General features: G+C 40.1%; 67 protein-coding genes and 2 other annotated features (1 of these 69 cut by a window edge). Of the genes, 3 read left to right on the forward strand and 64 right to left on the reverse strand.

Annotated elements, in window-relative coordinates; translation table 11 throughout:
- Nucleotides 1-16: 16 nt before the first annotated feature.
- The 30 genes from rpmJ to MKX47_RS19365 all read right to left on the reverse strand — a co-directional run bounded on the left by rpmJ (nt 17) and on the right by MKX47_RS19365 (nt 18,316).
- Nucleotides 17-130 carry a 50S ribosomal protein L36 gene (gene rpmJ / locus MKX47_RS19220; RefSeq protein ID WP_000868344.1) on the reverse strand — a complete coding sequence of 38 codons (114 nt, stop codon included), beginning with the start codon at nt 128-130 and terminating at the stop codon, nt 17-19.
- A 37-nt stretch (nt 131-167) separates the two neighbouring features.
- Nucleotides 168-386, reverse strand: coding sequence for a translation initiation factor IF-1 (infA, locus tag MKX47_RS19225; protein WP_016839390.1), 219 nt, complete (start codon nt 384-386; stop codon nt 168-170).
- A gap of 425 nt (nt 387-811) precedes the next feature.
- Entirely contained in the window at nt 812-1,465 is a 654-nt protein-coding gene (locus MKX47_RS19230) for an adenylate kinase (RefSeq protein WP_340777361.1), read from the reverse strand.
- A gap of 60 nt (nt 1,466-1,525) precedes the next feature.
- Entirely contained in the window at nt 1,526-2,821 is a 1,296-nt protein-coding gene (gene secY / locus MKX47_RS19235; protein ID WP_340777363.1) for a preprotein translocase subunit SecY, read from the reverse strand.
- On the reverse strand, nt 2,821-3,261 hold the full coding sequence (gene rplO / locus MKX47_RS19240; protein ID WP_340777365.1) for a 50S ribosomal protein L15: 441 nt from the start codon (nt 3,259-3,261) through the stop codon (nt 2,821-2,823). The genes secY and rplO overlap by 1 nt, the downstream gene beginning before the upstream one ends.
- A gap of 34 nt (nt 3,262-3,295) precedes the next feature.
- Nucleotides 3,296-3,475, reverse strand: coding sequence for a 50S ribosomal protein L30 (rpmD, locus tag MKX47_RS19245; RefSeq protein WP_008406936.1), 180 nt, complete (start codon nt 3,473-3,475; stop codon nt 3,296-3,298).
- A gap of 13 nt (nt 3,476-3,488) precedes the next feature.
- A complete protein-coding gene (gene rpsE / locus MKX47_RS19250; RefSeq protein WP_099425582.1) occupies nt 3,489-3,989 on the reverse strand; it encodes a 30S ribosomal protein S5 in 501 nt (166 codons plus the stop codon).
- A 21-nt stretch (nt 3,990-4,010) separates the two neighbouring features.
- Nucleotides 4,011-4,370 carry a 50S ribosomal protein L18 gene (rplR, locus tag MKX47_RS19255; RefSeq protein ID WP_340777367.1) on the reverse strand — a complete coding sequence of 120 codons (360 nt, stop codon included), beginning with the start codon at nt 4,368-4,370 and terminating at the stop codon, nt 4,011-4,013.
- Nucleotides 4,371-4,411: 41 nt separating this feature from the next.
- A complete protein-coding gene (gene rplF / locus MKX47_RS19260) occupies nt 4,412-4,951 on the reverse strand; it encodes a 50S ribosomal protein L6 (protein ID WP_340777369.1) in 540 nt (179 codons plus the stop codon).
- A 31-nt stretch (nt 4,952-4,982) separates the two neighbouring features.
- Nucleotides 4,983-5,381 carry a 30S ribosomal protein S8 gene (gene rpsH, locus MKX47_RS19265; RefSeq protein ID WP_340777371.1) on the reverse strand — a complete coding sequence of 133 codons (399 nt, stop codon included), beginning with the start codon at nt 5,379-5,381 and terminating at the stop codon, nt 4,983-4,985.
- Nucleotides 5,382-5,410: 29 nt separating this feature from the next.
- Complete coding sequence (locus tag MKX47_RS19270) at nt 5,411-5,596, reverse strand: type Z 30S ribosomal protein S14 (RefSeq protein WP_108714275.1); 186 nt, start codon at nt 5,594-5,596, stop codon at nt 5,411-5,413.
- Between the two features lie 22 nt (nt 5,597-5,618).
- Nucleotides 5,619-6,158: a 50S ribosomal protein L5 gene (rplE, locus tag MKX47_RS19275; protein WP_340777374.1), complete on the reverse strand. Its 540-nt coding sequence runs from the start codon at nt 6,156-6,158 to the stop codon at nt 5,619-5,621.
- 28 nt (nt 6,159-6,186) lie between these two features.
- Nucleotides 6,187-6,495: a 50S ribosomal protein L24 gene (gene rplX / locus MKX47_RS19280; RefSeq protein ID WP_340777377.1), complete on the reverse strand. Its 309-nt coding sequence runs from the start codon at nt 6,493-6,495 to the stop codon at nt 6,187-6,189.
- A gap of 37 nt (nt 6,496-6,532) precedes the next feature.
- A complete protein-coding gene (rplN, locus tag MKX47_RS19285) occupies nt 6,533-6,901 on the reverse strand; it encodes a 50S ribosomal protein L14 (protein ID WP_008406955.1) in 369 nt (122 codons plus the stop codon).
- Nucleotides 6,902-6,947: 46 nt separating this feature from the next.
- Complete coding sequence (gene rpsQ, locus MKX47_RS19290; RefSeq protein WP_241370750.1) at nt 6,948-7,211, reverse strand: 30S ribosomal protein S17; 264 nt, start codon at nt 7,209-7,211, stop codon at nt 6,948-6,950.
- A gap of 18 nt (nt 7,212-7,229) precedes the next feature.
- Complete coding sequence (rpmC, locus tag MKX47_RS19295) at nt 7,230-7,430, reverse strand: 50S ribosomal protein L29 (protein ID WP_004233646.1); 201 nt, start codon at nt 7,428-7,430, stop codon at nt 7,230-7,232.
- Nucleotides 7,420-7,854, reverse strand: coding sequence for a 50S ribosomal protein L16 (rplP, locus tag MKX47_RS19300; RefSeq protein ID WP_066542810.1), 435 nt, complete (start codon nt 7,852-7,854; stop codon nt 7,420-7,422). The genes rpmC and rplP overlap by 11 nt, the downstream gene beginning before the upstream one ends.
- 2 nt (nt 7,855-7,856) lie before the next feature.
- A complete protein-coding gene (rpsC, locus tag MKX47_RS19305) occupies nt 7,857-8,513 on the reverse strand; it encodes a 30S ribosomal protein S3 (protein WP_340777380.1) in 657 nt (218 codons plus the stop codon).
- Nucleotides 8,514-8,516: 3 nt separating this feature from the next.
- Nucleotides 8,517-8,861 (reverse strand): 50S ribosomal protein L22, encoded by a 345-nt coding sequence (gene rplV / locus MKX47_RS19310; RefSeq protein WP_340777383.1) that lies wholly within the window; start codon nt 8,859-8,861, stop codon nt 8,517-8,519.
- A gap of 22 nt (nt 8,862-8,883) precedes the next feature.
- Nucleotides 8,884-9,162 (reverse strand): 30S ribosomal protein S19, encoded by a 279-nt coding sequence (gene rpsS, locus MKX47_RS19315; RefSeq protein ID WP_340777385.1) that lies wholly within the window; start codon nt 9,160-9,162, stop codon nt 8,884-8,886.
- A 60-nt stretch (nt 9,163-9,222) separates the two neighbouring features.
- Entirely contained in the window at nt 9,223-10,053 is an 831-nt protein-coding gene (rplB, locus tag MKX47_RS19320; RefSeq protein WP_340777387.1) for a 50S ribosomal protein L2, read from the reverse strand.
- 40 nt (nt 10,054-10,093) lie between these two features.
- On the reverse strand, nt 10,094-10,378 hold the full coding sequence (rplW, locus tag MKX47_RS19325) for a 50S ribosomal protein L23 (protein WP_008406966.1): 285 nt from the start codon (nt 10,376-10,378) through the stop codon (nt 10,094-10,096).
- Nucleotides 10,378-11,001 (reverse strand): 50S ribosomal protein L4, encoded by a 624-nt coding sequence (gene rplD / locus MKX47_RS19330; RefSeq protein WP_340777389.1) that lies wholly within the window; start codon nt 10,999-11,001, stop codon nt 10,378-10,380. Before rplD ends, rplW begins: the two co-directional genes overlap by 1 nt.
- Nucleotides 11,002-11,027: 26 nt before the next feature.
- Nucleotides 11,028-11,657, reverse strand: a complete 630-nt coding sequence (gene rplC, locus MKX47_RS19335; RefSeq protein WP_340777391.1) for a 50S ribosomal protein L3 — start codon at nt 11,655-11,657, stop codon at nt 11,028-11,030.
- A gap of 51 nt (nt 11,658-11,708) precedes the next feature.
- On the reverse strand, nt 11,709-12,017 hold the full coding sequence (rpsJ, locus tag MKX47_RS19340) for a 30S ribosomal protein S10 (protein ID WP_008406970.1): 309 nt from the start codon (nt 12,015-12,017) through the stop codon (nt 11,709-11,711).
- Between the two features lie 373 nt (nt 12,018-12,390).
- Complete coding sequence (locus MKX47_RS19345) at nt 12,391-13,710, reverse strand: Na+/H+ antiporter family protein (protein ID WP_340777392.1); 1,320 nt, start codon at nt 13,708-13,710, stop codon at nt 12,391-12,393.
- Nucleotides 13,711-13,836: 126 nt separating this feature from the next.
- Nucleotides 13,837-15,819 carry an ABC transporter permease gene (locus tag MKX47_RS19350; protein ID WP_340777394.1) on the reverse strand — a complete coding sequence of 661 codons (1,983 nt, stop codon included), beginning with the start codon at nt 15,817-15,819 and terminating at the stop codon, nt 13,837-13,839.
- Nucleotides 15,809-16,570: an ABC transporter ATP-binding protein gene (locus tag MKX47_RS19355; protein ID WP_340777396.1), complete on the reverse strand. Its 762-nt coding sequence runs from the start codon at nt 16,568-16,570 to the stop codon at nt 15,809-15,811. The genes MKX47_RS19350 and MKX47_RS19355 overlap by 11 nt, the downstream gene beginning before the upstream one ends.
- A 100-nt stretch (nt 16,571-16,670) precedes the next feature.
- Entirely contained in the window at nt 16,671-17,639 is a 969-nt protein-coding gene (locus MKX47_RS19360; RefSeq protein ID WP_340777398.1) for a sensor histidine kinase, read from the reverse strand.
- A complete protein-coding gene (locus tag MKX47_RS19365) occupies nt 17,636-18,316 on the reverse strand; it encodes a response regulator transcription factor (RefSeq protein ID WP_340777400.1) in 681 nt (226 codons plus the stop codon). The genes MKX47_RS19360 and MKX47_RS19365 overlap by 4 nt, the downstream gene beginning before the upstream one ends.
- 104 nt (nt 18,317-18,420) lie before the next feature.
- On the opposite strand from MKX47_RS19365, the gene MKX47_RS19370 reads away from it, so the two are divergent.
- On the forward strand, nt 18,421-19,308 hold the full coding sequence (locus MKX47_RS19370; protein WP_340777402.1) for a LysR family transcriptional regulator: 888 nt from the start codon (nt 18,421-18,423) through the stop codon (nt 19,306-19,308).
- A gap of 45 nt (nt 19,309-19,353) precedes the next feature.
- Here the strand turns inward: MKX47_RS19370 and MKX47_RS19375 are convergent, their stop codons facing one another.
- The 26 genes from MKX47_RS19375 to MKX47_RS19500 form a co-directional block, all read right to left on the reverse strand.
- A complete protein-coding gene (locus tag MKX47_RS19375) occupies nt 19,354-21,531 on the reverse strand; it encodes a malate synthase G (RefSeq protein WP_340777404.1) in 2,178 nt (725 codons plus the stop codon).
- 179 nt (nt 21,532-21,710) lie between these two features.
- Complete coding sequence (gene tuf, locus MKX47_RS19380) at nt 21,711-22,898, reverse strand: elongation factor Tu (RefSeq protein WP_340777406.1); 1,188 nt, start codon at nt 22,896-22,898, stop codon at nt 21,711-21,713.
- Between the two features lie 138 nt (nt 22,899-23,036).
- Nucleotides 23,037-25,115: an elongation factor G gene (fusA, locus tag MKX47_RS19385; protein WP_340777409.1), complete on the reverse strand. Its 2,079-nt coding sequence runs from the start codon at nt 25,113-25,115 to the stop codon at nt 23,037-23,039.
- 79 nt (nt 25,116-25,194) lie between these two features.
- A complete protein-coding gene (rpsG, locus tag MKX47_RS19390; protein ID WP_241370732.1) occupies nt 25,195-25,665 on the reverse strand; it encodes a 30S ribosomal protein S7 in 471 nt (156 codons plus the stop codon).
- A 41-nt stretch (nt 25,666-25,706) separates the two neighbouring features.
- The gene (gene rpsL / locus MKX47_RS19395; RefSeq protein WP_008406983.1) at nt 25,707-26,126 is read right to left on the reverse strand and encodes a 30S ribosomal protein S12; all 420 of its coding nucleotides are present in this window, start codon (nt 26,124-26,126) and stop codon (nt 25,707-25,709) included.
- A gap of 101 nt (nt 26,127-26,227) precedes the next feature.
- Nucleotides 26,228-26,479, reverse strand: a complete 252-nt coding sequence (locus tag MKX47_RS19400; protein WP_340777412.1) for a ribosomal L7Ae/L30e/S12e/Gadd45 family protein — start codon at nt 26,477-26,479, stop codon at nt 26,228-26,230.
- 178 nt (nt 26,480-26,657) lie between these two features.
- Nucleotides 26,658-30,338 carry a DNA-directed RNA polymerase subunit beta' gene (gene rpoC, locus MKX47_RS19405; RefSeq protein WP_340777414.1) on the reverse strand — a complete coding sequence of 1,227 codons (3,681 nt, stop codon included), beginning with the start codon at nt 30,336-30,338 and terminating at the stop codon, nt 26,658-26,660.
- 157 nt (nt 30,339-30,495) lie between these two features.
- Nucleotides 30,496-34,056: a DNA-directed RNA polymerase subunit beta gene (gene rpoB, locus MKX47_RS19410; protein ID WP_340777416.1), complete on the reverse strand. Its 3,561-nt coding sequence runs from the start codon at nt 34,054-34,056 to the stop codon at nt 30,496-30,498.
- Nucleotides 34,057-34,309: 253 nt separating this feature from the next.
- On the reverse strand, nt 34,310-34,912 hold the full coding sequence (locus MKX47_RS19415) for a class I SAM-dependent methyltransferase (protein WP_340777418.1): 603 nt from the start codon (nt 34,910-34,912) through the stop codon (nt 34,310-34,312).
- Between the two features lie 196 nt (nt 34,913-35,108).
- Nucleotides 35,109-35,471: a 50S ribosomal protein L7/L12 gene (gene rplL / locus MKX47_RS19420; protein WP_340777420.1), complete on the reverse strand. Its 363-nt coding sequence runs from the start codon at nt 35,469-35,471 to the stop codon at nt 35,109-35,111.
- 70 nt (nt 35,472-35,541) lie between these two features.
- On the reverse strand, nt 35,542-36,042 hold the full coding sequence (gene rplJ, locus MKX47_RS19425) for a 50S ribosomal protein L10 (protein ID WP_340777421.1): 501 nt from the start codon (nt 36,040-36,042) through the stop codon (nt 35,542-35,544).
- 32 nt (nt 36,043-36,074) lie between these two features.
- Nucleotides 36,075-36,219 (reverse strand) — a sequence feature (ribosomal protein L10 leader region).
- A 75-nt stretch (nt 36,220-36,294) separates the two neighbouring features.
- Nucleotides 36,295-36,993, reverse strand: a complete 699-nt coding sequence (gene rplA / locus MKX47_RS19430) for a 50S ribosomal protein L1 (protein ID WP_340777424.1) — start codon at nt 36,991-36,993, stop codon at nt 36,295-36,297.
- A 133-nt stretch (nt 36,994-37,126) separates the two neighbouring features.
- Nucleotides 37,127-37,552: a 50S ribosomal protein L11 gene (rplK, locus tag MKX47_RS19435; RefSeq protein WP_008406998.1), complete on the reverse strand. Its 426-nt coding sequence runs from the start codon at nt 37,550-37,552 to the stop codon at nt 37,127-37,129.
- 180 nt (nt 37,553-37,732) lie between these two features.
- Nucleotides 37,733-38,272 carry a transcription termination/antitermination protein NusG gene (nusG, locus tag MKX47_RS19440; RefSeq protein ID WP_340777427.1) on the reverse strand — a complete coding sequence of 180 codons (540 nt, stop codon included), beginning with the start codon at nt 38,270-38,272 and terminating at the stop codon, nt 37,733-37,735.
- 176 nt (nt 38,273-38,448) lie between these two features.
- Nucleotides 38,449-38,634, reverse strand: coding sequence for a preprotein translocase subunit SecE (gene secE, locus MKX47_RS19445; protein ID WP_340777430.1), 186 nt, complete (start codon nt 38,632-38,634; stop codon nt 38,449-38,451).
- Nucleotides 38,635-38,673: 39 nt separating this feature from the next.
- Complete coding sequence (gene rpmG / locus MKX47_RS19450; protein ID WP_340777433.1) at nt 38,674-38,820, reverse strand: 50S ribosomal protein L33; 147 nt, start codon at nt 38,818-38,820, stop codon at nt 38,674-38,676.
- 78 nt (nt 38,821-38,898) lie between these two features.
- Nucleotides 38,899-39,522, reverse strand: coding sequence for an RNA polymerase sporulation sigma factor SigH (gene sigH, locus MKX47_RS19455; RefSeq protein WP_445683620.1), 624 nt, complete (start codon nt 39,520-39,522; stop codon nt 38,899-38,901).
- 96 nt (nt 39,523-39,618) lie between these two features.
- On the reverse strand, nt 39,619-40,131 hold the full coding sequence (locus MKX47_RS19460) for an NYN domain-containing protein (RefSeq protein ID WP_340777436.1): 513 nt from the start codon (nt 40,129-40,131) through the stop codon (nt 39,619-39,621).
- A gap of 1 nt (nt 40,132) precedes the next feature.
- On the reverse strand, nt 40,133-40,861 hold the full coding sequence (gene rlmB / locus MKX47_RS19465; RefSeq protein WP_340777899.1) for a 23S rRNA (guanosine(2251)-2'-O)-methyltransferase RlmB: 729 nt from the start codon (nt 40,859-40,861) through the stop codon (nt 40,133-40,135).
- A 137-nt stretch (nt 40,862-40,998) separates the two neighbouring features.
- On the reverse strand, nt 40,999-41,406 hold the full coding sequence (locus MKX47_RS19470) for a Mini-ribonuclease 3 (protein WP_340777437.1): 408 nt from the start codon (nt 41,404-41,406) through the stop codon (nt 40,999-41,001).
- Nucleotides 41,406-42,809, reverse strand: a complete 1,404-nt coding sequence (gene cysS, locus MKX47_RS19475) for a cysteine--tRNA ligase (RefSeq protein WP_340777439.1) — start codon at nt 42,807-42,809, stop codon at nt 41,406-41,408. The genes MKX47_RS19470 and cysS overlap by 1 nt, the downstream gene beginning before the upstream one ends.
- Nucleotides 42,810-42,811: 2 nt before the next feature.
- Nucleotides 42,812-43,456 carry a serine O-acetyltransferase EpsC gene (gene epsC, locus MKX47_RS19480; protein WP_340777441.1) on the reverse strand — a complete coding sequence of 215 codons (645 nt, stop codon included), beginning with the start codon at nt 43,454-43,456 and terminating at the stop codon, nt 42,812-42,814.
- 62 nt (nt 43,457-43,518) lie between these two features.
- Nucleotides 43,519-43,743 (reverse strand) — a binding site (T-box leader).
- Between the two features lie 74 nt (nt 43,744-43,817).
- Entirely contained in the window at nt 43,818-45,278 is a 1,461-nt protein-coding gene (gene gltX / locus MKX47_RS19485) for a glutamate--tRNA ligase (RefSeq protein WP_340777444.1), read from the reverse strand.
- Nucleotides 45,279-45,400: 122 nt separating this feature from the next.
- Nucleotides 45,401-45,877 (reverse strand): 2-C-methyl-D-erythritol 2,4-cyclodiphosphate synthase, encoded by a 477-nt coding sequence (gene ispF, locus MKX47_RS19490; protein ID WP_340777901.1) that lies wholly within the window; start codon nt 45,875-45,877, stop codon nt 45,401-45,403.
- Nucleotides 45,878-46,033: 156 nt separating this feature from the next.
- A complete protein-coding gene (gene ispD / locus MKX47_RS19495) occupies nt 46,034-46,723 on the reverse strand; it encodes a 2-C-methyl-D-erythritol 4-phosphate cytidylyltransferase (protein ID WP_340777447.1) in 690 nt (229 codons plus the stop codon).
- A 13-nt stretch (nt 46,724-46,736) separates the two neighbouring features.
- Nucleotides 46,737-47,825 (reverse strand): PIN/TRAM domain-containing protein, encoded by a 1,089-nt coding sequence (locus tag MKX47_RS19500; protein ID WP_340777449.1) that lies wholly within the window; start codon nt 47,823-47,825, stop codon nt 46,737-46,739.
- A gap of 304 nt (nt 47,826-48,129) precedes the next feature.
- Here MKX47_RS19500 and MKX47_RS19505 point away from each other — a divergent pair, with 304 nt between their 5' ends.
- A complete protein-coding gene (locus MKX47_RS19505) occupies nt 48,130-48,780 on the forward strand; it encodes an acetate uptake transporter (RefSeq protein WP_340777451.1) in 651 nt (216 codons plus the stop codon).
- Between the two features lie 79 nt (nt 48,781-48,859).
- On the opposite strand, the gene radA is transcribed toward MKX47_RS19505, so the two are convergent.
- The 7 genes from radA to MKX47_RS19540 form a co-directional block, all read right to left on the reverse strand.
- On the reverse strand, nt 48,860-50,233 hold the full coding sequence (radA, locus tag MKX47_RS19510) for a DNA repair protein RadA (protein ID WP_340777455.1): 1,374 nt from the start codon (nt 50,231-50,233) through the stop codon (nt 48,860-48,862).
- Nucleotides 50,234-50,371: 138 nt separating this feature from the next.
- Nucleotides 50,372-52,813 carry an ATP-dependent Clp protease ATP-binding subunit gene (locus MKX47_RS19515; protein WP_340777456.1) on the reverse strand — a complete coding sequence of 814 codons (2,442 nt, stop codon included), beginning with the start codon at nt 52,811-52,813 and terminating at the stop codon, nt 50,372-50,374.
- A complete protein-coding gene (locus MKX47_RS19520; protein WP_340777459.1) occupies nt 52,803-53,903 on the reverse strand; it encodes a protein arginine kinase in 1,101 nt (366 codons plus the stop codon). The genes MKX47_RS19515 and MKX47_RS19520 overlap by 11 nt, the downstream gene beginning before the upstream one ends.
- Nucleotides 53,900-54,436: a UvrB/UvrC motif-containing protein gene (locus MKX47_RS19525; protein ID WP_340777461.1), complete on the reverse strand. Its 537-nt coding sequence runs from the start codon at nt 54,434-54,436 to the stop codon at nt 53,900-53,902. Before MKX47_RS19525 ends, MKX47_RS19520 begins: the two co-directional genes overlap by 4 nt.
- 12 nt (nt 54,437-54,448) lie before the next feature.
- Nucleotides 54,449-54,913: a CtsR family transcriptional regulator gene (locus MKX47_RS19530; RefSeq protein ID WP_340777463.1), complete on the reverse strand. Its 465-nt coding sequence runs from the start codon at nt 54,911-54,913 to the stop codon at nt 54,449-54,451.
- Between the two features lie 175 nt (nt 54,914-55,088).
- Nucleotides 55,089-55,394, reverse strand: coding sequence for a DUF4870 domain-containing protein (locus MKX47_RS19535; RefSeq protein ID WP_340777465.1), 306 nt, complete (start codon nt 55,392-55,394; stop codon nt 55,089-55,091).
- Nucleotides 55,395-55,520: 126 nt separating this feature from the next.
- Nucleotides 55,521-55,733, reverse strand: a complete 213-nt coding sequence (locus MKX47_RS19540; RefSeq protein WP_340777466.1) for an acyltransferase — start codon at nt 55,731-55,733, stop codon at nt 55,521-55,523.
- Between the two features lie 178 nt (nt 55,734-55,911).
- Here MKX47_RS19540 and MKX47_RS19545 point away from each other — a divergent pair, with 178 nt between their 5' ends.
- Complete coding sequence (locus tag MKX47_RS19545) at nt 55,912-57,225, forward strand: globin-coupled sensor protein (protein WP_340777468.1); 1,314 nt, start codon at nt 55,912-55,914, stop codon at nt 57,223-57,225.
- A gap of 47 nt (nt 57,226-57,272) precedes the next feature.
- Here the strand turns inward: MKX47_RS19545 and MKX47_RS19550 are convergent, their stop codons facing one another.
- Nucleotides 57,273-57,671 carry the 3' portion of an acyl-CoA thioesterase gene (locus MKX47_RS19550; RefSeq protein ID WP_340777470.1) on the reverse strand. It continues 90 nt past the right edge of the window, so 399 of the gene's 489 nt are visible here — the last part of the coding sequence; its start codon lies off the right edge, out of view; it ends in the stop codon at nt 57,273-57,275.

Here is a 57,671-nt window from a genome sequence, read left to right on the forward strand (position 1 = left end):
GCACCTCCTTGATTAATTATCCTTGTTTTTGTTTGTGTTTAGGATTTTCACAGATTACCATTACTTTACCGCGTCGGCGAATTACTTTACATTTTTCGCAGATCGGTTTCACAGATGGTCTCACTTTCATCTAACCTAACCTCCTTAATAGTCCGGAGTGCAAAAGATTATTTAAAACGGTATGTGATACGACCGCGAGTTAAATCATAAGGAGATAACTCAATAGTAACCTTATCTCCAGGTAGGATACGGATAAAGTGCATACGAATCTTTCCAGAAACGTGTGCAAGCACAGTGTGCCCATTTTCTAATTCTACCTTAAACATCGCGTTTGGCAAAGTCTCAACAACTGTCCCTTCGACTTCAATTACATCGTCTTTCGCCATCTTCCAAGTCTCCCTTCTATATGTTAGTTTCAAAAAACTCATGCGAGCTCTTCCAACTGTTTTTCTCCTAACTAAATAAGAAACAACTCGTTTCAACATATGTTTTGGATTGCATGAGAGATGTACAATAAGACGCTCGTCTGGTTTCGCTTCACACAACCCATGGAAAAACAGTTTCTATTTAAGAGACCGTATCCCTTTATGTTAACACGATAGCCGGAATGTCTTGATGAGAGAATCATACCCGTTACACAGATGCTTCCACGAAACCCATTATACGTTGCCAAGATGTCATCACACTAGAAAAGTGCTCAACCTTAGCAGTATATACCAGGCACAATATGCTTTTGCAACTCTCAAAAAATTATGTTTCGTTGTTGCCTCCACATGAATACCGCGGAAGCTGTCTAGCGCCCGGACGGATATCAGCTGCGGCTGCCCTGTAATAGAGCATCAAGATCAGCAAATACTTTTGAAATTTCTTGCTGTCCATTAATATTTGTAAGTACACCCTTTGCTTCATAAAAATCAAGTAAAGGTTGTGCTTGGTTCATATTTACTTCGAGACGGTTTGCAACTGTTTCAGGATTGTCATCCGCACGTGTGTATAATTCGCCACCATCTTTGTCACATTTCCCTTCCTCTTGTGGAGGATTGAAAACTAAGTGATAAGATGTACCGCAAGTTTTACAAATACGACGGCCACTTAAGCGCGCGATTAATTCATCTTTTTCGACTTGAACATTAATAGTATGCTCAACCGGACGTTTTAATTCATCAAGGATGCTATCTAAAGCTTCAGCTTGAGGAACTGTACGCGGGAATCCATCTAATAAGAATCCTTTTTCGCAATCAGCTTGTGAAAGACGTTCACGAACAATACCAATCGTTACTTCATCCGGCACTAATGCCCCTTGATCCATAAACGATTTAGCTTGTAAACCAAGTTCTGTGCCTTCTTTAATGGCAGCACGGAACATATCGCCTGTCGAAATATGTGGGATTGCGTACTTCTCAACAATTTTGTCAGCCTGAGTACCTTTACCGGCACCTGGAAGACCCATTAAAACGATATTCATACGAATGCTCCCCTTCAAAACTATGCTGGCAAGGAAACGAAACTGTTTCCTAAACCCGCACTATTTCATAAAGCCTTTATAATGACGTTTCACTAATTGTGACTCTAATTGTTTCATTGTTTCTAATGCTACACCGACTACGATAATCATACTTGTTCCCCCGATTTGAGCCGAAGCTGGCAGGTTCATAAAGTTAATGAATAAAATCGGCATAACCGAAATAACGACTAAGAAGATTGCCCCAACGAATGTTAGTCGATAAAGAACTTTTGTTAAATAAGCTTGTGTGTCATTTCCTGGGCGAATACCTGGGATATAAGCACCTTGCTTTTTCAAGTTATCCGCTACATTTTCTGGGTTCACCTGGATGAACGCATAGAAATATGTAAACGCCACGATCAATGCAACATAGATTAACATCCCAACTGGTTTTGTATAATCAAATGTGTTCGTAATGAACGCTGTTACATTATTATCGCCAAAGAACGTCGCTAAAGTTTGCGGAGTGATGATAAACGCTACCGCGAAGATTACCGGAATAACCCCTGCAGCATTTACTTTTAACGGTAAGTGCGTTTGCTGTGCACCCACTTTAGGTGAGTTCCCTGTAACTCGTTTTGCATATTGAATTGGAATTTTACGCAACGCTTGTTGAATGTAAATAACCCCAACAACAACTGCAAGTAGCACTAAAACCAATAAAGCAAGGATTACAATGTTAATGAATAACTGCTCTCCAGCTCCCTCAATTTGTTGTGCATAAATTTGGTTCACTACGTTAGGCATCGCAGCTACGATACCAGCAAAGATAACGATTGAAATACCATTACCAACACCATAAGCAGTAATTTGCTCAGCTAACCAAAGTAAGAACGCGGTACCGGCTGTTAACACAACAGCAATCGTTAAGTACGATTGAATACTAGTATCTGTAATCAATGATCCGCCATAGAACTGGTTGAAACCAAAGCTCATTGCAAAAGATTGAATAAAGGCTAATACAATCGTGAAATAACGTGTGAATTGAGCAAGTTTACGTCGCCCAACATCACCTTGTTTGGCCCATTCCGAAAACTTAGGCACAACATCCATTTGTAATAACTGAACAATAATTGAGGCTGTGATATACGGCATAATCCCCATCGCAAAGATTGAGAAATTTGCTAATGCACCACCGCCAAACGTATTAAGGAAACCAACTAAGTTAAACTCATCAGTTGCCTTTAATACATTAGCGTCAACGTTTGGTACCGGGATAAATGTCCCGATACGATAAACGATTAACATTAATAAGGTAAAGATGATTTTATTTCGTATATCTCGAACGCGCATAAAGTTAGAGATTGTCTGAAACATTAGATCACCTCGGTAGTTCCGCCAGCGTTTTCAATTGCTTCTTTAGCTGAAGCAGAGAATTTGTGAGCCTTTACTGTAAGCTTAACGTTTACAGTACCATGACCTAGAATTTTGATTCCAGCTTTTTCGTTGCTCACGATACCAGTTTCTAATAATAATGCAGGTGTTACTTCTGCACCATTTTCAAAACGGTTTAATGCATCAAGGTTAACGATAGCGTATTCTTTACGGTTAATGTTCGTAAAGCCACGTTTAGGTAAACGACGGAAAAGTGGGTTTTGACCCCCTTCAAATCCTGGGCGAACGCCGCCGCCAGAACGAGCGTTTTGACCTTTATGACCTTTACCAGAAGTTTTACCGTTACCAGAACCGATACCACGACCAACGCGGTTACGTACTTTACGTGAACCTTCTGCTGGTTTTAACTCATGAAGTTTCATATGGGTGGCACCTCCTTGTTCGTATATATTGAAATTAAATTTCTTTAACAGTAACTAAGTGAGCTACTTTTGTAATCATTCCGCGGATTGCAGCGTTATCAGCTTGTTCCACAGTTTGGTTTAACTTACGTAATCCTAAAGCCTCAACAACCTTACGTTGGTTTGGTTTAGTACCGATCACAGATTTATTAAGGGTGATTTGTAATTTAGCCATTATAATTCCCCCCTTATCCTAATAACTCTTCCACTGATTTACCGCGTAGTTTTGCTACATCCTCTGCGCGTTTTAATTCAGTTAAACCTGCTACAGTTGCACGCACCATGTTAATTGGTGTGTTTGAACCAAGAGATTTTGAAAGAATATCAGTAATACCAGCTAGTTCTAGTACAGCACGTACTGGACCACCAGCGATAACCCCTGTACCAGGAGCAGCAGGTTTGATTAAGATTGAACCTGCACCGAAGCGACCTTGCACTAAGTGTGGAGTAGTTCCACCCACGCGTGGTACTTCGATTAAGTTTTTCTTCGCGTCTTCAACAGCTTTGCGGATCGCATCTGGAACCTCTTGAGCTTTACCAGTACCGAAACCTACATGACCATTTTTATCTCCTACTACTACAAGAGCAGTGAAGCGGAAGCGACGACCACCTTTAACAACTTTAGCAACACGGTTAATAGTAACTACGCGTTCTTCAAGTTCTAATTTGTTTGCGTCAATGCGACTCATGAAGTATGTCCCTCCTTCTTATTAAAATTCTAAGCCGTTTTCACGTGCAGCTTCTGCTAAAGCTTTTACACGTCCATGATATAAGTAACCGCTACGGTCAAATACTACAGTTGTAATATTTTTTTCAGCAGCGCGTTTTGCGATTGTTTCACCGATTTTAGCTGCAGCTTCTACGTTTGAACCAATTCCCTCGAAAGCTTTTTCTTGAGAGTTAGCAGAAACTAAAGTTACGCCAGCTACGTCATCGATTAATTGTGCATAAATGTTCTTGTTAGAACGGAATACGTTTAAACGTGGACGTTGTGCAGTACCCGAAATTTTAGAACGAACACGCCCATGACGTTTTTTACGAACTTGATTTTTATCTTGTTTCGTAATCACAGAGGTCACTCCTTTCAAATATTAATGCAATTTAAGCTGCATTATTTACCAGTTTTACCTTCTTTACGACGAACGAATTCGCCTTCGTAACGAATACCTTTACCTTTATATGGCTCTGGTGGACGTACGTCACGGATGTTAGATGCTAAAGCACCAACACGCTCTTTAGAAATACCTTTAACGATGATCTTCGTGTTCGAAGGAACTTCAACCTCTACACCTTGTTCAGGTGTAAACTCTACTGGGTGAGAGTAACCAACGTTTAATACAAGCTTGTTCCCTTGTAATTGTGCACGGTAACCGACACCGATAAGTTCTAGAGAGCGAGAGAAACCTTCAGAAACACCCGTTACCATGTTAGCTAATAACGCACGAGTTGTACCGTGGTTAGTACGGTGTTCTTTAGAATCAGAAGGGCGAACAACAGTGATGATGTTGCCTTCTTGCTCGATTTTCATCTCTTGATTGAATTGACGAGTTAATTCGCCTTTTGGACCTTTAACAGTAACAGTGTTTTCAGCGTTCACTTCAACTGTTACGCCAGCAGGAACCTCAATAATCTTTTTACCTACGCGAGACATTTATGTTGCACCTCCGTTCTTTTCTTACTAATTACCAAATGTATGCTAAGATTTCTCCGCCAACTTGTTTAGCGCGAGCTTCTTTATCAGTTAATAAACCATTTGAAGTCGATACTAAAGCGATACCAAGACCGTTTAATACTTTAGGTACTTCATTAGTTTTAGCGTATACACGTAATCCCGGTTTAGAAATACGTTTTAAGCCAGTGATAACACGCTCATTATCTTTACCGTATTTTAAGAAGATACGGATGATACCTTGCTTGTTGTCTTCTACGTACTCAACGTCACGTACGAAACCTTCACGCTTTAAGATTTCAGCGATCTCTTTCTTTAAGTTAGAAGCAGGAACCTCTAACTTCTCGTGACGTACCATGTTTGCATTACGAATGCGTGTAAGCATATCTGCAATCGGATCTGTCATTGTCATGAAATTTACCTCCTTCCCAAATTAGGGGATTACCAGCTGGCTTTCTTAACGCCAGGAATTTGTCCCTTATATGCAAGTTCACGGAAACAAATACGGCAAAGTTTAAATTTGCGGTATACAGAGTGTGGACGGCCACAGCGTTCACAACGTGTATATTCTTGTACTTTGAACTTTTGCGTGCGTTGTTGTTTAACAACCATTGATTTTTTAGCCACGTTTTCGCCCTCCTTATTTATATTACTTTTGGAACGGCATACCGAACTGTGTTAATAACTCGCGAGCTTCTTCGTCAGAATTCGCAGTAGTTACGATAACGATGTCCATACCGCGTACTTTTGAAACTTTATCGTAATCGATTTCTGGGAAAATTAATTGCTCTTTAACACCTAATGTGTAGTTACCACGACCGTCGAATGCTTTTTTAGAAACACCGCGGAAGTCACGTACACGTGGTAAAGAGATTGAGATTAATTTGTCCAGGAATTCATACATACGCTCACCGCGTAATGTAACTTTAGCACCGATCGCTTGACCTTCACGTAAACGGAAACCTGCGATAGATTTTTTCGCTTTCGTTACAACTGGTTTTTGACCAGTGATAATTGTTAATTCTTCCACAGCTACATCTAAAGCTTTAGAGTTTTGAACAGCGTCACCAACACCCATGTTGATTACGATTTTCTCTACTTTTGGAATTTGCATAACTGATTTATATTCAAACTTGCTCATAAGAGCAGGTGATACTTCATTTAAATATTTTTCTTTTAGGCGGCTCATGTTTGTACCTCCCTTCTTATTTTTACTATTAGTCGATTACTACACCTGATTTTTTTGCAACACGAACTTTTTTGCCATCCTTGATTTCATAACCTACACGAGTCGGCTCGCCAGATTTTGGATCAATAAGCATTACGTTCGAAATGTGGATTGCAGCTTCTTGAGATACAATACCACCTTGTGGGTTAAGTTGGTTAGGTTTAACGTGTTTCTTAACGATGTTTACCCCTTCAACAAGAACGCGGTCTTGTTTTGGGAAAGCAGCTAAGATAACGCCTTCTTTACCTTTATCTTTACCAGTAATTACTTTTACTTTATCGCCCTTTTTAACATGCATAATGTGTCGCACCTCCTTGATTGGTACTGTCATGAAATTAAAGAACTTCTGGAGCTAGAGAAACGATTTTCATGAAGTTGCCATCACGTAATTCACGTGCAACTGGACCGAAAATACGAGTTCCGCGTGGTGATTTATCGTCTTTGATGATTACGCAAGCGTTCTCGTCAAATTTGATGTAAGTACCGTCTTTACGACGAGCACCTGATTTAGTGCGAACGATAACAGCCTTAACAACGTCACCTTTCTTGACAACGCCACCTGGTGTTGCTTTCTTAACTGTACAAACGACGATATCGCCGATGTTAGCAGTTTTACGTCCAGAACCACCAAGTACTTTAATAGTTAAAACTTCACGTGCACCTGAGTTGTCAGCAACTTTCATACGACTTTCTTGTTGGATCACTTAGGTTACCTCCCTTCGGAAATATATTTTATTCCGAAATGTGTTATTAAATAATAACCGCTTTTTCTACAACTTCAACTAAACGGAAGCGCTTAGTAGCTGATAGCGGGCGAGTTTCCATGATACGTACGATATCACCGATTTTCGCAGTGTTTTGCTCATCATGAGCCTTATACTTTTTAGAGTATTTTACACGTTTACCGTAAAGCTTGTGCTTTTTGTGAGTTTCAACTAAAACAGTAATAGTTTTATCCATTTTGTCTGAAACAACACGGCCTGTGTAAACTTTGCGTTGATTACGCTCAGTCATACTTAAAACCCTCCTTTATCAGTTATTTGCACTGATTTCTCTTTCACGAATCACAGTTTTCATACGTGCGATCGCTTTGCGAACTTCACGAATGCGAGCTGTGTTTTCTAATTGACCAGTCGCCAATTGGAAGCGAAGGTTGAAAAGCTCTTCTTTCAGTGATTTCACTTTTAATTCGATTTCAGAAGTGGCAAGGTCACGGATTTCATTAGCTTTCATTAGATTCACCACCAGTTTCTTGACGTTTTACGATCTTACATTTAACAGGAAGTTTGTGTGATGCTAAACGAAGCGCTTCACGTGCGATCTCTTCAGATACACCAGCGATTTCGAACATTACTTTTCCTGGTTTTACTACTGCTACCCAACCTTCAGGAGAACCTTTACCAGAACCCATGCGGACTTCTAGAGGCTTTTTAGTGTAAGGTTTGTGTGGGAAGATTTTGATCCAAACTTTACCGCCACGTTTCATGTAACGAGTCATTGCGATACGAGCAGATTCGATTTGACGGTTTGTAATCCAAGATGCAGTTGTAGCTTGTAAGCCCCACTCACCGAAAGTTACTTCTTTACCGCCTTTCGCTTCTCCACGCATGTTACCACGGTGTTCACGACGATATTTTACGCGTTTAGGTAATAACATTATTATTTGCCTCCTTCCACAGAGTTCTTTTTAGTAGGAAGGACTTCACCACGGTAGATCCAAACTTTAACGCCTAGTTTACCGTAAGTTGTATCAGCTTCAGCATGTGCATAATCGATGTCAGCACGTAATGTATGAAGAGGTACAGTTCCTTCGCTATAGTGTTCAGCACGCGCGATATCAGCGCCACCTAAACGACCAGATACTTGTGTTTTAATACCTTTTGCACCAGCGCGAATTGTGCGTTGGATTGATTGTTTTTGAGCACGACGGAATGATACGCGGTTCTCAAGTTGACGAGCGATGTTTTCAGCTACTAATTTAGCGTCAAGATCAGCACGTTTGATTTCAATGATGTTGATGTGAACGCGTTTACCAGTTACATTAGATAAGTGTTTACGTAAGTTTTCAACTTCCGTACCACCTTTACCGATTACCATACCTGGTTTCGCAGTGTGAATTGTAATGTTCACGCGATTTGCAGCGCGTTCGATTTCTACTTTAGATACAGATGCATCTTTAAGTTGAGTTTCGATATATTTACGAACTTTGATGTCTTCGTGTAAAAGATTAGCGTAGTCTTTCTCAGCGAACCACTTTGATTCCCAGTCACGAATAACACCAACACGTAGTCCTATTGGATGTACTTTTTGACCCACGGATTAAACCTCCTTCTTCTCAGATACCACAACAGTAATGTGGCTTGTACGTTTGTTGATTGCCGATGCACGACCTTGTGCACGTGGACGGAAACGTTTTAATGTTGGACCTTCATCTACAAAGATTTCAGATACAACTAAGTTATTAATATCTAACTCATAGTTGTGTTCAGCGTTAGCAACTGCAGATTTTAATACTTTCTCAACGACTGGAGACGCCGCTTTTGGAGTATGACGTAAAATTGCAACTGCTTCACCAATCTGCTTGCCTCGAATTAAGTCTACTACTAGACGTACTTTACGAGGAGCGATACGAACTGTACGAGCGATAGCTTTAGCTTGTGTCATTAGGATTTACCTCCTCTCAAAATTAGCGTCGTGTTTTCTTATCGTCTGCACCGTGGCCTTTGTAAGTACGAGTTGGTGCGAATTCACCAAGCTTGTGACCTACCATATCTTCTGTCACGTATACAGGAACGTGTTTACGTCCATCGTATACAGCGATTGTTAAACCGATGAAGTTCGGGAAAATAGTAGAACGGCGAGACCAAGTTTTGATAACTTGTTTTTTCTCAGAAACCTCTTGAGCTTCCACTTTTTTCATTAAGTGATCATCAATAAAAGGCCCTTTTTTTAAGCTGCGTCCCATTTAGGAACCTCCCTTCGTGATACGACCACGGCTCTCGAAACGAACCGTAGCTTTACCACATTATTTTTTACGTCCGCGAATAATAAATTTAGATGATTTATTTTTCTTATTACGAGTTTTGTAACCAAGAGCTGGTTTACCCCATGGTGTCATTGGAGATTTACGTCCGATTGGAGAACGTCCTTCACCACCACCGTGTGGGTGATCGTTAGGGTTCATTACAGAACCACGTACAGTTGGGCGTTTACCTAACCAACGAGAACGACCTGCTTTACCGATGTTGATAAGTTCGTGTTGTTCGTTACCAACTTGACCGATAGTTGCACGGCAAGTAGCTAAGATTAAACGTACTTCACCAGATTGTAAGCGAACGATTACGTACTTACCTTCACGACCTAATACTTGCGCAGAAGTACCAGCAGAACGTACTAATTGTCCACCTTTACCAGGTTTCATTTCGATGTTATGGATAGTTGTACCCATTGGAATGTTTGCTAATGGTAATGCGTTACCTACTTTGATATCCGCTTCTAGACCAGATTCGATTGTTTGACCTACTTCTAATCCTTTTGGAGCTAAGATGTAACGTTTTTCACCGTCAGCATAGTTAATTAAAGCGATGTTCGCAGAACGGTTTGGATCGTACTCGATTGTAGCAACGCGTCCTGGAATGCCGTCTTTAAGACGTTTAAAATCGATAACACGGTATTGTTTCTTGTGACCGCCACCGTGATGACGAACAGTAATTTTACCTTGGTTGTTACGACCAGCTTTGCGTTTAGTCGGTTCTAATAAAGACTTTTCAGGTTTATTAGTAGTGATTTCAGCAAAGTCAGATGATGTCATATTACGACGACCATTTGAGGTTGGCTTATACTTTTTAATCGCCATTTGTTTTCCCTCCTTCTTAAAGGTTGCTATATATTAAAAATTAGATTTCGAATAACTCGATTTCTTTTGAATCAGCAGTTAACTTAACAATTGCTTTACGACGTTTGTTAGTGTATCCACCGAATTTACCAACGCGTTTGAACTTACCTTTGTAGTTCATTACGTTTACTTTCTCAACTTTAACACCGAAGATTTCTTCAACAGCGTCTTTAACTTGAGTTTTGTTAGCGCGAGTGTCTACTTCGAAAGTATACTTTTTCTCTGCCATAATTTCTGAAGAACGCTCAGTAATGACTGGACGTTTTAAAATATCACGTGCTTCCATTATCCAAGCACCTCCTCAACTTTTTTCACAGCGTCTTGTGTGAATACAACTTTATCATGACCTAAAAGATCAAGAACGTTGATTCCAGAAGCTGTTAACACTGTAACACCAGGGATGTTACGAGCAGATAAAATCGCGTTTTCGTTCACTTCAGCAGTTACGAATAACGCTTTTTTGTTGATTTCTAATGCAGCTAATACTGATTTGAAATCTTTAGTTTTTGGTGCATCAAAAGTTAACGCATCTAAAACTACGAAGTTTTGTTCTAACACTTTAGCTGATAAAGCTGATTTAAGAGCTAAGCGACGAACTTTCTTTGGTAACTTGTAAGCATAGCTACGCGGAGTAGGACCGAATACAGTACCACCGCCACGCCATTGTGGAGAGCGGATCGAACCTTGACGAGCACGACCAGTTCCTTTTTGACGCCATGGTTTACGACCACCACCAGCAACTTCAGAACGTGTTTTAACTTTGTGATTACCTTGACGTAGAGAAGCACGTTGAGCAACTACTGCGTCGAATAATACTGCTTCATTTGGCTCGATTCCGAAGATCGCATCGTTTAATTCGATTTCGCCTACTGAAGCACCTGTTTGACTAAGTACAGATACTTTTGTCATTCCTGTTTCCTCCTTTCTTCAGAGAATTATTTAGATTTAATAGCAGATTTAACTGTTACTAATGCTTTTTTAGAACCAGGAACATTACCTTTAACAAGTAATAGGTTACGTTCAACATCAACCTTAACGATTTCAAGGTTTTGGATTGTTACAACGTTGCCACCCATTTGACCAGGTAATTTCTTTTGCTTGAATACGCGGTTCGGAGCAACTGGACCCATTGAACCAACACGACGGTGGTAACGAGAACCGTGAGACATAGGACCACGAGATTGTCCGTGACGCTTAATAGCACCTTGGAAACCTTTACCTTTTGTTACACCTGTTACATCGATTACATCGCCTTCAGCGAAAATTTCTACCTTGACTTCTTGACCAACTTCGTAAGTCGCAGCTTCTAAGTTGCGGAACTCACGGATGAAGCGCTTAGGAGCAGTATTTGCTTTTGCTACGTGACCTTGTTCTGGCTTGTTAGAAAGCTTAACGCGCTTGTCTTCGAAACCAATTTGGATTGCTTCGTAGCCATCAGTTTCAACAGTTTTCTTTTGTAAAACTACGTTTGGAGTAGCTTCGATTACTGTTACTGGGATAAGATCTCCGTTTTCAGCGAAAACTTGAGTCATACCAATTTTTCTACCTAAGATTCCTTTAGTCATTTGTCACACCTCCTGTAAATTTTGAAAAATGTTTTATATTTGTTTTTACCATTAAAGTTTGATTTCGATATCAACGCCAGATGGTAAATCAAGCTTCATTAACGCGTCAACAGTTTGTGGTGTTGGGTTAACGATGTCGATAAGACGTTTATGTGTGCGCATTTCAAATTGCTCACGAGAATCTTTGTACTTATGAACCGCACGTAAGATCGTGTATACAGATCTTTCAGTTGGTAGTGGAATCGGACCTGATACCCCAGCACCTGAACGTTTCGCAGTTTCAACGATTTTCTCAGCAGATTGATCAAGGATACGGTGATCATACGCTTTTAAACGAATACGAATTTTTTGTTTTGCCATTACTTTCCCTCCTTCTCGCCTATTTTCTAGACATTCTCCACGAAAATTTCTCCGTCACACCGCCATGGCAAAGCGGCCGGGTGTGTCGGCAACCTCTCGCTTCATCGCAGTCAAAGACCAACATTCAACATTATATACAATAAAAAAGAAGTTCGCAAGTCTTTTAGCAAAATTCTTTTAAATAATGTTGTATTCTTTATTTATATATTCATTCGCTCTTTTTGAGCCGTTATCTAGTATATAAGAGTATTCGCTTGAAAGCAACCAAAAAGGGATTGAAATACTTAAAAAAAATATTCTGAAAACACATTGCCTACTCTTATCTAAAACGCTAAAAATCGCCACCTTCTTATTCTAGAAAGCGACGACATTATTATAGGAAGAAAACCACTGCAAGCCATCCGAAAATAATTTGCGGAATATTATAGAAAATAAAGGTCGGTACACAGGTATCCCAAATATGATTGTGCTGTCCGTCAACATTTAGCCCTGCTGTCGGACCGAGCGTTGAATCAGATGCTGGTGATCCGGCATCGCCTAGTACGCCCGCTGTACCAATTAAACAAATAATCGCTAAATCACTTAAACCAAGCTCTACTGCAATCGGAACAAAAATGGCTGCGATAATTGGAATCGTTGCAAAGGAAGAACCAATCCCCATCGTAACAATTAAACCAACGACTAACATAACCAATACAGCGATACTGACGTTGCCGCTAAATAAGTCCATTGCTCCTTTTACTAACGGCTCAACATCTCCAGTCGCGTTTATAACGGCTGAGAATCCATTGGCTGAAATCATCACGAAACCAACAAATGCCATCATACGCATTCCATCCGAAAGCACCTCATCTGCTTCCTTCACCTTGAGAGCCCCTGTGATATATAAAATAATAATCCCCACAAGCGAGCCGATAATCATCGAATCTGTTGGAATTTGCACCGCTAATGAAGCTACTAACGCAATCGCTGCAAATACTAAGTTGCGTGTTTTCACTTCTTGTTCCAATGTATTGGATGCTTCAACTTCTACGTCTTGATAATGGCGTGGCTTACGATAGGCAAAAAATGCGCCTACAAGCCCTACAGCCATCCCTAGCGCTACAATTGCCATTGCCTTTGGAACGTCCGCCATCGTTACTTCAAGGCCAGCTAGTCCCATTTGTGTGACGATTATTTCCTGATAAAGTAAGCCAAAGCCTGCCGGAATAAACATATACGGCATAATTAACCCAAATGCTAATATCGCTACGATTAAACGACGATCAATTTGGAGCATATTCATTAATTTAAGCATCGGCGGTACAATCAATGGAATAAAGGCAATATGCACGGGAATTAAGTTTTGGGACATAATGGCCATTGCTAATAACACTAAGAATATTAACGCCTTTGCTGCACCTTTCTTTTTCGTATCGCCATCACGTTGCACTACTTTTAAAATCGCTTTTACTAACACTTCTGGTACACCTGTACGTGAAATCGCTAATGCAAATCCACCAAGTAATGCATAGCTAAGTGCGATTGTTGCACCGCCCCCTAGACCACCCGTAAACGCCTTAATTGTATCGGCTATATTTAAACCACCAGTAAGACCACCAACAATGGCCCCTACTGTTAACGATAAAACGACATTGATGCGCAGTAGACTCAAAATAAGCATGACCCCTACCGCTACTAAAACAGCATTCATATTGCTCACTTCACTTTCGTATGCTAAATCACTAATGTGTTAAAGTTACAAGAAATCAACGCAATCGTCAATGGAAATCAAACTAAATAAACCGCCAATTAAGAAAAAATTGACGGTTTAGCTAAATTATAAAGCTTGTTTAATAATTTTTTTGTAATAATTGATTGTTAAAGCCGCAAATACCATATACATAGCGATATAAAGTGCCATTGTTACAAGTACTGGTGTTGTCATTTCCGTACCAAATAGGAACCAACCGGATTTCACCGCAAAATAGCTATGCAATAATCCGATTATCAGCGGTACACCAAAGTTAAATACTTGCTTTATAATAATGCCTCGAAGTAATTCGTCCTGCGTAAAGCCAATTTTACGTAAAATTTTATACGAGTCTGCCTCTTCATCCGCTTCAGACATTTGCTTAAAGTATAAAATACTACCTGTCGCAAGTAAGAATGCTAACCCTAAAAAGGCTGTTGTGAAAATAGTTGTACCATACATATTTAAGTTTTCTTTAATCTCCGTTTGTTGCGAGCTTAAGTTACTGATTTGACCATCTTCTTTAGATTCTAGGAAAATATTAGCACCTGTTGTTTTATATAACTTTTCTACTTGCTCATATGTTTCCTCGCTTGCATCAACTAAATCTACCGTTGTTTGCGATTTAGTTACATTGCTAAAGGATTCGCCTTCATTTAATTGTTGAAGTTCTTTAAATACCGCATCCTCTGCTACAATAACAAAGCCACCAAATGTAATACGCCACGCTAAAATCGATTCTTCGTCTATTCGTTTAATATGAATAGGGAATTGATGTTCCCCATGTAGCAATGTTAGCTCTAATGGCGCAACAATAGGAATTATATTAGACATAAAGCCGTTGTACGATGTTAAAATAGCCTCTCCTGCTGCTAATTGCAGTGTTGGATCGATTTGCTGATAATCTGATAGTGAAATAACAAGTGTGTCACCAAGCGTATTATCCCCAAACATTTCTATTGACTTTTTATCAAATATTTCTGTCAAATCCACTTGAGCACTTGTTAAATTCAGCGTTTTAGTTGTATAAGCAATCCCCTGCTCATCTAACGCTTTTAAAAAATTTGTTTCACGACCATCTACTGTTACATAATCAGCTGGCACTCGCTCTTCAGCTGTTGAACTTGCTGAATAATAGCTAATATAAGACAGTGTTGTAATCGCTAAAGACACCGCCGTTAACACGGTAATAAGCGTCAGTGATTTTGCATTACTTTTCATGCGGTGCATAATCGGTGTCAACGCGAGCATGTCCGATAACTTCAAATGTCCTTTTTTACTTAAACGGAATAAATTTAATACAAATGCTACCGAATAACGGAACACAAAATACGTTCCCCCAATAGTAGTTGCTAAAATAATGATCATACTAACAAATAAATTCTTTGTTTCTGCTGAAAATAACACCGTACTTTCGTAATAACCATACACAATTAACCCTAAACCAACTGCACCCATAAGCATTGGAAATACACTAAAACGCTTTACACGCTCATCTGCTTGCTTTGAGGCATTAAATAGTGATAATAATGTTGTTTTACGTACCATAAATGCCATTTGTAATAAAATGATTACAAGTAAAATACCGAATACCATGAGCGTATTAACAACTGCTACTTTACTAAAGGACATTGTTACTACTGCGTCAAATTGTAAAAGCTTCAATAAAATCATCGCAAATAAACGCGAGCTAAGTAAACCTAGGACCATACCGATACTAACTGCCCCTGCAAATAATAAAATATTTTCAAAGGCAATTAAGCGCGTCACTAGTCCCTTTGTCATTCCAATTAATTGATAAAGCCCGATTTCCTTACTGCGACGTTTAATAAATAAATGATTCGCATATAAAACAAAAAATAACACAATGAAATACAGCATATACGAAGCTGCTTCAAAACCAGCCGTTGCCGTACCACTCGCTTTTGTTGCTTCAATAATGGACTCATTATATTGCAATGTCACAAATGAGAAGAATAGCGTCACACTAAAAATGAGTGCGAAAAAATATAAATAATAGTGACGCATGTTTTTTTGCATGCTTTTTAAAACAAGCTGACTAAGCTTCACTTTGCTCACCGCCTAAAACACTTTGCGTACTTAAAATTTGTTGGAAAAAGTCTGTACGTGATTTATCACCCTTATAAAGCTCGGTATAAATTTGCCCATCCTTTAAAAATAACACGCGGGAACAAAAGCTCGCTGCCACTGCATCATGTGTGACCATCATAATCGTTGCCTGCTTCGCCACGTTTATTTTCGATAAATTATCTAATAATGCTGTCGCCGATTTTGAATCGAGTGCACCTGTTGGTTCATCTGCAAAGACAAGGGAAGGATTCGAAATGAGCGCACGTGCTGCTGATGTACGCTGCTTTTGCCCACCTGAAATTTCATTCGGGTATTTCGTTAAAATCGCTTCAATCCCTAAAACCTTCACCAAATCCTGTAAACGTTGCTCAGCAGCTACCTTGGGAATCGAGCTTAACGACAGCGGGAGTAAAATATTTTCCTTTACCGTTAATGTATCCAATAAATTATAATCCTGAAAGATAAAGCCCAGCTCATCACGACGGAACTTCGCTAAGGCGCGCTCCTTCATCCCCTGCAATTTTTGCCCATTTATTTCAACTAGCCCATCCGTTACTTGATCAATCGAGCATAATACATTTAGGAGCGTCGTTTTCCCAGAGCCAGAAGGACCCATAATGCCGACAAATTCGCCCTTTTCCACTTCTAAATCGATCCCTTTTAATACTTCCTGTGCAAGTGCCCGTTTGCCATAGGTTTTTCGAATTTTGCGTGCAATTAAAATACTCATTTTTCTCAACCTCTCTTCTTGCCTTTATTTTACCCGCTTCTAGCATCCGAATCGTTTGATTGACATGACAAAAACGCCCGCAATGTGACGATGTTGTCACTTACGCGAGCGTTTTTACATACGCATTCGTTTTAGGGAAACGTATGTGGACCGTTGTGCCGATTTGTTCTGTTGAATCAATGCTAAGCTGAATGGCTAAAGAATCGGCTACTTGTTTTGCTAAATAGAGCCCCATTCCTGTCGCTGCACTCGTTTCGCGTCCAATTGTACCTGTGTATGATTTACGGAAAACACGTGGTAAGTCTTCTGTTTTAATGCCGACACCCTGATCTTGTATATGCAAAATGAGCTGTTCATGCTCGGTCGTTGTGTAAATGTGGATTTCGCCACCTACCTCACTATACTTCACCGCATTCGATAAAATTTGCCGTGTAATAAAGCCAAGCCATTTCGCGTCTGTTTGAACTACGACATCAACATCCTGTAAATCAAGCGCAAGCTGTTTTTCAAAGCACCAGCTACGTAACGACTTCACCTCCTGCACAAGCACCTCTTTCAGCACTACTTTTTCTATTCGATTATCTTGCTCAATGGTCAGTAAACGCGTGGCATGGAGCTGTTGGTCGAGTAATAAATACAAGCGCAGCCATTCCGTTTCCATTTGCTCCTTTAGTTCAGGCGCCTCCATTTTATCAACAATCAATTGAATTGCCGTCAATGGTGATTTCATCTCATGCACCCATGCGACTAACTCATCCTGACGTTCTAACAAGAGTAATTTTTGCTCCTGTAGCTCTGCCTTATGACGAGAAAGCCTTTCTTCATACTCCTCTTTAACAGCCTCGGCATAATTCCGCTTTTTATAGGCATAGTCCCTCATCATTTTCGCTTCCACCAGGTAACGCCATAATAAAAAGAAACCAATCAGTACGAACCATACAAGATTCATATAATATAGCGACACCCCTTGAAAGCCGCTATCTACAACTAAAATTAAATTAACAATCAACTGCAAACCTACTACAAACAGCAGCCAAGAGCTATGCTGGCGCAAAAACAAGCGTATCATTCACTCACCGCCATATAGCCAAGCCCTTTTTTCGTTAAGATGACATCGACTAAACCAATTTCCTCTAAACGCTGGCGCAAGCGATTGACATTGACCGTCAGCGTATTGTCATTGACAAAGCGCTCATCATCCCAAAGTTTACGCATTAAATCATCACGTGACACGATTTGCCCCTTCACCTTCACTAAAACCTTTAAAATAAATAGCTCATTTTTTGTTAGCTCTACCTGCTTGTTTTGAAAATGGACAAGTGCACGGTCGTATTGGATTTCAGCACCGTTCCACGTTTCCACATCATGTTGCGCCACTTCCTGATAATCATAAGTACGGCGCAATAATGCTTGTACCTTTGCAAGTAGCACCTCCATATGAAACGGCTTTTGCACAAAATCATCGGCCCCCATTTGCATCGCCATTACCATATCCATTGGATGATCACGCGAAGATAAAAATAAAATAGGCACTTTCGATTGCGCCCGAATTTCACGACACCAATGAAAGCCGTCAAATGCAGGTAGCTGAATATCAATTATGACGAGCTGCGGTTTTTGTTCTGAAAAAGTAGTCATCACCTGATGGAAGTTTTCCGGACCTACTACCTCAATATTCCACTGACGGAAGCGCTCCTCAATCAATGAAAAAATTGCCCCATCGTCTTCGATTAATAACACTTTCAACTCACCCACACTCCTTCTCCCTTTATTATACAAAAAACACTATATTCGCGTATGGTTAAACTTTGTTATAATCGAGGCAATCATTGTTAGACGAGGTGAAAGAAATGGATATTCGCCAAATTGAATATTTTGTAGAGGTTGCCAAGCAGCTCAGCTTCACAAAAGCAGCTGCCACACTGCATGTATCCCAGCCATCTATTAGTAAAGCGATACAAAATTTTGAAGCAGAGCTCGGTGTACCACTATTTTACCGTTCATCCAAGCAGCTTGAACTAACGGATGCTGGTCAAGCGGTGCTCATCAATTCCATGCAAGTGCTCGAATCATTCCAAAACCTACGCTCTGAATTAACTGATTTAATGCAGCTAAAGAAGGGGCAAATCCGAATCGGTATCCCGCCAATCGTAGGCGCCGAATTTTTCTCACGTTTGATTAGCATGTACAAAGAACAAAATCCGTATATCGAAATCGTATTAACAGAGGTAGGCACCAAAAAAATCCGTGAAGAAATTGATGTCGGCGAACTCGATATTGGCCTTGTATGCAGTGTCGCATCGACCAATGAAAATCTTGAAACCATTTGTTTTTTACGAGACCCTTTGCAACTGATTGTGCATGAAAATCATCCACTCGCACAAAAAAACAATATCACCATGGCTGATTTAACTAATGAAGCCTTTATTATTTACCGCAAAGACTTTATCTTATATGACCGCATTATGGAAGAATGCTCGAAGCTTGGCTTTTCTCCAACAATTGCATGCGAAACGACACAAAAGGATCTGTTTATCGAAATGGTACAGGCTCAGCTCGGCATTGCTCTGCTCCCCCAAAAAATTGCTGAAAAAATCCCGTATCCCTCTATTAAATGCATTCCATTCAAAGAGGAAATTATTCATCTTGAGCTCGGCATTACGTGGAAGAAAAATAAGTATCTCCCGTTTGCGGTACGTGAATTTATTCGACTCGCAAAGCAATTTGTACTTCATTAAAAAAGGACTATCCAGAAATAGGTATTCTGGATAGCCCCCATATTTTTAAGCATTTACTTTTTGTTTAGCCTTCGCTTCAATACGCTTTTTGTGTAAAATCGGCTCTGTATACCCACTTGGCTGATCATAGCCTTTAAATACTAAGTCACTCGCCGCTTGGAATGCGACTGACTCCTCATAATTAGCTGACATCGGTGTATAAGCTGCATCATCTGCATTTTGCTCATCCACTACCTTTGCCATACGCTTTAATGTTTCTTCCACTTGCGCTGCTGTACAAATGCCGTGGTGTAACCAGTTTGCTACATGCTGACTTGAAATACGCAATGTCGCACGGTCTTCCATTAAGCCGATATTATTAATATCTGGAACCTTCGAACAACCAACCCCATGCTCTACCCAGCGCACAACATAACCTAAAATTCCTTGTGCATTATTATCCAACTCTTGCTGAATCTCCTCAGGTGACCAATCTGTAGACGGCGCAACTGGAATTTGTAAAATCGCATCTTGTAAATCCTCAGACGTTACGATTCCTTTTTGCACCTCTTTTACGTCCACTTCATGGTAATGCGTTGCGTGTAAAGTCGCTGCTGTTGGTGATGGAACCCAGGCTGTATTCGCACCTGCTTGCGGATGGCCAATTTTTTGTTTGATCATTTCAGCCATTAAATCCGGCATCGCCCACATCCCTTTACCAATTTGAGCGCGACCTTGTAAGCCGGCATTTAAGCCTACGATTACATTGGATTTTTCATAGGATGTTAACCAAGTCGATGCTTTCATTTCACCTTTACGAATCATCGCCCCCGCTTCCATCGACGTATGAATTTCATCACCCGTACGATCTAAGAAGCCTGTATTAATGAAAACAACACGGTTCTTTACTTCTTTGATACATGCTTTTAAATTTAGGGATGTGCGGCGCTCCTCATCCATAACCCCAATTTTTAATGTATCGCGCTCTAAGCCAATTAAATCTTCTACCTGTGTAAATAGTTTATTAGCAAACGCCACTTCTGCTGGACCATGCATTTTTGGCTTTACAATATATACAGAGCCTTTTTGCGAATTTTTATGCTGTCCGTTGCCTAACACTTCATGCTTCGCGATTAAGCTTGTAATCACGCCATCCATAATACCTTCAGGAACTTCATTGCCATCCTTATCTAAAATGGCCGGGTTTGTCATTAAATGACCTACGTTACGAATAAACATCAGCGAACGCCCGTTCAACGTTACTGTCTCGCCATTTAGCCCTGTGTATAAACGGTTTGGATTTAATGTACGTGTCATTGTTTTTGAGCCTTTTTCAAAAGTTGCTGAAAGGTCGCCTTTCATTAGCCCCAGCCAGTTGGAATACACCTCAACCTTATCCTCTGCGTCTACTGCTGCTACAGAATCCTCGCAGTCCATAATCGTTGTCACGGCTGACTCTAAATACACATCCTTCACACCTGCTGCATCCTCTTTACCAATTGGATGATTGCGGTCAATTTGAATTTCAATGTGTAGGTCATTATTTTTCAATAAAATAGCTGTCGGTGCACTGGCATCCCCATTGTAACCAATTAATTTTTCTGCTTGTGCGAGCGTTGTGTTTGTTCCATCTGCTAATGTCACTTCAAGTCTACCCGCGGCAATGACATAGCACGTTGCATCTGCATGCGAACCTTGCTGTAAAGCGGCTGCCTTATTTAAAAAGTCCTTTGCATAAGCGATTACTTTATTGCCACGTATCGGATTATAGCCTTTACCAGCTTCAGCTCCATCTTCATCACTAATTACATCCGTGCCGTAAAGCGCATCATAAAAACTACCCCAACGTGCATTTGCTGCATTAATTGCATAGCGCGCATTACTTACAGGTACTACTAACTGTGGCCCAGCCTGCAATGCAATTTCATCATCTACATTTTCAGTCTCTACTTTATAATCTTCTATTTTAGGCTCTAAGTAGCCGATTTCTTGTAAAAAGGATTTATACTGATCAAAGTTAAAATTATTTTTATTTTCCTTATGCCAGTTATTAATTTGTGCTTGTAACTCCTCACGACGTACTAATAGTGCTTTATTTTCTGGTGCCAACTCATGAATTAATTGATCAAAGCCTGCCCAAAAGCTTTCCTGTTCTACACCGCTTTCAGGTAATACATGATTATTAATAAAATCTGCTAATTGCTCAGCTACTTGTAAATTTCCAACTTGCACATAATTCGTCATAAAAAATCCCCCTTCAATTGAACAATCCCCTGTTCTTAAGGAAGATTATACTTGAAGCTGGCACTATAAATAAAATACATATTTCGAATAAACATTATGCCTTTTAACTATATTGAATGCAAAAAAACACCTTGTAAGCGTCCCTACAAGGTGTTTTGAACCTTAGCTAAAAGCTAAAATTATTTTTGGATAGTAGCAACTACGCCAGCGCCTACAGTACGGCCACCCTCACGGATAGAGAATTTAGTACCTTCTTCAAGAGCGATTGGAGCGATTAATTCTACAGTCATTTCGATGTTATCGCCAGGCATAACCATTTCTACGCCTTCTGGTAACATACAAATACCAGTTACGTCAGTTGTACGGAAGTAGAACTGAGGACGGTAGTTAGAGAAGAATGGAGTATGACGTCCACCCTCTTCTTTTGATAATACATAAACTTCTGCTTTGAAGTTTGTGTGTGGAGTGATTGAACCTGGTTTAGCTAATACTTGACCACGTTGGATGTCTTCACGAGCAACACCACGTAATAAAGCACCAATGTTGTCACCAGCTTCAGCGTAATCTAATAATTTACGGAACATTTCTACACCAGTTACAGTTGTAGATTTAGCTTCTTCAGTGATACCGATGATTTCTACTACGTCACCAACTTTAACTTGACCACGTTCAACACGGCCAGTTGCAACTGTACCACGACCAGTGATAGAGAATACGTCCTCTACTGGCATCATGAATGGTTTGTCAGTTTGACGCTCTGGAGTTGGGATGTACTCATCAACAGCGTTCATTAATTCAACGATTTTTTCTTCCCACTCAGGCTCACCTTCAAGAGCTTTAAGAGCAGAACCTTTGATTACAGGAATATCGTCGCCTGGGAATTCATATTCAGATAGTAGGTCACGGATTTCCATTTCTACTAATTCTAATAATTCTTCGTCGTCAACCATATCACATTTGTTCATGAATACTACTAAGTAAGGAACACCTACTTGACGAGATAAAAGGATGTGCTCACGAGTTTGTGGCATTGGACCATCAGCAGCAGATACTACTAAGATACCGCCATCCATTTGTGCAGCACCAGTGATCATGTTTTTAACATAGTCAGCGTGTCCTGGGCAGTCTACGTGTGCGTAGTGACGAGTTTCAGTTTCATACTCAACGTGTGAAGTATTGATTGTAATACCACGTTCTTTTTCTTCTGGTGCGTTGTCTACGTCAGCATATGATTTAGCTTCCCCACCCATTTTTTTAGAAAGAACTGTTGCGATTGCAGCAGTTAAAGTTGTTTTACCATGGTCAACGTGTCCGATTGTACCAACGTTAGCATGCGTTTTTGAACGGTCAAATTTTTCTTTAGCCATTAGAAAATGCCTCCTCAGAGTTATGTTTTATTTTATTTTAAAATATATACTAAAATTGCTGACTATAGATGGGCCCATCTATAGTTCCGCAATCATAGCTTACAAATTATTTATACTTGATGCAAGATGAAATTTCAATTATTCACCTTTATTTTTTTTGATAATTTCTTCTGCAATTGATTTTGGTACATCTTCATAGTGATCGAACACCATTGAGAATACACCGCGACCTTGTGTTGCAGAACGTAAAGTTGTAGCATAGCCGAACATTTCAGCTAATGGTACCATTGCGCGTACTACTTGAGAGTTACCGCGAGCTTCCATACCCTCAACGCGTCCGCGACGAGCAGTAATGTTACCCATGATATCACCAAGGTACTCTTCTGGAATTACAACTTCAACTTTCATCATTGGCTCTAATAAAGCTGGGCTACATTTTTTAGCAGCTTCTTTTAATGCCATAGAAGCAGCGATTTTGAATGCCATCTCATTCGAGTCAACATCATGGTAAGAACCGAATACTAATTTCGCTTTAATATCGATTAATGGGTAACCAGCAATTACACCGCGATCTAAAGAATCACGTAAACCAGCTTCTACAGCAGGAATGTATTCACGAGGTACAACACCACCAACGATAGCGTTTTCGAATTCAAAGCCTTTACCTTCTTCGTTTGGAGAGAACTCGATCGTTACGTCACCGTATTGACCGCGACCACCAGATTGACGAGTGAATTTACCTTGAACTTTAGCTTCAGAACGGAATGTCTCACGGTAAGATACCATTGGAGCACCAACGTTTGCATCAACTTTAAATTCACGGCGCATACGGTCAACTAGGATGTCTAAGTGTAACTCACCCATACCAGAGATGATCGTTTGTCCAGTTTCTGTGTCAGTGTGAGCACGGAAAGTTGGATCTTCTTCTTGTAATTTAGCTAATGCTTGACCCATCTTATCTTGGTCAGCTTTAGATTTTGGTTCTACAGATAAAGAGATAACTGGCTCTGGGAACTCCATAGACTCTAAAATAACAAGGTTTTTATCGTCACATAAAGTATCACCAGTTGAAGTATCTTTAAGACCTACAGCAGCAGCGATATCACCTGCGAATACTTTTGAAATCTCTTCACGAGAGTTAGCGTGCATTTGTAGGATACGACCTACACGCTCACGTTTACCTTTAGAAGAGTTTTGTACGTAAGAACCAGCTTCTAATGTACCAGAGTACACACGGAAGAATGTTAACTTACCTACGAATGGGTCAGTCATTACTTTGAATGCAAGCGCTGAGAATGGCTCTTCATCAGAAGAATGACGGATGATTTCTTCTTCACCATCAATGTCAGTACCTTTAATGTCAGGAACATCCGTTGGAGCTGGAAGATAATCAACAGCTGCATCTAGCATTTTACGAACACCTTTGTGTTTGAATGCTGTACCACAAAGTACTGGGTAGAATTCTACCGCGATAGTAGCTTTACGGATTGCTGCTTTTAATTCTTCTTTAGTAATTTCTTCGCCTTCTAAGTATTTCTCCATAAGATCTTCATCAACACTTGCAACAGCGTCGATTAATTTCTCACGGTACTCTTCAGCTTGTGCTTTATGAGATTCTGGAATCTCACCAACTGTTACTGCAGTACCCTCTTCGTTACCGTAGAATGTAGCGTTCATTTCTACTAAGTCGATGATAGCTGAGAACTCGTCTTCTGCACCAATTGGTAATTGGATTGGGTGAGCGTTTGCTTGTAAACGTTCATGTAATGTTCCTAAAGAATATAAGAAATCTGCACCCATTTTATCCATTTTGTTGATGAATACGATACGAGGAACCCCGTAAGTAGTAGCTTGACGCCATACTGTTTCAGTTTGAGGCTCAACACCTGATTGAGCATCTAATACTGTTACAGCACCATCAAGTACACGTAAAGAACGTTCTACTTCTACAGTGAAGTCTACGTGTCCAGGAGTATCGATGATGTTGATACGGTGACCAGCCCATTGTGCTGTTGTAGCAGCAGAAGTGATTGTGATACCACGTTCTTGCTCTTGCTCCATCCAGTCCATTTGAGCTCCACCGTCATGCGTTTCACCGATTTTGTGAATCTTACCAGTGTAATAAAGGATACGCTCAGTTGTTGTTGTTTTACCAGCATCAATGTGAGCCATGATCCCAATATTACGAGTATTCTCTAGAGAGAATTCGCGTTTCATAGGAAATTTCTCCTTCCATATTGGGTTAACTGTTTAGATAAAAAACCTTAAGCTCTAGCAAGCTAGAGCTAAGTTTAAATTACCAACGGTAGTGAGCAAACGCTTTGTTCGCTTCTGCCATTTTGTGCATATCTTCACGTTTCTTAACTGAAGCACCAGTGTTGTTTGATGCATCTAAGATTTCGTTAGCTAAACGCTCTTCCATCGTTTTTTCACCACGAAGACGAGAATAGTTAACTAAATAACGTAAACCTAAAGTTGTACGACGTTCTGGACGAACTTCTACTGGTACTTGGTAGTTAGAACCACCAACACGACGAGCGCGTACTTCTAATACTGGCATTACGTTGTTTAATGCAGCTTCAAATACTTCTAAAGCATTTTGACCCGAACGCTCTTGAACTAATTCAAAAGCTCCGTATAAAATCTTTTGAGAAGTACCTCTTTTACCATCAATCATCATTTTGTTGATTAAACGAGTTACTAGTTTCGAATTATAAATTGGATCTGGTAACACGTCACGTTTGGAAACAGGACCTTTACGAGGCATGTGTTTTCCTCCTTTCAAATAGTGGTCTATATAAAATTAAATTATTTTTTTTCTTTAGGGCGTTTTGTTCCGTATTTAGAACGTGATTGTAAACGACCGTTTACACCAGCTGTATCAAGAGCACCACGTACGATATGGTAACGAACACCCGCTAAGTCTTTTACGCGTCCGCCACGGATAAGAACTACACTGTGTTCTTGTAAGTTGTGGCCTTCACCTGGGATATACGCAGTAACCTCAAGTTGGTTAGTTAAGCGTACACGAGCATATTTACGTAAAGCCGAGTTCGGTTTACGTGGTGTCATTGTACCTACACGAGTACAAACTCCGCGTTTTTGTGGAGATTTAACGTCAGTTAAAGATTTTTTAAATGAGTTATAACCTTTGTTTAACGCTGGAGATTTTGATTTCGTGCTTTTAGATTGACGAGGCTTACGTACTAATTGGTTAATTGTAGGCATCGATTTGTCCTCCCTTCATTTTTTCCTTTTTTCAATACCACACATCCAGGTGGTTCATTTTTTGGGTAAAAACAAAGTCTTTGTGTATTTTTACACAAAAACTACATCGCAGTAATCGCAACAACCGCAGCTCCAACATGAATGCCGCAAGCTTTTCCAAGTTCTTTCTTTGAATTGACGTGATAAACTGGTACACCAATTTCTTTCGCGAGAAGAATGGCCGGATCGGTTACCCAATTGTCTGCATCAATTGCGACGAAAAGAGCTGTTACTTGTCCAGCACGCATTGCTTTCACTGCTTGCTTTATACCTATGATTGTTTGACTAGCCTGTTTTACTTGATCGTAAGACATTTTCATATCCTCCTAAGTACAGACAGCTAACTATCAACCTTCAATATATTATCATTCCAAACTTACACTGTCAACCAATATCTTACGAAAAGATCATTAGTTTATTTTGCTTTAAAGAAATGCCTTAGAAAAACTCCGGTAGAGACTAACTCTACCGGAATTGTAATTATTGTAAGGCCTATTCAGCTGTAATTACTTCTTCTGTTTCATCTTGCTCCATACGGATTTGACGGTAACGTTGCATACCTGTACCAGCCGGAACTAGTTTACCGATAATTACGTTTTCCTTCAGACCTAGAAGCTCATCACGTTTACCTTTAATTGCAGCATCCGTTAACACACGTGTTGTTTCTTGGAATGATGCAGCAGATAAGAATGATTCTGTTTCAAGAGAAGCTTTTGTAATACCTAAAATAACAGGGCGACAAGTTGCTGGTGTTTTGCCGTTTAATACAGCATCAACATTTGCCTCAGAGAATTGGTGAATATCCAGTAATGAACCTGGTAATAACTCTGTATCACCTGCTTCGATTACACGCACTTTACGAAGCATTTGGCGAACCATTACTTCGATGTGTTTGTCACCAATTTCTACCCCTTGCATACGGTATACTTTTTGTACTTCTTTTAGTAAATATTCTTGAACTGTTGATACGTCTTTTACTTTTAATAATTGTTTTGGGTCAATTGAACCTTCAGATAAAGTTTGACCTGCAGCAATCATATCACCTTCAATTACTTTTAAACGAGCATTATAAGGTGCTTGATATTTACGCGTTTCAACTTCGCCTTGAATCGTTACTTCTTTTAGACCTTCACGGATTTCATCGATTTCGATTACTTTACCAGAGATTTCAGAGATGACCGCTTGCCCTTTTGGATTACGTGCTTCGAAAATCTCTTGGATACGTGGAAGACCTTGTGTGATATCGTTACCCGCTACCCCACCTGTATGGAATGTACGCATCGTTAACTGCGTACCTGGCTCACCGATAGATTGCGCTGCGATAATACCTACCGCCTCACCAACTTCTACCTCTTCACCAGTAGCTAAGTTCATACCATAACATTTTTTACATACGCCATGTTTTGTATTACATGTGAATGCAGAACGAATTGTAATTTCTTCGATACCCGCTTCGTCAATAACACGTGCAATATCTTGTGTAACTAGACCATCGCGCTCTACGATAACCGCTCCCGTTTCTGGGTGACGAACTGTTTTCTTCACATAACGACCAACGATACGCTCATCTAATGCTTCGATTAATTCGTTACCTTCCATTAACGAGCCGATTAATAAACCGCGATCCGTACCACAGTCGTCTTCACGAACGATAACATCTTGTGCTACGTCTACTAGACGACGAGTTAAGTAACCTGAATCGGCTGTTTTAAGTGCTGTATCGGCTAGACCTTTACGCGCACCGTGTGTAGAGATGAAGTACTCTAATACTGTTAAACCTTCACGGAATGAAGATTTGATTGGTAACTCGATGATTCGTCCAGCCGGGTTGGCCATCAGACCACGCATACCCGCTAACTGAGTGAAGTTCGATGCGTTACCACGGGCACCAGAGTCAGACATCATGAAGATTGGGTTTGTATTTTGTAACGATTTCATCAGCTTACCTTGGATTTCGTCCTTCGCAGCTGTCCATACATTAATAACACGGTTATAACGCTCTTCCTCCGTAATTAAACCACGACGGAATTGAACCATTACTTTATCTACTTTACCTTGTGCTTCTTCAAGGATTACACCTTTGTCTGGTAATACAACGATATCAGATACACCTACTGTAATACCTGCACGTGTAGAATATTTGAAACCTAAGTTTTTCATGCGGTCAAGCATTTTAGAAGTTTCTGTAATATGGAACTCTTTAAATACTTCTGCGATGACATTTCCTAAGAATTTTTTACGGAAAGGATCTACTACAGGTGCGTTTGTGAAGTGTTTCGCTAACACAGCACGACGTTGCGCTTCAATTTTTTCTGTTTCAGATAAATCTGCATAGCCTTCTGTAGCTTCGATTTCTTTTTGTAACGCTTCGTCAATTGTTAAGTTTACGAAGTATTTCTCAGGTGTTTTTTGTTCTAAGTTTGTAGCAGTAGGCTCGTTAATGTAAGGGAATGACTTCGGTAAAATTTCGTTGAAGATTACCTTACCAACCGTAGTTAATAGGAACATGCTATTTTGTTCTTCTGTAAACGTTGGGTTATTCAATGAGCTTGCTTTAATGGCAATACGAGAGTGTAAATGTACATGACCATTTTGGTATGCAATTAGCACTTCATTTGAATTGTTAAAGATTGAACCTTCACCACGCGCGTTTTCACGTTCAAGCGTTAAGTAATAGTTACCTAATACCATATCTTGAGATGGCGTTACGACTGGTTTACCATCTTTCGGGTTCAGGATATTTTGTGCTGCTAACATTAATAAACGAGCTTCTGCTTGCGCTTCTGCTGATAATGGAACGTGAACTGCCATTTGGTCACCATCAAAGTCAGCGTTGTAAGCTGTACATACTAATGGGTGAAGACGAATTGCACGACCCTCTACTAATGTAGGCTCGAATGCTTGAATACCAAGACGGTGAAGCGTCGGTGCACGGTTAAGTAATACCGGATGCTCACGAATTACATCTTCTAAAACGTCCCAAACTTCATTGTGTAAACGCTCAATTTTGCGTTTTGCACTCTTAATGTTATGAGCTAGGCCACGTTCTACTAATTCTTTCATTACGAAAGGCTTGAATAGTTCGATTGCCATTTCTTTCGGAAGACCACATTGGTACATTTTTAAGTTTGGACCTACTACGATAACCGAACGACCAGAGTAGTCTACACGTTTACCAAGTAAGTTTTGACGGAAACGACCTTGCTTCCCTTTCAGCATGTGTGAAAGTGATTTTAAAGGACGGTTACCAGGACCTGTTACAGGACGACCACGACGACCATTATCGATTAATGCGTCAACCGCTTCTTGTAACATACGTTTTTCGTTTTGTACGATGATGCTTGGTGCGCCAAGATCAAGTAAACGTTTTAAACGGTTATTACGGTTGATAACACGACGGTAAAGATCATTTAAGTCAGAAGTTGCGAAACGACCACCATCTAATTGCACCATTGGACGAAGCTCTGGTGGGATTACTGGTAGGACATCTAAAATCATCCACTCTGGTTTGTTACCTGAGTTACGGAATGCTTCTACTACTTCTAAACGCTTAATTGCACGTGTGCGGCGTTGGCCTTGTGCAGATTTTAACTCTTCTTTTAATACAGCTGTTTCGTCTTCTAAATCGATTTTTTCTAAAAGGCGTTTGATTGCTTCTGCACCCATTGCCGCTTCGAATTCGTTGCCGTATTTTTCACGGTATGCACGATATTCTTTTTCAGAAAGTAAATCTTTGAAGCCTAAAGCTGTTTGACCTGGCTCAATTACAACATAAGAAGCAAAGTAAATCACTTCTTCTAGTGCACGAGGAGACATGTCTAAAATAAGACCCATACGGCTTGGAATACCTTTGAAGTACCAAATGTGCGATACAGGTGCTGCAAGTTCGATGTGCCCTTGACGTTCACGACGAACTTTTGCGCGTGTTACTTCTACGCCACAACGGTCACAAACGACGCCTTTATAACGTACACGCTTATATTTACCACAGTGACATTCCCAGTCTTTCGTTGGTCCGAAAATGCGTTCACAGAATAGACCATCTTTTTCTGGTTTTAATGTACGGTAATTGATTGTTTCTGGTTTTTTAACTTCACCATATGACCAAGAGCGAATCTTGTCTGGAGAAGCTAAACCAATTTTCATATATTCAAATTCATTAACATCGATCAAGGAGCCTACCTCCCTTAAGTTATAAGTCTTAAATGACTTTTCATTGTAGCTCTGCTATTGCAAAAATTTCATTCTAGGCCATTATGAAATCTGCTTTTTTCAATCGTTATAAAAGAAAAATCGGGCAGGGCATATACCTGCCCGATTCAATTTGAAATTATTCAAATGACTCTACTGGGTCTTCTTTATCATCATTAGCTTGGCGTTCCGTTTCTGGAGCTGGTGCAACGGCTACTTCATCTTCATCGTCAAGGTCGCGTAATTCTACTTCCTCATCGTTGATTGTAAGCATCTTCACATCCATACCTAATGACTGAAGTTCTTTAATTAATACTTTAAATGATTCTGGTACACCTGGTTCTGGTACACTTTCACCTTTAACGATGGCTTCGTATGTTTTTACACGACCTACAACGTCATCCGATTTTACAGTTAAAATCTCTTGTAACGTGTAAGCAGCACCATAAGCTTCAAGTGCCCAAACCTCCATCTCACCGAAACGTTGACCACCGAATTGTGCTTTACCACCAAGCGGTTGTTGCGTTACTAATGAGTAAGGACCAGTTGAACGTGCGTGAAGTTTATCATCAACCATGTGCGCTAATTTGATCATGTACATGATCCCAACAGAAACACGGCTGTCGAATGGTTCACCTGAACGTCCATCATAAAGAATTGTTTTACCGTCACGGTTCATACCAGCTTCTTCCATCGTTTCCCAAACATCTTCTTCGTTAGCACCGTCAAATACTGGTGTCGCCATGTGTACGCCTAAGTAGCGTGCAGCCATACCTAAATGAAGCTCTAACACTTGTCCGATGTTCATACGAGAAGGTACCCCTAATGGGTTAAGCATGATATCCACTGGTGTGCCGTCTGGCATGAATGGCATATCTTCTTCTGGTAAGATTCGTGAGATTACCCCTTTGTTACCATGGCGTCCGGCCATTTTGTCCCCAACGCGGATTTTACGTTTTTGAACAATATAAGCACGAACTAATTGGTTAACACCCGGTGGTAATTCGTCACCGTCTTCACGGTTAAAGACTTTAACGTCTAAAATGATACCGCCAGCACCGTGTGGTACACGTAAAGACGTGTCACGTACTTCGCGGGCTTTTTCACCGAAGATAGCATGTAATAAACGCTCTTCTGCAGTTAACTCCGTAACCCCTTTAGGCGTAACTTTACCTACTAAAATATCACCGTCACGTACTTCTGCACCGATACGAATAATTCCGCGGTCGTCGAGGTTACGAAGTGCATCCTCCCCTACGTTTGGAATGTCACGTGTGATTTCTTCAGGTCCAAGCTTAGTATCACGAGATTCTGATTCATATTCTTCAATATGAACAGAAGTATATACATCATCTTTTACAAGGCGTTCGCTCATAATAACAGCATCCTCGTAGTTGAAGCCATCCCAAGTCATGAACGCAACAAGTACGTTTTGACCAAGTGCTAATTCACCACGCTCCATTGAAGGACCGTCAGCTAAAATATCACGAGGTTTGACACGGTCGCCAACTTTTACGATTGGACGTTGGTTATATGAAGTACCTTGGTTTGAACGAATGAATTTTTGTAATTTGTATTTGACTAAGTCGCCCTTCACTTCTTTGCCGTCAATTTCTTCGATTGTACGAACGTGGATTGTGCGAGCTTCTACATGCTCAACAATACCGTGTTTTTTAGCAACAACAGCGGCACCTGAATCACGAGCGTCCACGTGCTCCATACCAGTACCAACGTATGGTGCGTTTGGATATAGTAAAGGAACAGCTTGACGTTGCATGTTTGCACCCATTAACGCACGGTTTGAGTCGTCGTTTTCTAAGAATGGAATACATGCAGTAGCGGCAGAGACTACTTGTTTTGGAGATACGTCCATGTAGTCGATACGATCGCGGTTGAACACCGTGTTATCCCCACGGAAACGACCAACTACTTCTTCTTTTGCAAAAGTACGCTCTGCTGTTAATTCAGAGTTTGCTTGTGCAACTACATAGTTATCTTCTTCGTCAGCAGTTAAGTAATGGATTTCATCTGTAACCGCACCTGTTTCCGGGTCTACTCGGCGATAAGGTGTTTCGATAAAGCCAAACTTATTTACTTTTGCGAATGAAGATAATGAGTTGATAAGACCGATGTTTGGTCCCTCAGGCGTCTCGATTGGACACATACGACCATAGTGTGAGTAGTGAACGTCACGTACTTCCATACCTGCGCGCTCACGTGTTAAACCACCTGGCCCTAATGCAGATAAACGTCGTTTGTGCGTTAACTCAGCTAATGGGTTTGTTTGGTCCATGAACTGAGATAATTGAGAAGAACCAAAGAACTCTTTAATTGATGCAATAACTGGACGGATATTGATTAATTGTTGTGGTACAATTGCAGCTGTGTCATTGATAGACATACGCTCACGTACTACACGTTCCATACGAGATAAACCGATACGGAATTGGTTTTGTAGTAACTCACCAACTGAACGTAAACGACGGTTACCTAAATGGTCAATATCGTCTGTGTTACCTACGTCATATAATAAGTTAAAGAAGTATGATACCGAAGCCAAAATATCTGCTGGTGTAAGGTTTTTTACTTCTTCATCAATATAAGCGTTTGAAATAACGTTGATTTCTTTTTGTGCTTCATCATTTGGTGCGAAAATCTTAATAGATTGGATTGTTACATCATCTTCTAACACGCCACCGTTTTGGCTTAATGTTTTGAAGCCAGCGCCGTCCTCTAAAGCTGGAATTAACTTATCTAATGTACGACGATCTAATAACGTACCCGCTTCTACAAGAATTTCACCCGTTTCTGGATTCACAATTGTTTCAGCTACCGTTTGGTTGAATAAACGATTTTTAATATGAAGCTTTTTGTTCATTTTGTAACGACCAACATTGGCTAAATCATAACGTTTAGCGTCGAAGAAACGAGAATATAATAAATTTTTCGCTGATTCAACAGTTGGTGGTTCACCTGGACGTAAACGTTCATAGATTTCAAGAAGTGCCTTTTCAGTACCTTCTGTATTATCTTTTTCTAACGTATTACGTAAATATTCATTGTCGCCAATGATATCGATAATTTCTTGGTCAGTGCCAAAACCTAATGCACGTAAAAGTACTGTTACTGGTAATTTACGTGTACGGTCGATACGCACATATACTACATCTTTCGCGTCAGTTTCATATTCTAACCATGCACCACGGTTTGGAATAACTGTTGCACCGAAGCCTTTTTTACCGTTTTTATCTGTTTTTTCGTTGAAGTATACACTTGGAGAACGAACTAACTGAGATACGATAACACGTTCAGCACCGTTAATAATAAACGTGCCTGTTTCTGTCATTAGTGGGAAATCCCCCATGAAGACATCTTGTTCTTTTACTTCGTTTGTTTCTTTGTTGTGTAAACGTACTTTCACGCGTAATGGTGCTGCGTAAGTCACGTCACGTTCTTTACACTCATCGACATCATACTTAGGATCTCCTAATGTATAGTCGACAAATTCTAATGAAAGATTACCTGTAAAATCCTCGATTGGAGAAATGTCGTGGAACATCTCACGCAATCCTTCTTCAAGGAACCACTCATAAGATGCTGTTTGAATCTCGATTAAATTCGGAAGTTCCAGCACCTCACTAATACGCGCAAAGCTTCTACGCTGGCGGTGTTGTCCGTACTGAACTAGTTGACCTGTCAACTCATTCACCCCTCAATAAAGCGATAATAGGTCTTTGCAAAACCTTACAAATAGTGTATGATTTCGAAAGACAGAAAGAAAACGAGACTTTTTATAAACCTCATTTCCGGTTAAACTTAACTTATTCTTAGTAAGTATACCCGTAATATTGTTTAAGTTATGCAAAAGGGCACACTACTTCAAAATAATAATTTTGCATTTTATAATGTTAACATAGTCGATTTGTCAAGTCAATATTCGAAACGTATCTTACTTATTTTTTTGCACATACAATCCAATACCCTTTTTTCTTCTCAACAACATCTACTTCCGAAAACATCTCCTCTAAATGACTCACCGTTGATGGCGCACCTTGTTTCTTCTGAATCACTACCCACAGCTCGCCGTTTTCCACTAATAATTCATATGCTTGATCATAAAATCTAAAAATCGTTTCTTTTCCAGCACGAATCGGTGGATTGGTTAAAATAGCAGCGGCTTGTGTTCCAGCTTCTACAGCACTTAAGCCGTCACTTTCAAAAATACGTACATTTTGAACCCCGTTTAGTTGAGCGTTTTTTTGCGATAAACCAATCGCACGGGTATTAATATCCATCATTAATACGTCTCGCTCCGGATAATTCTTTGCGATTGATAAGCCAATCGGTCCATAGCCACAACCAACATCCAGTACAACACCTTCTACTTTCGGCATTTCAAAAGCATCGATTAACACACGGGAACCAAAATCTACTTCGCTTTTACTGAATACACCTGCATCTGTTTCAAATGTAAATGTATGTCCTAATAAAGTAAACTTCCATTGGCGTGGTTTACTTTCCGTTTGAGGCTTATTTGAATAATAATGTTCAGACATGTGGAACACGCCTCCTAAATAGATGGTAGAAAATAGCTTTCACATCAAATAGCGTGAAAGGATTTTTCATATGTGGAGTTTTACGAAAAAAGTATTTCTTCTAATCCACTACATAAAGAAAAGCTCGCCGCAAAATTGTGACGAGCTTTCCTTATGAAACTAAGTACAGGACTTAGTAAAGTAAGTTAAACTGAAATTATTTAACTTCTACAGTAGCGCCAACTTCTTCAAGTTTAGCTTTGATTGCTTCAGCGTCTTCTTTAGATACGCCTTCTTTAAGAGCTTTAGGAGCGTTGTCAACAACCTCTTTAGCTTCTTTTAAACCTAAACCAGTGATTTCACGAACCACTTTGATTACTTTGATTTTTTCTCCACCAGCAGATGCTAATACTACATCAAATTCTGATTTTTCTTCAGCGCCACCAGCTGCACCGCCAGCTACTACAGCTACAGGAGCTGCTGCTGTTACACCGAATTCTTCTTCGATTGCTTTTACTAAATCGTTTAATTCTAGAACTGTCATAGCTTTGATAGCTTCTAAGATTTGCTCTTTGTTCATTTTAATTTCCTCCTATTGGATGTTTATTGGGTTTTAGGCCGTTAAGCCGATTTTTGAAGTGAAGATGCGATTAAGCGCCTTGTTCTTCTTTTTGATCTGCAACAGCTTTTGTTGCAAGTGCGAAGTTGCGCACTGGAGCTTGAAGTACAGATAAAAGCATTGATAATAGACCTTCGCGTGATGGAAGTTCTGCAAGAGCTTTAACGTCTTCAACAGATGCGACAGTACCTTCGATGATACCAGCTTTAATTTCTAACGCTTCGTTTTTCTTAGCGAAATCGTTAATGATTTTAGCTGGAGCTACTACGTCCTCGCTAGAGAATGCGATAGCGTTTGGTCCAGTTAAAGATTCGTTGATTCCTTCTAAACCAGCGGCTTCAGCAGCACGACGAGATAAAGTGTTTTTGTAAACTTTAAACTCTACACCAGCTTCACGTAATTGCTTACGTAATTCTGTTACTTGTCCTACAGTTAAACCACGGTAGTCAACTACTACTACAGATGCAGCAGCTTTGAATTTTTCAGTGATTTCTTCAACTTGAACTTTTTTAGTTTCGATTGCTTTGCTCATGATGACACCTCCTATTAGAATGAGTCATTTATACCGACAAAGAAAAGCCTCTATATCTTAATAGACACAGAGGCTGAAAGTACATCATCTTAAAAAGAATCCGAACTCCGATGTCCTCGGTAGGATCATTAAGTGACAAGTCACTCCTACTGTCTACGGTACAAATGGATGATTCACAACAGCACCCATCTTACCAAGTAAGCGGCCCGTTGTCAAGTAATTAAATTAAAACGATTACTAGAATTGTTTTAATTATTTGATTCCTACGTTAGCAGCGTCAACTTTTACAGCAGGACCCATTGTAGTTGTAATATTTACAGACTTCATGTAAGTGCCTTTTGATGCAGCTGGCTTAGCTTTTTGAATTACTTCAAATACAGCTAAGAAGTTTTCTACTAATTTTTCTGTCTCGAAAGAAACTTTACCGATAGGAGCGTGGATGATACCAGCTTTTTCAGCGCGGTATTCTACTTTACCAGCTTTGATTTCTTCGATAGCTTTTGTTACGTCGAAAGTAACTGTGCCTGTTTTAGGGTTTGGCATTAAGCCTTTTGGTCCTAATACACGACCTAATTTACCAACTTCACCCATCATGTCAGGTGTTGCCACGATTACATCGAAATCGAACCAACCTTGTTGGATTTTGTTTACCATATCTGAATCGCCTACGTAGTCAGCACCAGCAGCTTCTGCTTCTTTAGCTTTCTCACCCTTAGCGAATACTAATACTTTTTGAGTTTTACCAGTACCGTGTGGTAATACTACTGCACCACGGATTTGTTGGTCATTCTTACGAGTGTCGATACCTAATTTGAACGCTACTTCTACAGTTGCATCGAAGTTAACTGTAGATGTTTTTTGCGCTAATGCTACTGCTTCTTCTACAGAATATAAAGTAGCGCGATCGATTAATTTAACTGCATCTTGCATTTTTTTACCTTTTTTAGCCATTATAAATTTCCTCCTTGATTGTGGTTGTAACGGATTTGACCTCCCACGAATAAAGGTTGCTCACTCTTCTAAATGAATATCCGAGTGCAGCAACCTTCCAAAAACAAAAACATCATCAAGTGTGAAGATGGGATTAGTCTTCGATAGTGATACCCATGCTTCGTGCAGTACCTTCAACCATTAACATTGCAGCTTCAACTGAAGCAGCGTTAAGGTCTGGCATTTTTTGTTCAGCGATTTCGCGAACTTTATCACGTTTAACTGTTGCAACTTTCTTACGGTTTGGTTCACCTGATCCAGATTGGATACCAGCTGCTACTTTAAGTAATACCGCTGCAGGTGGAGTTTTAGTAATGAAAGTGAATGAACGGTCTTCGAATACTGAAATTTCAACTGGAATAATTAAACCAGCTTGATCAGCAGTACGAGCGTTAAATTCTTTACAGAATCCCATGATGTTAACACCTGCTTGACCTAATGCAGGACCAACTGGTGGTGCTGGGTTTGCTTTACCAGCAGGGATTTGAAGTTTTACAACTTTAATAACTTTTTTAGCCACGAGACACACCTCCTTAAGTCCGTGATGTGGTAATTGGGTTGCCCCTCCCACTCAAATATCTGTTCGTCAGCTAACTTGCCGATAACATTAAAACTAATTTTATATCACACGTCATTTTTATGACAGTCTGACCTATGAAATGATAACACTTTTAAAATGCTTAATCAAGTATAAATAATTCTATATTTTTTGAACTTGGTTAAAGTCAAGTTCCATCACTGTTTCTCGACCAAACATATCAACTAAAACTTTTAATTTCGCTTTTTCGATATCTACTTCTTCTACGCGACCTTGGAAATGTGCGAATGGTCCTTCAAGAACTTCCACAACTTCACCAACAGTAATTTCAATTTCACCTAGTTGTTGTTGATTCATGCCCATTTGAGCAAGTAAGCGTTCAGCTTCTTCTGGTAAAAGCGGCGTTGGTTTTACACCACCACCTGAAGAACCAATAAACCCTGTTACGCCTGGTGTGTTACGTACTACATACCATGCATCATCCGTCATGATTAGTTCTACTAATACATAACCCGGGAAAATTTTACGCATAACCGCTTTTTTCTTACCGTCTTCTTTTACGTCAATTTCTTCGTGTTCTGCTACGATGACGCGGAAAATTTTATCTTGCATCCCCATCGTTTCTACACGTTTTTCAAGGTTTGCTTTCACTCGGTTTTCATAACCCGAATACGTATGCACTACATACCAATTTTTCTCCATATTAGGTAGGACTAAATCGTCCGTCCCTCCTTTACATTAAATGTGTTAAGGCTTGATTCCTCAGTCACAAATTTCAAAATCTATTTCTTCAAACAAAGCTTATTCGTTTTAAAACAAATGAAAAAACCCGTTATTTAAAATGGACGGGCTCTTTCGCAATATTAACATGACGTAGCTTATAGAGACAAGAACCAACGGAATAATTCTGAGATTCCTAAATCTACAACTGTAAAGAATAACGCCATGACGATTACCGTTGTTACTACAACAACCGTGTACTTTGTTAACTCTTTGCTTTTTGGCCAGCTTGTTTTACGCATTTCAGAGCCGACTTCTTGTAAAAAGTTCGATACCTTACTCATTTTGCCTACCCCCGAACACCAAATTAATCTATGTTTCGTTTATAACGTTTGTTTATGCATTGTATGTTCATTGCAATGCGAGCAAAACTTTTTAAGCTCTAAACGCTCAGTAGCTCCCTCTTTTTTAGGGATACTATAGTTTCTTGAGCCGCATTTATCACAACTTAAAACGACTTTTTTTGCCATATTTTATCACCTTTTCGGCATTTTGTCCTTTAAAGACTAACACCTAATTTTGCCACTGTCAACAAAGGTTCCTATGCTTTAGGTCATTTCTTTTAGCTCTAAATGACGCTCCAATTTACGCTTTACGCGCTGCAGTGCATTGTCGATTGATTTGACATGGCGATTTAATTCTTCTGAAATTTCATTATAGGATTGCCCTTCTAGATAGCGCGTTAGTACTTGTTGTTCGAGCTCACTCAATACCTCGCCCATCTTTTGCTCTAAATAAAGATAATCCTCACGATTAATCATCAAATATTCCGGGTCATCTGAAATAGGGCTTGTAATAATGTCCATTAATGTGCGCTCCGATTCTTCATCATAAATCGGCTTGTCAAGTGACACATAGGAATTCAGTGGAATATGCTTTTGACGTGTAGCTGTTTTGATTGCTGTAATGATTTGCCTTGTAATACACAGTTCAGCAAATGCGCGAAACGATGCAAGTTTATCCTCTTTAAAATCACGAATTGCCTTGTATAAACCAATCATGCCTTCTTGAATAATATCTTCTCGGTCCGCCCCTATTAGAAAATAAGACCGTGCTTTCGATTTCACAAATAATCGATATTTAGAAATCAAAAAATCTAACGCATCTGTATTGCCTAGATGCACCTGCTCTACAAGTTGTTCATCTGTTAAATGTTCAAATTGCCGTACCATTTGTAACTTCTCACTTTTAAGCAATAAAAATCACCTCGAGCTACGCCAGAATAAATTAGGAACAGTATAACTTAATTGGAAAAAACGAGCAAATTATTATTTGAGCCCTCTTCGCCACTTTTCAAATTGCAACTCAACCTCTTTTGATAATTTAATGCGTGAAGCTGGTTTTTCTTCACGGGCTTCTTTTACTTTGGAAGAAATTTTTGATTGAATAATTTGCATTTCAATTTCAAGTTCACGTGCTGATTTTCGCAGTGCACCATGACCAAAGACAACATTTTGCTCTGTCATATCGGACGTGGCTACATGAATTTGAACCTTACGCCCTTTTAACTCATTAGATAACTTTTCAATACGCTCATCCGCTGTTTCATTTTTGCGGGTATAAATCACTTCAACAGCATGCTGAATATAAAGCTGCTCCGTACCCGGTACAAGATGCGCATCAAAGACGACAATAACACGCCACCCTGTATGCGCTTTATATTCAGCCATTCGCTCAATTAAGCGATCACGGGCATCTTCAAAGTGTGGCTCACGTAGAGGACGCAGCTCACGCCAAGCGCCAATCATATTGTAGCCGTCTACTAGCAAAATATTTTGCATATTAACCGTTTACTTCTTGGCGTTTACGGTACACTTCGTACATTAGTAGTGCTGCCGCAACAGAAGCATTTAGCGATGTTACATGACCAATCATCGGCAAATGGTATAAGAAATCACATTTATCTTTTAATAGACGGCTCATTCCTTTACCCTCACTACCAATAATTAAAGCAAGTGGTAATGTTGCATCCATATTGCGATAATCTTGAGAACCTTTTGCGTCCGTACCAGCAATCCATACGCCGCGCTCTTTTAGCTCATCTACTGTCTGTGCTAAATTGGTCACACGTACAACCGGCACATGCTCAATTGCCCCTGTCGAAGCTTTGGCCACAACCGCCGTTAACCCCACCGCACGACGCTTCGGAATAATAATCCCGTGTACACCAATTGCATCTGCTGTACGCATAATAGAGCCTAAATTATGCGGATCTTCTAGCTCATCTAAAATCATGAAAAATGGGTCTTCATTTTTGGCTTTGGCTGCAGCAAATAAATCATCTAACTCTGCATAATCATACGCCGCCACAGAAGCAACAATGCCTTGATGATTCTCTGCTAATTTATCAATCTTTTGTTTTGGAACAAATTGCACTAATACCCCTTGCTCTTTCGCTAAATCAATTAACTCTTGAATGCCGGTTTTCTTTACACCTTCAGCAATCCATACTTTATTTATTTCACGACCCGAACGCAGTGCCTCAAGTACTGGATTTTTACCGGCAATCATCTCTCCGCTTACTTCTTCTGATACATTTTGTGGCTTGTCCGGCTGTTTTTTCTCTGGTGCTTTAAAGGATGACTTCTTGTCGCGACCTTTAAAATCACGCGATGTGTTACGATCTCGTTGTCTTCTTTCCGCCATAATTACACTCCTTTTGACTGCTCTACAATAACAATTGCATAGTCAATAATTTCATTTGCTCGCGCTAGCTCTTTACATAAAAATAAATAGCCTAATACCGCTTCAAAGCCCGAGCTGTTGCGATATGTGCGTACGTCTGTATTTTTAGGAACAGAGCCGGATTTCGCATTGCGTCCTCTGCGAAATACCGCCTGTTCGTCTTCTGTTAAAAAATTTTCTTCAAGCATGCGGTGCACAATATCGGATTGTGCCTTTGCTGATACATACTTTGTCGCTTCTTTGTGCAAAGTATGTGGCTTTGCACGCCCTAATAAAATTAAATGCTCGCGAATGCGTTGTTCTAGCACGGCATCGCCCATATAAGCCAGTGCCAATGCATTTAATTGCTTGATTTCATGTGGTGATTGCATTATTGACCTCGTTTCCAGCGCGTCCCTTGACGAGTATCTTCCAGCACGATGTCCATGCTCAGTAATTGGTCGCGAATTTCGTCTGAACGAGCAAAATCGCGGTTTTTACGTGCGGCATTACGTTCTTCGATTAATGCTTCAATTTCTTCGTCAAGTAAGCCGGTCTCTACCTTTACTTGAATCCCCAATACATCACCGATCGTGTCAAACATCGTCAACATCGTTTGCAGTACAGCTCTATCTGTATTCGCTTCGTTTAAGTAGACGTTTGCAATACGAGATAGTTCGAATAAAACGGAAATGGCATTTGCCGTGTTGAAATCATCGTTCATCGCTAGCTCGAAATCAACTTTTGCTTGATTCACCTTTGCCATCCACTCCTCGCTATTATCGCCCAAACTTGCAGAAGAAGCTAATCGATGCTCTACGTTTGCATAAGATGTACGGATACGATCCAAGCCATTTTTCGCAGCCTCCACTAAATCTTGTGCGAAGTTGATTGGGTGACGGTAATGCACTGATAGCATGAAGAAGCGCAACACTTGTGGGTCAATTTGCTGACGAATATCATGCACTAAAATAAAGTTCCCTAAAGACTTCGACATCTTTTCATTATCGATATTAATATACCCATTATGCATCCAGTAACGTGCAAATGTTTTGTCATTATGCGCTTCTGACTGAGCAATTTCGTTTTCGTGATGCGGGAATGTTAAATCTTGCCCACCCGCGTGAATATCGATTGTATCGCCTAAGTGCTCACGCGCCATTACAGAACATTCAATATGCCAGCCCGGACGCCCCGCTCCCCATGGTGAGTCCCATTTTACCTCACCTGGTTTTGCCGCTTTCCATAACGCAAAATCTAATGGGTCTTCTTTTTTCTCGCCCGCTTCAATACGCGCCCCAACCTTTAAATCATCAATCGATTGATGGCTTAATTTTCCGTAACCATTGAATTTACGCGTGCGGTAATAAACATCGCCTTGAGATTCATATGCATAGCCTTTGTCAATTAGCACTCGAATAAAGTCAATAATATCGTCCATATGCTCAGTTACACGAGGATGTGCGTCTGCCTTTTTGCAGCCTAAAGCTGTAATATCTTCAAAATACGCGGCAATAAAGCGCTCCGTTAATTCAGATGTTTCTTCACCCAGCTCATTTGCTGCTTTAATAATTTTGTCATCAACGTCTGTAAAGTTCGATACAAACTTCACCTCGTACCCTGCGTATTGTAAATAGCGACGCACCGTATCATAAACGATAACCGGGCGTGAATTACCAATATGGATGTAATTGTATACAGTCGGTCCGCATACATACATGCTCACTTTGCCCTCTTCTTGCGGCACAAATGGCTCTTTTTGTCGTGTTAATGTATTAAAAATTTGAATGTTCATCATTATTGCTCCTTTTTTAAGTTTGCAATCTCTTGTTGTAATTTTTCGAGCGTCTTCTCTAAGGAATCGCAACGATCACCGACTGGGTCAGGGATATTTTGGTGATCCAGTTTTTTCGCTTCTGTACGAATGCCGTCAATCATCACCACTTTACCTGGAATTCCTACAACCGTTGCATTTGGTGGTACTTCTTTTAAGACGACCGAGCCCGCACCAATTTTACTGTTTGCACCGATTGTAATGGAGCCGAGTACTTTTGCTCCTGTTGCAACTAAGACCCCGTCTTCTAATGTTGGATGACGTTTTCCCTTTTCTTTCCCTGTACCACCTAATGTCACGCCTTGATAAAGTGTCACATCATTGCCGATTTCACAAGTTTCACCAATCACGACTCCCATCCCGTGGTCAATGAAAAAGCGACGACCAATTTTTGCACCCGGATGAATTTCGATGCCAGTAAAAAATCGGCTAACTTGAGAAATCGCACGTGCGATAAAGAAAAATTTACGTTTGAAAAACCAATGTGCAATGCGATGTGACCAGATGGCATGTAAGCCCGAATACGTTAATACAACCTCAAATACGCTACGTGCTGCTGGGTCATTTTCAAAAATATTAGCAATGTCTTCCCTTATACGTTTAAACATTTTTTACCCCCTCTTTTTGGTTTTTTGAAAAAAATAAAGCGCCCCTGCCACCTAAATAAGGTGACAGAGACGCATAAATAGCGCGGTTCCACTCTGGTTGAAGAAAGCTGTACACTTCCTTCCGCTTGAAAGTCCTGTAACGGGGACAAGGCGATTTAACCTACTATAAGTTCAATTAAATACTCGAAGGTGCATTTCTGCTTTGCCTTGACCTGGATCACTTTCAGCCGGTGATGACCCTCTCTAATAGGTGTGCTCTGCGTACTTCTCCTTCTCAACGCGTTAACGTTATTTGAAATCGTACATTCATTGTACAATTTTTTCTCGAAAAATCAATTACTTTGTTTGTTTGATACGCGTATTAATTAGCGTATTTCTCTACACGTGCAATCACTTTTTCTTTACCAATTAAAGCAATCGCATTTGGTAATTCCGGACCATGTGTTTGACCTGTTGTTACAACACGGATTGGCATGAATAGGTTTTTACCTTTCGCCCCTGTTTCTTTTTGTACGGCTTTAATAGCTGCTTTAATTGAATCCGCATCAAACGATTCAAGTGCTACTAATTGCGCTTTGAATGCCGTCATTACGGCTGGTACCGTTTCACCAGCTAACACGGCTTGTGCTTCCTCATCATATGAAATTTCTTCTGTGAAGAATAGGCTCGATAACTCCACGATTTCCGCACCGAAGCTCATTTGCTCATGGTAAAGACCGATTAAATCAGATGCCCAAGCTTGTTGCTCTGCAGATAATTCCTCTGGTAAAAGTCCGGCTTTTTGTAAGTGTGGTAATGCTAATGCCACCACTTCTTCACGTGATAATTTTTTGATGTATTGGTTATTCATCCATGTAAGCTTTGTTTTATCAAACATCGATGGCGATTTTGATAAACGTTTTTCATCGAATAATTGGATGAACTCATCATGTGAGAAAATTTCTTCTTCACCTTCTGGAGACCAGCCAAGTAAGCTAAAGAAGTTGAACATTGCTTCTGGTAAGTAACCAAGATCTTTATATTGCGCAACGAATTGGATAATCGACTCATCACGTTTTGATAATTTTTTGCGGTCTTCATTGACGATTAATGTCATATGACCGAAACGTGGATATTCCCAGCCAAATGCATCAAAAATCATCATTTGTTTTGGTGTGTTTGATAAATGCTCTTCTCCACGGAATACATGTGTAATTTCCATAAAGTGATCATCTAAAACGACGGCATAGTTGTATGTTGGGATACCATTAGCTTTTACAAGTACCCAATCCCCGATATCTTTTGACTCGAATGATACATCACCACGAACTAAATCCGTGAAGTTATATGTCACGTTTTCTGGAACGCGCATACGAATTGTATATGGAATACCAGCAGCCTCTTTTTGCGCTACTTCTTCAGCCGTTAAATGACGACACTTCCCATCATATGTTGGTGCAGCTACACCGTTTGCTTTTTGCGCTTCACGAGATGCCTCTAACGCTTCTGAAGAACAGAAGCATTTGTATGCTTTACCTTCTGCTAATAATTTATCAGCATGTTCTTTATAAATATCTAAACGCTCCATTTGACGATATGGTGCGTATGGGCCACCGATATCAATTGACTCATCTGGTATAATACCTAACCAACGTAAGTTATCTAACTGAGAAGCTTCGCCGCCCTCTACGTTACGCTCGATATCTGTATCTTCAATACGTACCACAAAAGTACCATTGTGATGTTTAGCATATAAATAGTTGAATAAAGCTGTACGCGCGCCACCGATATGTAAAAATCCTGTTGGCGATGGTGCATAACGAACGCGAACTGGTTTCGTCATAATATTGCCTCCTAAATTTAAGCGTCAGAATAGTTTTCGACCCTTTTCATTCCGTTCATTTTACCACTTGCCGTTCGTAAATAAAAGTGGTGCGCGCTGAATTCGTGCGCACACCCTCTCTCTTAGGCTTTTATTAAAAGAATGGTTGCCATTGAAGCAATCCCCTCTTCACGACCGACAAAGCCTAATTTTTCAGTTGTCGTTGCTTTGACATTTACTTGTGATGGGTCGGCATTGAGCAACTGTGCGATACGATTGCGCATAGGCTCGATATACGGTGCCATCTTTGGACGCTGCGCCATAATCGTGCAGTCCACATTTCCTAATTTATAGCCGCGCTCCTCTACCATTTTCCAAATATAAGCAAGTAATTTGGCTGAATCGGCATCTTTCCATTCAGGATCTGTATCTGGGAAATGACGTCCGATATCCCCTTCACCGATTGCGCCAAGTGCTGCGTCTGTCACGGTATGTAATAAAACATCTGCATCGGAATGGCCTAATAATCCGCGCTCATGTGGAATGGTAATACCGCCTAAAATTAATGGACGTCCTTCTGCAAACTCGTGAACGTCAAAACCTTGTCCAATTCGAAACATATCGTCGCTAGCTTCATTAACAAAGCTAGCCTTCACCTTCTTTCTCGTAATCTCATTAGCACTAGTATAATCAACTTCTTTGAAAAAAGCACATTTCTCAGCATTTTGGCAGCAAAAGCACCTTGAAAAATAAGTTCATTTTTCAAGGTACACCGATTAATTTGTTTGCGTTCTCCGATGAATAATCGCTTCTCCAAAAATTAAATCTTCCTGCGTTGTCATTTTGACATTTTCATAGCTGCTTTCAACAATATGAATCTCATGCCCCAAACGTTCCACAAGCATTGCCTCATCTGTTCCTAAAAAGCCGACCTTCTCCGCTACATCTTCCGCTTGTGCTAACAAATCAAAACGGAATGCTTGCGGTGTTTGAATCATCCAAAGCGAATCGCGATCTACCGTTTCTTTAATCAATCCATTTTCAACGACCTTCATCGTATCCTTCGCGCGTACACCGGCAATGGCTGCCCCTTTATGATAGGCGACATTCGTTAGCTCCGTAATTGTTGGTACTTTAATAAATGGGCGTGCCGCATCATGGACAAGCACCACTTCAACTGCCTGCATTTCTTTTATACATGAATGCACCGAATGTTGACGTTCAGCCCCACCAGTCGGCAAGCCTTTTACTTTTGTAATCGCGTATTTTGCTAATAATGATTGAATAAGCGCTCGTTCTTCATCCTTTACCGCAAGCCATATGCCCGTGCAGTTTTCATCCTGTTCAAAGACCAATAATGTATGCACTAAAATAGGTTTGTCGACTAATGTTAAAAATAATTTATTTTGCCCGGCACCCATACGCTTCCCGCTTCCTGCTGCTGGCAAAACGACTTCATAACGCAAAATGCTTCACTTCCTACTCTTCTTTTGGCTTAGCGAAAATCATACGGCCCGCTGACGTTTGCAACACGCTTGTTACAGTTACTGTAATCGCCTGGCCGATATAGCTTCGACCGCCCTCCACAACAATCATTGTACCGTCATCTAAATAAGCAACACCTTGGTTATGCTCCTTACCATCTTTAATGACGACAACTTGCATATTCTCACCCGGAATAACGACCGGCTTTACCGCATTCGCTAAATCATTAATATTCAATACTTCCACGCGGTGCAAGTCACATACTTTATTTAAATTGAAATCATTTGTTAAAATTTTGGCGTCCATTTTTTTCGCAAGACGCACTAATTTTAAATCAACTTCTGAAATGTCTTCAAAATCAATCTCTGTAATTAATACCGTCGATGCACGCTCATCTTGTAGACGCTTCAAAATATCGAGCCCTCGCCGACCACGCGTACGTTTTAGCGTATCAGATGAATCCGCAATATGCTGCAGCTCCGTTAATACAAATTGCGGTACAACTAAAATCCCCTCAACAAAGCCTGTTGCCGAAATATCTGCAATACGTCCATCAATAATGACACTTGTATCAAGTAGTTTATATTGCTTTTGAACATCAACTTCTTTTCCTGCGCTCTCTCCAGAACGCTTTTTCGATGCTTTTCCTGCAAATATTTGCAATAATTCCTCCCGCTTTGTAAAACCTAAACGGAATCCTAAATAACCAAGGATAATCGATAAAATCACTGGAACTACCGAGGTAATCGACTTAATAATAGGAATATTCAATTGATTAATCGCTACACCAGCCAATGTCGCTACACTTAAACCGACAATTAAACCAAGCGTACCAAACAACAAATCTGAAGCAGGCAATTTAAATAGCTTTTCTTCTGACCACGTAATCAGCTTTACAAAGTAATCCGATAACGCAAATGATAATACAAATAATAAAGCAGCACCTATCGCAACACTAAAATATGGATTATTAAGCCATGGATGGGATGATAAATTCATAAATTCGTATAATGGCGGTAAGAAAATTAGGCCTAATGCTCCACCGATAAATAAAAATGCTACTTGAATTACTTTCTTCAACATACAATTCACCTCCATATAATAATTATACATACAACCTTCGTTTATGGCGAAAACTAGCTCCTATCGTGTACTACAACAGAAATCAACAATTTAATCTATTTTATAACAAAATACGCTACTTCATATAAATATTCTCTATTTACAGCACCTTTTGCATTAAAAATCATTTGTTAAATTTGCAAGATATCTTTTTGATAATGACAGAGTTCCTTCAAAAAACTATCCTCCTGTAGCTTCTATTATTTTTTTAGTATATTATCCGCGTATAACAGATGAAGCACATCATGAGATAGGAGAATATGTTTTGAACTCAACAAAAGAAATTAAAATTTCAACCGCCGATCCTTCAGCAATCGGTTTATTTGGTTTAGCAATTGTTACATTCGTCGCTTCTACACAAAAGCTTGGTTGGACAGATGGCTTAGGTTTAGTGATTCCTTGGGCGATTTTCTTAGGTGGTATCGCACAATTTTACGCTTCTGTATTAGATTCGAAGCATAACAATACATTTGGTACAACAGCATTCGGCGCTTATGGTTTATTCTGGATGGGTGTTGGTATGAGCTGGTTTATCCAAGCAGGTGTATTTGGTGAAGCCTTACAAGCATCTGTAGATACGCGTCAACTTGGTGTTGTGTATTTAGGGTACTTAATCTTTACCGTATTTATGACGATTGGTGCGGCAGAAACAAACAAAGTTTTATTTGCCATCTTCGTGATGATTGATTTCTTATTTGTCGGTTTAGCATTAAGCTCATTCGGTATTATGGAGCATGGCATGCATTTATTGGCTGCTTACTCAGAATTAATCATTGCTCTTTTATCTTTCTATGGTGCTGGCGCAAACGTATTAAACAAACACTTCGGCTTCAACTTCTTACCTATTGGTCGCCCGTTCGGTATTTTTAAGAGGGAAGCATTCGAGAAAAAATCAAACGACGTAAAAGCTCACTAAGACCCAACTAGCTTTTGCTCAGATGTAGATTGAAAGGAAGTTCGCTCAAAAAAGTGAACTTCCTTTTTTAAATAGAACGTTATAAATCCCTAAAAGATGCACGTAATGCGTCATTAATTGTTTCGACGCCCACCACTTGAATCCCTTCTGGAAACTCCCATCCACCAATATTCGATGCAGGAATAACTGCGCGACGGAAGCCTAATTTCGCAGCTTCTTGGACACGCTGCTCAATACGAGAGACTCTACGCACTTCCCCCGTCAATCCAACCTCACCAATAAAACAGTCCGTTGGATTTACCGCTTGATCTTTGAAGCTTGAAACGATGCTCGTTAAAACAGCTAAATCAATTGCCGGTTCGTCTAGCTTTACCCCACCCGCTACTTTAATATACGCATCCTGTGCCTGAAGCATCATGCCCATACGTTTTTCAAGTACAGCCATTAATAATTGCACACGGTTTTGGTCGACGCCTGTTGCCATACGCTTTGGGTAATTAAAGCTCGTAGGCGTAACAAGCGACTGGATTTCCACTAAAATCGGGCGCGTACCTTCCATTGATGCTACAATCGTCGAGCCGGGAGCTCCCTGTGAACGCTCTTGTAAAAATAGTTCAGATGGATTTAACACTTCCCTCAACCCACCTTGTAACATTTCGAAAATGGCAATTTCATTTGTCGAGCCAAAACGGTTTTTTTGACTGCGTAAGATGCGATGATTATGATGGCGCTCCCCTTCAAAGTAAAGCACCGTATCGACCATATGCTCTAAAATACGCGGACCCGCAATTTGTCCTTCTTTCGTTACATGACCCACTAAGAAAATGGCAATGTTTTTCGTTTTCGCAATTCGCATTAGCTCTGCTGTACATTCGCGTACTTGCGATACACTTCCAGGTGCACTAGTCACTTCTGGATGATGCACCGTTTGAATCGAATCGACAATGACAAATTTCGGCTGAACTTCTTCGATTGTTTGATTTAAAAATTCTAAATTCGTCTCTGAATAAATATAAAGCTCCGGTGATTTAACACCTAAGCGCTCTGCACGTAGCTTCGTTTGACGAACAGATTCTTCACCGGAAATATATAATACACGCTTCCCTTGATTGGATAATAATGCTGATACTTGAAGGAGCAATGTCGATTTCCCGATTCCCGGATCACCACCAATTAAGACGAGTGAGCCAGGGACAATGCCTCCACCAAGTACACGGTTAAATTCATTCATTTGCGTGACAATGCGTGTTTCTTCCTGTGCTTCGACTTGAATAATTGGTGTTGCCTTTGTAGTAGTCGAGGAATGTTGGAATGCACCTCGAGGTCCTTTGGAAATAATTTCAACTTCTTCGTTCATCGTATTCCATTCACCACAGCCCGGACAACGCCCCATCCATTTGGCTGCCTCATAGCCACAGCTGTTACACATAAATTTTGATTTCTTTTTTGCCATGAATTCATAAGCTCCTTCGAATGTTTGTTCTTATTTTCTATTGTACACGATTGGGTTAGCATTCACCTAGTCATTCGTCGAAACTGTCCTTTTTAACAAAAAAGAAACGAGGTGAGCTTGCTACTCACCTCGCTTGTATTAATTTGCTACTTTTACTTCTGTTGTTACGGTAAACTCACCATTGCTGTAATCTAATACAACCGGCTGTGATTTGTCTAACGTGCCTTTTAACAACTCTTCAGATAGGCGGTCTTCCACATGTTTTTGTAGTGCACGACGTAATGGACGCGCGCCATATTGTGGATCATAGCCTTCCTCTGCAATTTTCTCTAACGCCGCATCTGTGAATTTCAATTCGATATCTTGCTCTTTTAAGCGTTTCGTTAAGGAATTTGCCATTAAGGCAACAATTTCTTTTAAGTGCTCTTTTTCTAATGAGTGGAACACAATCATTTCATCAATACGGTTTAAGAACTCTGGACGGAATGCCTTTTTCAGTTCTTCTAGCATTGTTCCTTTTGCATCTTTGTTTTTCGAAGCAGCATCTTCTGCGCCAAACCCTACATGCTTACGGAATTTCAACGCCTCTGCACCCACGTTTGAAGTCATGATCACTACCGTGTTACGGAAATCAACTACGCGGCCTTTTGAATCTGTTAAACGACCATCCTCTAACACTTGTAATAAAATATTGAAGACATCTGGATGTGCTTTTTCAATTTCGTCTAATAATACAACCGAATATGGTTTACGGCGAACTTTTTCTGTTAATTGACCACCATCATCAAAGCCTACATAACCTGGAGGTGAGCCGACTAAACGCGAAGTCGAATGTTTCTCCATGTATTCCGACATATCTACGCGAATCATGGCATCCTCATCACCAAACATTACTTCCGCTAATGCACGGGCAAGCTCTGTTTTACCGACACCTGTTGGCCCTAAGAAGATAAATGAGCCGATTGGGCGTTTTGGATCCTTTAGACCCGCACGCGCTCGACGAATCGCGCGAGAAATGGCTTCAACGGCTTCACTTTGACCGACTACACGTTTGTGTAATTCTTCTTCAAGATTTAATAGCTTAGCAGATTCTTCTTGGGCAATTTTCGAAACAGGGATTCCCGTCCACATCGCTACAACTTGTGCAATGTCATCCACACAAACCATTGATTCTTCTTTGCCTTGCTTTTCTTTCCACTCTTTTTTCAATTGCTCTAATTCTAGCTTGATTTTTTGCTCTGAATCACGAAGCGCCGCAGCTTTTTCAAATTCTTGGCTTGATACAGCGGCATTCTTTTCGGATTTAATGCCTTCTAATTTATCTTCAAGCTCTTTTAAATTTGGTGGCACTGTGTACGAGCGTAAGCGTACTTTTGAGCCAGCCTCATCAATTAAATCAATTGCTTTGTCTGGTAAGAAGCGGTCTGAAATGTAGCGGTCTGATAATTTTGCCGCTGCCTCTACAGCTTCATCTGTAATTTTCACGCGGTGATGCGCTTCGTAACGATCGCGTAAGCCTTTAATAATTAAAACCGTTTCTTCGACTGATGGCTCATCTACTTGAATTGGTTGGAAACGACGCTCTAATGCCGCATCCTTTTCAATGTATTTACGGTATTCGTCTAATGTTGTCGCACCGATACATTGTAATTCCCCACGCGCCAGTGATGGCTTTAAAATATTCGATGCATCAATTGCACCTTCTGCACCACCCGCACCGATTAATGTGTGAAGCTCATCGATGAATAAAATAATATTGCCTGCTTGGCGAATTTCATCCATCACCTTTTTCAGACGGTCTTCGAATTCCCCACGATATTTGGTACCTGCAACGACTGTCCCCATATCTAATGTCATAACGCGCTTATCACGTAAAATTTCTGGTACTTCATTGTTGATGATTTGCTGTGCTAAACCTTCAGCAATAGCGGTTTTACCAACGCCTGGCTCCCCGATTAATACGGGATTGTTTTTCGTACGGCGTGATAATACTTCCACAACACGTGTAATTTCTTTTGAACGGCCAATGACTGGGTCAAGTGAACCTTCACGTGCTACAGCCGTTAAATCGCGCGCCAAGCTATCTAATGTAGGTGTATTCACTGCTTGTGTTGACACAGAGCCATTATTGCTGTTTGAGTCGTTATTACCAAGTAGTAATAACACTTGCTGACGTGCTTTATTAATGCTCACACCTGTATTGGCCAATACTCGCGCTGCTACCCCTTCACCTTCACGAATTAACGCCAGTAAAATATGCTCTGTTCCAACATACGCATGACCTAATTTGCGTGACTCATCTAATGATAATTCGATTACTTTCTTGGCACGCGGTGTATAGTGAACGATTGGCCCTACTTCTTCTGTTCCCTTCCCAACAAGCTCTTCAATACCTGATTCGATCATTTGTGGGCTAATATTAATTGCTTCCAATGCTTTTGCTGCAATGCCGCCACCCTCACGAATTAAACCAAGTAAAATATGCTCTGTTCCAATTTCTTTATGCTTTAGGCGAATAGCCTCTTCTTGTGCAAGTTGTAACACCTTTTGAGCACGCTGTGTGAATCGATTAAACATCATATGAATCCTCTCCTTTTTCGCCATCATTACTTGCTTGTTCATTCAATTTTTCTTGTAACAGCTTCGCGCGGTACATATCACGCTCTGTTGCCTGAAGTGTTGCACCGGCATATTGCTGAATAATCCCTGGTTGCATAATTAACATACATTCATTTAACTTACGCTGTGAGATTGGTTCTAATAGTCCTAAACTTACCCCCAGACGCACATTCGATAAACAACTTGCTGCTTCCTCGCTCGTTAAAATTTTGGCATACTTGAGCGTACCTAACGAACGGCTTAAGCGGTCTTCTAAAATAGTCGGTGCACGTAGCAATAAATTTTTGCGCGCTACTTGCTCCTTTTGAATAATTTGCTCGACCACTTTTTCAAGTTCTTGCAAAATCACAGTTTCCGATTTGCCTAATGTGATTTGATTAGATATTTGATAAACATTACCTAAATTATCACTACCTTCTCCATAAATTCCCCGTACAACCATTCCTAATCTTGTCATCATTTGAATTAGAGCATTCATCTGTTTGGTCATAGTTAGCGCGGGCAAATGGAGCATCACTGAAGCACGCAATCCCGTCCCAACATTCGTAGGGCAGCTTGTTAAATAGCCATAACGATCTTCATAAGCATAGGCAATAGACTTACTTAAGTAGCGGTCTACTTTTCTGGCTTCTTCGTATGCTTGCTGCAAATTCATCCCCTGCGCGAGACTTTGAATACGAATATGATCTTCTTCATTTACTAATATGCTAATGGACTCGTCTTCTGTTAAAAAGAACGACCCAATTTTTTGACGACGTGCTAAATTAGGGCTGATTAAATGCTTTTCCACTAATATTTGACGCTGTAGCTGTGGCATATCCTTCACTTTAAAATATGAAAAGTGATAGGGATTTTCTCGATCTATTGCTAATAATGCAGTCATTAATTGGTGTTCGATTTGTTCGGCATCTTGTTCTGTAAAGCTAATTGGAAATCGGACGTTCGCAATATTTCGAGCTAGTCGAATGCGCGTACTAATGACGATATCCGAATCGCTTTCATATTGCATCCAGCTTGGATTGGCATTCGTTAAAAAATGCTCAATGTTCATGCGCGTTCCTCTCCTTGCCCGACTTTACTTTCGAGTGCTCGAATGTCATCACGAAATTTAGCTGCATCTTCAAAGCGTTCTTCTGTAATCGCCTGTTGCTGTAATAAGCGGAGTTCACTTATTTGCTGATTAATTTTTTCCTTTGAGTGCGTTTCTTCTACATACCCCACATGCTTTGTACCTGCTTGAATTTTTTCCAGCAATTGTGGGAGCTGCTCACTAAAGGTTCGATAACAATCACCACAACCAAATTTCCCTTGCTTTAAAAACTGACGATACGTTGTACCACATGTTGGGCATGCCTTTGTTTTTGCTGTGCTTCCCGCTACATTTTCCTTTTTAATAATGGGCACAAAATTAAACCAATTCGTCATGAGCTGCTGTAAGGATGCGGGCTCTTCTTTCATTTCGAATTGAAACGGGTGGAATTGGGCAGCACATACGTCGCAATAATGCCGCTCGATTTGTTGCCCGTTTTGCACTTGCGTCACTGTTACATTCGCATGGCGTTGTTTGCAATGTTCACATATCATGTTAAAACACCTCTATTTTTCAAAAGAAATTGTTTGTAGCATTGCGTGCAATATGCGGGCTCTCACTTCATCACGCACTGGTAAACCCATTCGTAATGTTGTACGATCCAATGCAGCCTTCATAATACTTGCCTCTCGTTCACTGACAATATCTTCGTCTAATAAACGGTAAAGTATGCGTTCCGCGTTTGTTTGTGCAATCGTTTCGCCAATTTGCTCTTCCATTTCGTCTAATAAGTTTTTCTTGGAGTGGATCGTTACACGCAAAATACGAATATAACCGCCACCCCCACGCTTACTTTCTACAAAATAACCATGCTCTGTTGTAAAGCGTGTATTAATGACGTAATTGATTTGTGAAGGTGCACAAGCAAATTGCTTCGCTAATTCATTACGCTTTATTTCAATGTGTCCCTGTCCATTTAATTCAATAACTTCCTTCAAATACCCTTCAATTATGTCAGATATATTCCTCATGCTGTCCTCACCTCTCAACAACTGACTTTGACTATCTTTGACTTAAATATACAATAGCTGTTTTTTGATTTCAAATAATCACTCTCAAAACACTTTGCCCTAATTCACAATAATAAATCCTCAAAATGTAAAAAAGGTCTGCCTAAGAAATAAATCTAAGACAGACCCCTTGTTATTAAACCCAACGTCCAACAATCGGATAATTCCACTCTCGATCTGATAAAGCTTTGATAATCCCAATAATCGGAGCAATCCAGAAAATCGCTAAAAATACGATTAAGAATGGTAAACCAATTAAAAGGAAAGTAAATATGATGGCAATGGCAATGAAAATACCAAAAATCACTTGGAATAATAACGCTTGCATCGCGATACGTTTTACATTGTCCTCAGAACTTATTAAGAAAAATAGAATCGGTACTAAAAACGGAGCGAAAAACGCACTCGCATGGATAATCACTTTTGACCATTTGGATTCCATTTAAAATCAACCTCACTTTTTTTGTTACCTTATTTACGCATGAATGTCACTAAAGTTTCATAAATCGAAAAAAATCTTAGGTTTCTTATACCCAAGATTTATTATAACAATGTGCGTTGAAGCAATTTAGTACGGCCCGCGATCATTTGGATTATCGCCCTCTTGCGGGAATAAGAAATAAGAAATCACAGCGGTTAAAATCGTTGCACCGATTACGATGAAAATACGATCACGACTTCCTACCTCTCGGAAGTTATTCACTAGCATAATGTAAGAAGCAATCGCAACTCCTAAAGAAATTGGCAAGACAAATTTCAAACGCCCTTTATGAAATTTCATTTTTTTCAACGTCCTTTTCTACAAATTGATAGCATCTTTTATCTATTGTTAATCATACAATGCTCCAAAACGAAAGACAAATTTCGGCAAATTTTGAACTTATACTAAAATATTACTGCTATCTCTCTCAAAAAATAGTACTATACTAATGTGAAATACACACGAAATGAGGGGTATTATGGTCAATTGGTTTTCAAAATCATCGAAAGTATCACATCCATCTTTTTTGGATAACACAAAATATGCTCCAAAAACACATGTAGACGTTTCGGATTATCCATCATTACAGCGGCAACTCCAAGTATTAAATCTAACAACGGATGATTTAGCAATTATTAAGCAGCTCGAGCCTTATGCACAAGAGATCATTCCTGTTATGGTAGATCAGTTTTATGAAGCGATTACACTCAGTCCAGAATTAGTAACGATTATAAAAAATACCACACAAATTGAGCGCTTAAAAATTACGCTCCATCGACATTTGGAGGGGATTTTTAAATGTCAAATTGATGCGAATTACATTATGGAACGCCAAACCATTGCACAAGTTCATGTAAGAATTGGCTTGCAATCCAAATGGTATATTGCTTCGTTCCAATCATTGATGAGTACGTTTATCTCATTCATCGAAAAAATTAAAATGCCTCCTCATGAAATGGCTAAAGCAATCAATGCCTTTTCTAAAATGATTAATTTGGAGCAGCAGCTAGTTATTGAAGCATACGAAATGGAAGAGCAACGCATTCGTACAGAGGCAGAAGATATTAAATTACGTTTAATCGATCGTATTCAAACAACAGCTCAGGAACTCAATCAAATTAGTGACGAAACAAATGGCTCGCTACAGGAAATCGTCAATCAATCCGAAGAAATTGCCACAAATACAAAAGAAGGGCTCCATCTCGTGGCTGAAACGGAAGATAAATCAACGACAGGCACGACGTATTTAGTGAATCAAACCGCCATTATGACGACGATATTAAACCGCGTCGATACACTCGAAACCTCGATGATTACTCTACGCGAGTCTTCTCAAAAAATAGCGGAGATTGTAGGACTCGTTACAGGCATTGCCGACCAAACAAACTTATTGGCCTTAAATGCCTCGATTGAAGCTGCACGTGCTGGCGAACACGGAAAGGGCTTTGCTGTTGTAGCAGAGGAAGTCCGTAAGCTCGCAGAAGAAACAAAAAATGCCGTTCAAAATGTGTCGCACTTAATTAATGAAACAGAGATCAATATTTCTCAAATGTCTGCCTCTGTTTCAAGTGTAGACGAGCAAGTAAAAATGAGCGTTGATACACAGAAAAGTTTAGCCGATTCGTTCACATCCATTGCCGAAGCGGTGTCCGGAATCCGAACACAATACGAAAAGACAAATGCAGATATTCATTCAATTACGTCCGTTATTACAGGTCTTACACATACATCCAATCTTGTTTCAACATCATCGGATTCCTTGTTACGTATTGTACATGAATTACATGATTAACAAATAAAGGGACTACCTGAGATAATTCTTGGGTAGTCCCTTTCATTTTATTCGCGGCGTTTTTTGGATAGTGCGCGCTTTTGTTTACGATGCTCTTGGCGAATGGGCCCTGTCTCAAATAAATGACGTTCAAAATCCGTTTCTGGCTCGACACCGGGCACTTCTTTTGGTTTACCCTCTTCATCAATCGCAACCATCGTTACAAATGATTCGGTTGTTAGCCTTTTTGCACCCGTTTTCACATTGCGCGAAACTACACGTACATACACCTCCATTGATGTACGTCCGGTACCTGTTACCATCGCTTCAAGTTCAATCACATCGCCAGCATAAGCGGATGATACAAAGTCTACGGAGTCAAAAGAGGCTGTTACGACCTCCCCCTGTGAATGCTTCATCGCTGCAATGGCCGCTACTTCATCAATATATGCTAAAACTCTACCACC

It is taken from the genome of Solibacillus sp. FSL R7-0668, from assembly GCF_038006205.1.
Classification (GTDB): Bacteria; Bacillota; Bacilli; order Bacillales_A; family Planococcaceae; genus Solibacillus.

Excerpts from the sequence above, each read along its gene's own strand:
- rpsL (WP_008406983.1), bottom strand. The coding sequence starts at position 26,126 with ATGCCTACAATTAACCAATTAGTACGTAAGCCTCGTCAATCTAAAAGC.
- MKX47_RS19355 (WP_340777396.1), bottom strand. The coding sequence starts at position 16,570 with ATGAGTATTTTAATTGCACGCAAAATTCGAAAAACCTATGGCAAACGG.
- rplO (WP_340777365.1), bottom strand. The coding sequence starts at position 3,261 with ATGAAACTTCATGAGTTAAAACCAGCAGAAGGTTCACGTAAAGTACGT.
- rplD (WP_340777389.1), bottom strand. The coding sequence starts at position 11,001 with ATGACAAAAGTATCTGTACTTAGTCAAACAGGTGCTTCAGTAGGCGAA.
- rplF (WP_340777369.1), bottom strand. The coding sequence starts at position 4,951 with ATGTCTCGCGTAGGTAAAAAGATTATTGAGGTTCCTGCTGGCGTAACA.
- MKX47_RS19400 (WP_340777412.1), bottom strand. The coding sequence starts at position 26,479 with ATGTCTTACGATCAAGTAAAACAGGCTAGTCAAACAATCATAGGTATA.
- MKX47_RS19535 (WP_340777465.1), bottom strand. The coding sequence starts at position 55,394 with ATGGAATCCAAATGGTCAAAAGTGATTATCCATGCGAGTGCGTTTTTC.
- rplE (WP_340777374.1), bottom strand. The coding sequence starts at position 6,158 with ATGAGCCGCCTAAAAGAAAAATATTTAAATGAAGTATCACCTGCTCTT.
- MKX47_RS19360 (WP_340777398.1), bottom strand. The coding sequence starts at position 17,639 with ATGATACGCTTGTTTTTGCGCCAGCATAGCTCTTGGCTGCTGTTTGTA.
- MKX47_RS19230 (WP_340777361.1), bottom strand. The coding sequence starts at position 1,465 with ATGAATATCGTTTTAATGGGTCTTCCAGGTGCCGGTAAAGGTACTCAG.
- nusG (WP_340777427.1), bottom strand. The coding sequence starts at position 38,272 with ATGGAGAAAAATTGGTATGTAGTGCATACGTATTCGGGTTATGAAAAC.
- epsC (WP_340777441.1), bottom strand. The coding sequence starts at position 43,456 with ATGTTTAAACGTATAAGGGAAGACATTGCTAATATTTTTGAAAATGAC.
- radA (WP_340777455.1), bottom strand. The coding sequence starts at position 50,233 with ATGGCAAAAAAGAAATCAAAATTTATGTGTAACAGCTGTGGCTATGAG.
- MKX47_RS19515 (WP_340777456.1), bottom strand. The coding sequence starts at position 52,813 with ATGATGTTTAATCGATTCACACAGCGTGCTCAAAAGGTGTTACAACTT.
- secE (WP_340777430.1), bottom strand. The coding sequence starts at position 38,634 with ATGAGTAAGGTATCGAACTTTTTACAAGAAGTCGGCTCTGAAATGCGT.
- rpmC (WP_004233646.1), bottom strand. The coding sequence starts at position 7,430 with ATGAAAGCTAATGAAATCCGTGACCTTGCCACTTCTGAAATCGAATTA.
- rpmD (WP_008406936.1), bottom strand. The coding sequence starts at position 3,475 with ATGGCTAAATTACAAATCACCCTTAATAAATCTGTGATCGGTACTAAA.
- rpsQ (WP_241370750.1), bottom strand. The coding sequence starts at position 7,211 with ATGACTGAGCGTAATCAACGCAAAGTTTACACAGGCCGTGTTGTTTCA.
- rpsE (WP_099425582.1), bottom strand. The coding sequence starts at position 3,989 with ATGAGTCGCATTGACGCAAACAAATTAGAACTTGAAGAACGCGTAGTT.
- rpmG (WP_340777433.1), bottom strand. The coding sequence starts at position 38,820 with ATGGCAAAAAAAGTCGTTTTAAGTTGTGATAAATGCGGCTCAAGAAAC.
- rpsS (WP_340777385.1), bottom strand. The coding sequence starts at position 9,162 with ATGGGACGCAGCTTAAAAAAAGGGCCTTTTATTGATGATCACTTAATG.
- MKX47_RS19500 (WP_340777449.1), bottom strand. The coding sequence starts at position 47,825 with ATGTTGAAGAAAGTAATTCAAGTAGCATTTTTATTTATCGGTGGAGCA.
- sigH (WP_445683620.1), bottom strand. The coding sequence starts at position 39,522 with ATGGTACGGCAATTTGAACATTTAACAGATGAACAACTTGTAGAGCAG.
- secY (WP_340777363.1), bottom strand. The coding sequence starts at position 2,821 with ATGTTTCAGACAATCTCTAACTTTATGCGCGTTCGAGATATACGAAAT.
- rplP (WP_066542810.1), bottom strand. The coding sequence starts at position 7,854 with ATGTTATTACCTAAACGCGTAAAATATCGTCGTGAACACCGTGGTAAC.
- rpsH (WP_340777371.1), bottom strand. The coding sequence starts at position 5,381 with ATGACAATGACAGATCCGATTGCAGATATGCTTACACGCATTCGTAAT.
- rplA (WP_340777424.1), bottom strand. The coding sequence starts at position 36,993 with ATGGCTAAAAAAGGTAAAAAAATGCAAGATGCAGTTAAATTAATCGAT.
- gltX (WP_340777444.1), bottom strand. The coding sequence starts at position 45,278 with ATGACGAAACCAGTTCGCGTTCGTTATGCACCATCGCCAACAGGATTT.
- rplJ (WP_340777421.1), bottom strand. The coding sequence starts at position 36,042 with ATGAGCAAAGCAATCGAAACTAAAAAAGTTCAAGTTGAAGAAATCACT.
- MKX47_RS19460 (WP_340777436.1), bottom strand. The coding sequence starts at position 40,131 with ATGCAAAATATTTTGCTAGTAGACGGCTACAATATGATTGGCGCTTGG.
- MKX47_RS19540 (WP_340777466.1), bottom strand. The coding sequence starts at position 55,733 with ATGAAATTTCATAAAGGGCGTTTGAAATTTGTCTTGCCAATTTCTTTA.
- rpsG (WP_241370732.1), bottom strand. The coding sequence starts at position 25,665 with ATGCCTCGTAAAGGTCCTGTTTCCAAACGTGACGTGTTACCAGATCCA.
- MKX47_RS19525 (WP_340777461.1), bottom strand. The coding sequence starts at position 54,436 with ATGATATGTGAACATTGCAAACAACGCCATGCGAATGTAACAGTGACG.
- MKX47_RS19520 (WP_340777459.1), bottom strand. The coding sequence starts at position 53,903 with ATGAACATTGAGCATTTTTTAACGAATGCCAATCCAAGCTGGATGCAA.
- rlmB (WP_340777899.1), bottom strand. The coding sequence starts at position 40,861 with ATGATTGCCGGTAAAAATCCAGTACTTGAGGCACTGCGTTCGGGTCGT.
- tuf (WP_340777406.1), bottom strand. The coding sequence starts at position 22,898 with ATGGCTAAAGAAAAATTTGACCGTTCAAAAACGCATGCTAACGTTGGT.
- rplW (WP_008406966.1), bottom strand. The coding sequence starts at position 10,378 with ATGGAAGCACGTGATATTTTAAAACGTCCAGTCATTACTGAGCGTTCT.
- rplV (WP_340777383.1), bottom strand. The coding sequence starts at position 8,861 with ATGACACAAGCTAAAGCTATCGCTCGTACAGTTCGTATCGCTCCTCGT.
- ispF (WP_340777901.1), bottom strand. The coding sequence starts at position 45,877 with ATGTTTCGAATTGGACAAGGTTTTGACGTTCACGAGTTTGCAGAAGGA.
- infA (WP_016839390.1), bottom strand. The coding sequence starts at position 386 with ATGGCGAAAGACGATGTAATTGAAGTCGAAGGGACAGTTGTTGAGACT.
- MKX47_RS19370 (WP_340777402.1), top strand. The coding sequence starts at position 18,421 with ATGGATATTCGCCAAATTGAATATTTTGTAGAGGTTGCCAAGCAGCTC.
- cysS (WP_340777439.1), bottom strand. The coding sequence starts at position 42,809 with ATGAACATTCAAATTTTTAATACATTAACACGACAAAAAGAGCCATTT.
- MKX47_RS19415 (WP_340777418.1), bottom strand. The coding sequence starts at position 34,912 with ATGTCTGAACATTATTATTCAAATAAGCCTCAAACGGAAAGTAAACCA.
- MKX47_RS19345 (WP_340777392.1), bottom strand. The coding sequence starts at position 13,710 with ATGAATGCTGTTTTAGTAGCGGTAGGGGTCATGCTTATTTTGAGTCTA.
- MKX47_RS19545 (WP_340777468.1), top strand. The coding sequence starts at position 55,912 with ATGGTCAATTGGTTTTCAAAATCATCGAAAGTATCACATCCATCTTTT.
- rpsJ (WP_008406970.1), bottom strand. The coding sequence starts at position 12,017 with ATGGCAAAACAAAAAATTCGTATTCGTTTAAAAGCGTATGATCACCGT.
- rplB (WP_340777387.1), bottom strand. The coding sequence starts at position 10,053 with ATGGCGATTAAAAAGTATAAGCCAACCTCAAATGGTCGTCGTAATATG.
- MKX47_RS19530 (WP_340777463.1), bottom strand. The coding sequence starts at position 54,913 with ATGAGGAATATATCTGACATAATTGAAGGGTATTTGAAGGAAGTTATT.
- rplX (WP_340777377.1), bottom strand. The coding sequence starts at position 6,495 with ATGCATGTTAAAAAGGGCGATAAAGTAAAAGTAATTACTGGTAAAGAT.
- rplC (WP_340777391.1), bottom strand. The coding sequence starts at position 11,657 with ATGACTAAAGGAATCTTAGGTAGAAAAATTGGTATGACTCAAGTTTTC.
- MKX47_RS19470 (WP_340777437.1), bottom strand. The coding sequence starts at position 41,406 with ATGCAATCACCACATGAAATCAAGCAATTAAATGCATTGGCACTGGCT.
- MKX47_RS19375 (WP_340777404.1), bottom strand. The coding sequence starts at position 21,531 with ATGACGAATTATGTGCAAGTTGGAAATTTACAAGTAGCTGAGCAATTA.
- rpmJ (WP_000868344.1), bottom strand. The coding sequence starts at position 130 with ATGAAAGTGAGACCATCTGTGAAACCGATCTGCGAAAAATGTAAAGTA.
- rplL (WP_340777420.1), bottom strand. The coding sequence starts at position 35,471 with ATGAACAAAGAGCAAATCTTAGAAGCTATCAAAGCTATGACAGTTCTA.
- fusA (WP_340777409.1), bottom strand. The coding sequence starts at position 25,115 with ATGAAACGCGAATTCTCTCTAGAGAATACTCGTAATATTGGGATCATG.